At 68.2% G+C, this 44410-nt stretch carries 44 protein-coding genes and 1 riboswitch (1 of these 45 running past the window's edge); of the genes, 20 read left to right on the top strand and 24 right to left on the bottom strand.

From position 1 onward, the window contains the following. Positions 1-13 precede the first annotated feature (13 nt). Together M1L58_RS07950 and M1L58_RS07945 are read right to left on the bottom strand one after the other, a co-directional pair. The gene (locus M1L58_RS07950; protein ID WP_005195904.1) at positions 14-478 is read right to left on the bottom strand and encodes a tRNA (cytidine(34)-2'-O)-methyltransferase; all 465 of its coding nucleotides are present in this window, start codon (positions 476-478) and stop codon (positions 14-16) included. A 55-nt stretch (positions 479-533) separates the two neighbouring features. Next, positions 534-1472, bottom strand: coding sequence for a serine/threonine dehydratase (locus M1L58_RS07945; RefSeq protein ID WP_248658451.1), 939 nt, complete (start codon positions 1470-1472; stop codon positions 534-536). Between the two features lie 55 nt (positions 1473-1527). On the opposite strand from M1L58_RS07945, the gene M1L58_RS07940 reads away from it, so the two are divergent. From M1L58_RS07940 to M1L58_RS07930, 3 genes are all read left to right on the top strand, one after another. Beyond that, positions 1528-2433: a bifunctional methylenetetrahydrofolate dehydrogenase/methenyltetrahydrofolate cyclohydrolase gene (locus tag M1L58_RS07940; protein ID WP_217997544.1), complete on the top strand. Its 906-nt coding sequence runs from the start codon at positions 1528-1530 to the stop codon at positions 2431-2433. Positions 2434-2552: 119 nt separating this feature from the next. Then, a complete protein-coding gene (locus tag M1L58_RS07935) occupies positions 2553-2834 on the top strand; it encodes a DUF3017 domain-containing protein (RefSeq protein WP_154882920.1) in 282 nt (93 codons plus the stop codon). 162 nt (positions 2835-2996) lie between these two features. Further along, a complete protein-coding gene (locus M1L58_RS07930) occupies positions 2997-4538 on the top strand; it encodes a hypothetical protein (RefSeq protein WP_248658467.1) in 1542 nt (513 codons plus the stop codon). Between the two features lie 39 nt (positions 4539-4577). Here the strand turns inward: M1L58_RS07930 and metX are convergent, their stop codons facing one another. Together metX and M1L58_RS07920 are read right to left on the bottom strand one after the other, a co-directional pair. Next, positions 4578-5732: a homoserine O-acetyltransferase MetX gene (gene metX / locus M1L58_RS07925; protein WP_248658450.1), complete on the bottom strand. Its 1155-nt coding sequence runs from the start codon at positions 5730-5732 to the stop codon at positions 4578-4580. Positions 5733-5748: 16 nt separating this feature from the next. Further along, positions 5749-7071: a bifunctional o-acetylhomoserine/o-acetylserine sulfhydrylase gene (locus M1L58_RS07920; RefSeq protein WP_248658449.1), complete on the bottom strand. Its 1323-nt coding sequence runs from the start codon at positions 7069-7071 to the stop codon at positions 5749-5751. 63 nt (positions 7072-7134) lie between these two features. After that, positions 7135-7256: riboswitch (SAM riboswitch) on the bottom strand. 272 nt (positions 7257-7528) lie between these two features. Between M1L58_RS07920 and M1L58_RS07915 the strand changes: the two genes are divergently transcribed. Next, positions 7529-9424 carry a cutinase family protein gene (locus M1L58_RS07915; RefSeq protein WP_248658448.1) on the top strand — a complete coding sequence of 632 codons (1896 nt, stop codon included), beginning with the start codon at positions 7529-7531 and terminating at the stop codon, positions 9422-9424. Between the two features lie 89 nt (positions 9425-9513). Further along, positions 9514-10788 carry an MFS transporter gene (locus tag M1L58_RS07910; RefSeq protein ID WP_248658447.1) on the top strand — a complete coding sequence of 425 codons (1275 nt, stop codon included), beginning with the start codon at positions 9514-9516 and terminating at the stop codon, positions 10786-10788. Between the two features lie 7 nt (positions 10789-10795). Here the strand turns inward: M1L58_RS07910 and bfr are convergent, their stop codons facing one another. Then, positions 10796-11281 carry a bacterioferritin gene (gene bfr, locus M1L58_RS07905; RefSeq protein WP_005195922.1) on the bottom strand — a complete coding sequence of 162 codons (486 nt, stop codon included), beginning with the start codon at positions 11279-11281 and terminating at the stop codon, positions 10796-10798. A 107-nt stretch (positions 11282-11388) separates the two neighbouring features. Further along, the gene (locus M1L58_RS07900; protein WP_006865961.1) at positions 11389-11571 is read right to left on the bottom strand and encodes a (2Fe-2S)-binding protein; all 183 of its coding nucleotides are present in this window, start codon (positions 11569-11571) and stop codon (positions 11389-11391) included. Positions 11572-11739: 168 nt separating this feature from the next. Between M1L58_RS07900 and M1L58_RS07895 the strand changes: the two genes are divergently transcribed. From M1L58_RS07895 to yhjD, 3 genes are read left to right on the top strand one after another with little or no spacing between them, the layout of a single operon-like run. Continuing rightward, a complete protein-coding gene (locus tag M1L58_RS07895) occupies positions 11740-12576 on the top strand; it encodes an exodeoxyribonuclease III (protein ID WP_248658446.1) in 837 nt (278 codons plus the stop codon). Between the two features lie 49 nt (positions 12577-12625). After that, positions 12626-13648 (top strand): tryptophan--tRNA ligase, encoded by a 1023-nt coding sequence (gene trpS / locus M1L58_RS07890; RefSeq protein ID WP_248658445.1) that lies wholly within the window; start codon positions 12626-12628, stop codon positions 13646-13648. 48 nt (positions 13649-13696) lie between these two features. Continuing rightward, the gene (gene yhjD / locus M1L58_RS07885; RefSeq protein WP_248658444.1) at positions 13697-14761 is read left to right on the top strand and encodes an inner membrane protein YhjD; all 1065 of its coding nucleotides are present in this window, start codon (positions 13697-13699) and stop codon (positions 14759-14761) included. Positions 14762-14781: 20 nt separating this feature from the next. On the opposite strand, the gene M1L58_RS07880 is transcribed toward yhjD, so the two are convergent. The 3 genes from M1L58_RS07880 to M1L58_RS07870 all read right to left on the bottom strand — a co-directional run bounded on the left by M1L58_RS07880 (position 14782) and on the right by M1L58_RS07870 (position 18035). Further along, positions 14782-16086, bottom strand: coding sequence for a D-alanyl-D-alanine carboxypeptidase family protein (locus M1L58_RS07880; protein ID WP_248658443.1), 1305 nt, complete (start codon positions 16084-16086; stop codon positions 14782-14784). Positions 16087-16162: 76 nt separating this feature from the next. After that, positions 16163-17554, bottom strand: a complete 1392-nt coding sequence (locus tag M1L58_RS07875) for an aspartate aminotransferase family protein (RefSeq protein ID WP_042376729.1) — start codon at positions 17552-17554, stop codon at positions 16163-16165. Positions 17555-17570: 16 nt separating this feature from the next. Next, the gene (locus M1L58_RS07870) at positions 17571-18035 is read right to left on the bottom strand and encodes an Lrp/AsnC family transcriptional regulator (protein ID WP_006865946.1); all 465 of its coding nucleotides are present in this window, start codon (positions 18033-18035) and stop codon (positions 17571-17573) included. Positions 18036-18145: 110 nt separating this feature from the next. Between M1L58_RS07870 and M1L58_RS07865 the strand changes: the two genes are divergently transcribed. Continuing rightward, positions 18146-19645, top strand: a complete 1500-nt coding sequence (locus tag M1L58_RS07865; RefSeq protein ID WP_248658442.1) for a gamma-aminobutyraldehyde dehydrogenase — start codon at positions 18146-18148, stop codon at positions 19643-19645. Beyond that, positions 19642-21072, top strand: a complete 1431-nt coding sequence (locus M1L58_RS07860) for an NAD(P)/FAD-dependent oxidoreductase (protein WP_248658441.1) — start codon at positions 19642-19644, stop codon at positions 21070-21072. Before M1L58_RS07865 ends, M1L58_RS07860 begins: the two co-directional genes overlap by 4 nt. A gap of 5 nt (positions 21073-21077) precedes the next feature. Here the strand turns inward: M1L58_RS07860 and M1L58_RS07855 are convergent, their stop codons facing one another. From M1L58_RS07855 to M1L58_RS07835, 5 genes are all read right to left on the bottom strand, one after another. Continuing rightward, entirely contained in the window at positions 21078-21824 is a 747-nt protein-coding gene (locus M1L58_RS07855) for a type 1 glutamine amidotransferase (RefSeq protein WP_248658440.1), read from the bottom strand. Between the two features lie 36 nt (positions 21825-21860). Further along, positions 21861-22790, bottom strand: coding sequence for a universal stress protein (locus M1L58_RS07850; protein ID WP_248658439.1), 930 nt, complete (start codon positions 22788-22790; stop codon positions 21861-21863). Continuing rightward, positions 22780-24318: an APC family permease gene (locus tag M1L58_RS07845; protein ID WP_248658438.1), complete on the bottom strand. Its 1539-nt coding sequence runs from the start codon at positions 24316-24318 to the stop codon at positions 22780-22782. Before M1L58_RS07845 ends, M1L58_RS07850 begins: the two co-directional genes overlap by 11 nt. Before the next feature lie 83 nt (positions 24319-24401). Continuing rightward, positions 24402-24824 carry a hypothetical protein gene (locus tag M1L58_RS07840; RefSeq protein WP_248658437.1) on the bottom strand — a complete coding sequence of 141 codons (423 nt, stop codon included), beginning with the start codon at positions 24822-24824 and terminating at the stop codon, positions 24402-24404. Between the two features lie 69 nt (positions 24825-24893). Then, positions 24894-26057, bottom strand: a complete 1164-nt coding sequence (locus M1L58_RS07835) for a cytochrome P450 (protein WP_248658436.1) — start codon at positions 26055-26057, stop codon at positions 24894-24896. A gap of 173 nt (positions 26058-26230) precedes the next feature. Here M1L58_RS07835 and M1L58_RS07830 point away from each other — a divergent pair, with 173 nt between their 5' ends. Next, positions 26231-26797, top strand: coding sequence for a TetR/AcrR family transcriptional regulator (locus tag M1L58_RS07830; RefSeq protein WP_248658435.1), 567 nt, complete (start codon positions 26231-26233; stop codon positions 26795-26797). 106 nt (positions 26798-26903) lie between these two features. On the opposite strand, the gene M1L58_RS07825 is transcribed toward M1L58_RS07830, so the two are convergent. From M1L58_RS07825 to sdhC, 4 genes are read right to left on the bottom strand one after another with little or no spacing between them, the layout of a single operon-like run. After that, on the bottom strand, positions 26904-27692 hold the full coding sequence (locus tag M1L58_RS07825) for a succinate dehydrogenase iron-sulfur subunit (RefSeq protein WP_006865934.1): 789 nt from the start codon (positions 27690-27692) through the stop codon (positions 26904-26906). Continuing rightward, positions 27692-29446 carry a succinate dehydrogenase flavoprotein subunit gene (sdhA, locus tag M1L58_RS07820; protein ID WP_248658434.1) on the bottom strand — a complete coding sequence of 585 codons (1755 nt, stop codon included), beginning with the start codon at positions 29444-29446 and terminating at the stop codon, positions 27692-27694. The genes M1L58_RS07825 and sdhA overlap by 1 nt, the downstream gene beginning before the upstream one ends. Before the next feature lie 14 nt (positions 29447-29460). After that, positions 29461-29916, bottom strand: coding sequence for a succinate dehydrogenase hydrophobic membrane anchor subunit (locus M1L58_RS07815; protein WP_005195959.1), 456 nt, complete (start codon positions 29914-29916; stop codon positions 29461-29463). Positions 29917-29928: 12 nt separating this feature from the next. After that, positions 29929-30333 (bottom strand): succinate dehydrogenase, cytochrome b556 subunit, encoded by a 405-nt coding sequence (gene sdhC / locus M1L58_RS07810; protein ID WP_006865932.1) that lies wholly within the window; start codon positions 30331-30333, stop codon positions 29929-29931. A gap of 225 nt (positions 30334-30558) precedes the next feature. On the opposite strand from sdhC, the gene M1L58_RS07805 reads away from it, so the two are divergent. From M1L58_RS07805 to M1L58_RS07795, 3 genes are read left to right on the top strand one after another with little or no spacing between them, the layout of a single operon-like run. Next, the gene (locus M1L58_RS07805) at positions 30559-30963 is read left to right on the top strand and encodes a cytidine deaminase (protein ID WP_040535622.1); all 405 of its coding nucleotides are present in this window, start codon (positions 30559-30561) and stop codon (positions 30961-30963) included. Then, positions 30960-32306 (top strand): thymidine phosphorylase, encoded by a 1347-nt coding sequence (locus M1L58_RS07800; protein WP_248658433.1) that lies wholly within the window; start codon positions 30960-30962, stop codon positions 32304-32306. Before M1L58_RS07805 ends, M1L58_RS07800 begins: the two co-directional genes overlap by 4 nt. Further along, positions 32303-33418: an adenosine deaminase gene (locus tag M1L58_RS07795; protein WP_006865929.1), complete on the top strand. Its 1116-nt coding sequence runs from the start codon at positions 32303-32305 to the stop codon at positions 33416-33418. The genes M1L58_RS07800 and M1L58_RS07795 overlap by 4 nt, the downstream gene beginning before the upstream one ends. A gap of 118 nt (positions 33419-33536) precedes the next feature. Here the strand turns inward: M1L58_RS07795 and M1L58_RS07790 are convergent, their stop codons facing one another. The 3 genes from M1L58_RS07790 to M1L58_RS07780 form a co-directional block, all read right to left on the bottom strand. Further along, positions 33537-34805 carry a primosomal protein gene (locus tag M1L58_RS07790; protein WP_248658432.1) on the bottom strand — a complete coding sequence of 423 codons (1269 nt, stop codon included), beginning with the start codon at positions 34803-34805 and terminating at the stop codon, positions 33537-33539. Positions 34806-34883: 78 nt separating this feature from the next. Continuing rightward, positions 34884-35846, bottom strand: a complete 963-nt coding sequence (locus tag M1L58_RS07785) for a C40 family peptidase (RefSeq protein ID WP_248658431.1) — start codon at positions 35844-35846, stop codon at positions 34884-34886. Then, entirely contained in the window at positions 35846-36136 is a 291-nt protein-coding gene (locus tag M1L58_RS07780) for a type VII secretion target (protein ID WP_248658430.1), read from the bottom strand. Before M1L58_RS07780 ends, M1L58_RS07785 begins: the two co-directional genes overlap by 1 nt. A gap of 188 nt (positions 36137-36324) precedes the next feature. Between M1L58_RS07780 and upp the strand changes: the two genes are divergently transcribed. Continuing rightward, positions 36325-36948 carry a uracil phosphoribosyltransferase gene (upp, locus tag M1L58_RS07775; RefSeq protein WP_040535619.1) on the top strand — a complete coding sequence of 208 codons (624 nt, stop codon included), beginning with the start codon at positions 36325-36327 and terminating at the stop codon, positions 36946-36948. Between the two features lie 30 nt (positions 36949-36978). Here upp and M1L58_RS07770 read toward each other — a convergent pair whose 3' ends face one another. Together M1L58_RS07770 and M1L58_RS07765 are read right to left on the bottom strand one after the other, a co-directional pair. Then, positions 36979-37647 carry a hypothetical protein gene (locus M1L58_RS07770; RefSeq protein ID WP_248658429.1) on the bottom strand — a complete coding sequence of 223 codons (669 nt, stop codon included), beginning with the start codon at positions 37645-37647 and terminating at the stop codon, positions 36979-36981. A gap of 58 nt (positions 37648-37705) precedes the next feature. Further along, positions 37706-38509 carry a purine-nucleoside phosphorylase gene (locus M1L58_RS07765; protein ID WP_248658428.1) on the bottom strand — a complete coding sequence of 268 codons (804 nt, stop codon included), beginning with the start codon at positions 38507-38509 and terminating at the stop codon, positions 37706-37708. 101 nt (positions 38510-38610) lie between these two features. Here M1L58_RS07765 and M1L58_RS07760 point away from each other — a divergent pair, with 101 nt between their 5' ends. Together M1L58_RS07760 and M1L58_RS07755 are read left to right on the top strand one after the other, a co-directional pair. Further along, a complete protein-coding gene (locus M1L58_RS07760; protein ID WP_248658427.1) occupies positions 38611-39312 on the top strand; it encodes an enoyl-CoA hydratase/isomerase family protein in 702 nt (233 codons plus the stop codon). A gap of 8 nt (positions 39313-39320) precedes the next feature. Beyond that, positions 39321-40544: an amidohydrolase gene (locus M1L58_RS07755; RefSeq protein WP_040535617.1), complete on the top strand. Its 1224-nt coding sequence runs from the start codon at positions 39321-39323 to the stop codon at positions 40542-40544. A 160-nt stretch (positions 40545-40704) separates the two neighbouring features. On the opposite strand, the gene M1L58_RS07750 is transcribed toward M1L58_RS07755, so the two are convergent. Beyond that, positions 40705-41187 (bottom strand): gamma-glutamylcyclotransferase, encoded by a 483-nt coding sequence (locus M1L58_RS07750; RefSeq protein ID WP_040535567.1) that lies wholly within the window; start codon positions 41185-41187, stop codon positions 40705-40707. Between the two features lie 333 nt (positions 41188-41520). Between M1L58_RS07750 and M1L58_RS07745 the strand changes: the two genes are divergently transcribed. The 3 genes from M1L58_RS07745 to M1L58_RS07735 all read left to right on the top strand — a co-directional run. Beyond that, the gene (locus tag M1L58_RS07745) at positions 41521-42924 is read left to right on the top strand and encodes an NAD(P)H-quinone dehydrogenase (RefSeq protein ID WP_248658426.1); all 1404 of its coding nucleotides are present in this window, start codon (positions 41521-41523) and stop codon (positions 42922-42924) included. A gap of 131 nt (positions 42925-43055) precedes the next feature. Then, complete coding sequence (locus tag M1L58_RS07740) at positions 43056-44354, top strand: hypothetical protein (protein WP_248658425.1); 1299 nt, start codon at positions 43056-43058, stop codon at positions 44352-44354. Beyond that, on the top strand, positions 44348-44410 hold the 5' end (the start) of the coding sequence (locus tag M1L58_RS07735; RefSeq protein ID WP_248658424.1) for a hypothetical protein. 378 nt of this gene lie beyond the right edge of the window; only the first 63 of its 441 coding nucleotides appear in the window; it begins with the start codon at positions 44348-44350; its stop codon lies off the right edge, out of view. Before M1L58_RS07740 ends, M1L58_RS07735 begins: the two co-directional genes overlap by 7 nt.

Raw genomic sequence — 44410 nt, 5'->3', positions numbered from 1 at the left:
CGGGTCAGTACGACTAGACGGCGCCGGCGAAACCGTTCTGCCGCCACGCCTCGTAGACGACGATGCTCGCCGCGTTGGCGAGGTTGTGCGATCGACGACCGGCGAGCATCGGGATGCGCACCCGGTCGGTGACCTCGGGTTCGGCGAGCACCTCGTCGGGCAGACCCGTGGGTTCCGGACCGAACAGCAGCACATCGCCGGGCCGGTAGTCGACGTCGGTGTGATAGCGCTCCGCATGTGCGGTGAACGCGAACACGCGCTCGGGCTTCAGTGTGGTCCACGCCGTCACCAGGTTGGGATGCACGGTCACGGTGGCCATCTCGTGATAGTCCAGCCCCGCCCGCTTGACCTGGGCGTCGGACATCGAGAACCCCAACGGCTCGATGAGGTGCAGTTCGCACCCGGTGTTGGCGGCCAGCCGGATCGCGTTTCCGGTGTTCGGCGGGATACAGGGCTGATAGAACATGATCCGGAACATGATGTGCTCAGCGTAGTCGCCGGGCTCGACGCCGATGACAGCGCGCGGAGGTCCGCTACAGGTCGAACCCCGTGTTCGCCCCGCACAGCACGATGCACAGCGTCGAATCCGGTTCCGGGCGAACCGCTCCGGTGGTCACCGCGGCGACGGCCGCGGCGGTGCCGTGTTCGACGAGGATGCGGTGCGAGTCCCACAGCATCCGCCGCGCGTCGAAGAGTTGGGCGTCGGTCACCAGCACGCTGTCGACGTCGGGGCGCTGCGCGGCGGTCTCCCAGCAGATGTCGCCGACGCGGGTGGCGCCGAGGGAGTCGGCGGCGACGCTCTCGAGTTCGACCGGGACCGGTGCCCCCGCCGCCCGTGCCTGGTGGAGACAGGAGGCCCCGAGGGGTTCGGCGCCCACGAGCCGATCGCCGGGACGCAGCGTCGCCGCGAGACCGGCCAGCAGGCCGCCTCCGCCGACGCAGACCACGGTGGTGAGCGGACCGGGAAAGTCCTCGGTCATCTCGAGGCCGATCGTGCCCGCGCCCGCGACGATGTCGGGCAGGTCGTAGGCGTGCAGAGCTAACGCGCCGGTGGTCGCGGCCAGTTCGCCTGCGGCGTCGGCGGCGTCCTGATATCGCAGCCCGACGAGATGGACCTGCGCGCCCAGGGTGCGCAACGTCTGGACCTTGACCTCGGGCGCGGTCTCCGGGATCACGACGGTGCACGGCACGCCGGCTATCCGTGCGGCCCACGCCGCGCCGATCGCCGCGTTGCCTCCGGACGCGACGAGGACGCCGGCGTCGGTCAGCGCTCCCTGGGCGCGTGCGTGCAGCGTCGCCCACAGGCTTCCCCGCACCTTGAAACAGCCGCCGAGCTGGAGGTATTCGAGTTTGAACACGACGTCGCGGGGGCCGTCGACGGTCTCGATGACGGTGCGCAGTGTCGGTGTCCGCCGCAGGAGAGGGGAGATGGTTGCCGCAGCGAGGTCGACGTCGGCCCGTGTTGCTCTCACGGCACTGACAGTAGTGGCTCACATCGCAGTCGTCGTGGATGGAAGAATGTCGGGCGTGACCGCGATACGACTTGACGGCAAGACCACGCGCGACGAGATCTTCGCAGATCTCACCGAACGGGTGAACACACTGCGCGAGGCGGGCATCACCCCCGGTCTGGGCACCGTGCTCGTCGGTGACGACCCGGGCTCGCATTCCTATGTGAAGGGCAAGCATTCGGACTGCGCCCGCATCGGGGTCGCCTCCATCCGCAAGGATCTGCCGGCCGACGCCACCACCGAGCAGCTCAACGCGGCGATCGACGAACTGAACGCCGACCCGGCCTGCACCGGGTACATCGTGCAGCTGCCGCTGCCCAAGCACCTCGACGAGAACGCGGCGCTCGAGCGGATCGATCCGCTCAAGGACGCCGACGGACTGCACCCGATCAACCTCGGTCGCCTGGTCCTGGGCAAGGAGTCGACGCTCCCGTGCACGCCGCGCGGCGTCATCCATCTCCTCCGTCGTTACGACATCCCGATCGCCGGTGCGCGCGTCACCGTCGTGGGTCGCGGCGTCACCATCGGCCGGCCGATCGGCCTGCTGCTGACACGGCGTAGCGAGAACGCCACCGTCACCCTCTGCCACACCGGCACCGCCGATCTCCGGTCCGAGGTCGAGCGCGCCGACATCGTCGTCGCGGCTGCCGGCGTCCCGCATCTGATCACCAAGGACATGGTGAAGCCGGGTGCCGCGGTCATCGACGTGGGCGTCAGCCGAACCGACGACGGCCTCGTCGGCGACGTCCATCCCGACGTGTGGGAGGTCGCCGGACACGTCTCGCCGAACCCCGGCGGGGTCGGACCGCTCACGCGTGCCTTCCTGCTCGTCAACGTCGTCGAACGGGCCGAGCAGCAACTCGCCGCCCAGCAGGCCGCCACCGGAGCCGTCGCCGGCGTTGAGGGCGGCGGCACGGCGTGAGCCCGGACGAGCCGCGGGTCGGTCCGGCGGGTGCGGATGTGCCCTCGTCGGATCCGAATCGGCTGCGGCCGCCGGCCCCCGGTGACGGACATCACGACGCCGCACCCGGGCCCGAGCCGGTGCAGGGGGTGCGCGCTGTTCTCGTCCAGATCCCGTACCTGCTGGTCATGCTGGGTGTCCTGGCAGCAGCGCTGCTCGTCATGTTCGACCGTTGGCGCCGCGGATCCTTCGTGTTCGGCACGGCACTTCTCGTCGGAGCACTGCTCCGTGCGTTCATCCCGGCGTCCCAGGCGGGATTACTGCAGGTCAGAGGAAAATTATTCGATGTGTCCGTGATGGCGACGGTCGGCGGCGTAATGCTCTGGCTCGCCACGTCGATCGACTCTTTGGGCACGGATTGATTACAATAGAGACCTGCGCGTGACCTTCAGGCCGAGTGGTCGCGCCTGACCAGGCAACTCTCTCTGCCGAGCACTGAGTACGACGCTGGGGCAGACGCACCGACCGCTGGAGTACGTATCACTGCAACACCGACCGATGACCATGTGAATGAAGTGACGTCGATGGGCGTGTCGGCAGGCGCCGGCATGATCCACTACGTCCTGCTGACGCGTGACGATCTCGGCCGCAGCGTGGTGGATTCCCGCGTCATCGACGTCGACCCGGCCGACGGCCTCGACGGCGCGGGTCGAGTCAATGCCGGAATCGACGTCATGCTCGGCGCCGCCCGTGAGGCCGACGCCCGGGTGGGGCCGATCGGCGTGGCCGCGCGTACCCCCGCCCAACGACGCCATCTGCGATCACGGGGGAGCGGGCCGCGCCGCCAGATCCGTCTGGTCGCCGAGGACGAGGCGGTGGTCGCCTGCCTCGCCGACACCGGCGAGATCGATCGTTTCTCCACCGCCGTTGTCGTCGACTGCGGCGACACCGGCATGTCGATCTACACCGTCGATCCGAGCAGTCGCCGGATTACCGGGCTCGAACGCTCGACGGTCCTCAGCGGACGTCGCCTCGACCGCGCCATCGCCGCGAACCTCACCGCAGACAACCCATCGCTCGGTGAGGCCGCTCGGACACGCGCCGGACGCAGCGAACTGCTCAGTGCCTGCCGGACCGCCAAAGAAGAGATCGCCTACGGACACCCGGGAGCCGGTTCCGACGGCCCCTCGGTGGCCCTCCCCGGCGGCGCGGGACGGGTCGCGCTGACCGAGTCTCAGGTGGCGAACGCGGTCGCACCGATGGTCCGCGAGGCACGCGAGGTGTTCGACCGCTACGTCGCCGAGGCGTCCGCTCGTGGCGTCACCCCGGATGCGGTGGTCTTCGTCGGTGGTCTCGCCAATCTGCCCGCGGTCCGCGACATGGCCCGCGGCCACGACTTCGACACGGTGTGCCCGTCGACCCCGGAACTGGTCGCGGCGACCGGGGCGGCACTTCTGGCCGGCGAAACCTATTCGGGCACAACCCGACTCGCCTTCATCGGCGGGCAGCGGCAGCGCGAGTGGTTGTCGGCCACACCGCTCGCCGCCGCGGGCGCGATCATCGCCGCGGTCCTGATCACCTTCTACGCGATCAGCTCGTCGTTCGCCGACCGCGACGTCCCCGAGCCGTCATCGACGGTCGGCAGCGTCCCCGCGGTCGCCACATCGAGCGAGCAGAGCTCGGAGCCGGTGCCGACGACCGAGGCCCCGGTGACGCAGGTTCCGGACCAACCGGTCGAACAGACCTACGAGCAGCCCGTCCAACCGCTGCAGCCGGCGGAACCGCCGGCATGGAACGAACAGCCGGGCTGGGCCACCACCGAGTTGCCGCCGACCGCGCCGTCGACCGGGACGACCAGCACGCGCACGCTGTCACCGTTCCCGTGGCCGACGCTGCCGTTCGCGCCGGGCTCGACGCCGCCCCCGATCCCGCCGACCCTGCTGCCCAAGGAGATCCGGCCGCGCAACACCACGCCGGCTCCGCCGCCGCTGACCCAGCCGACGCCGTACCAGTCGGCACCCAGTCAGTCGTCGGGGTCGTCGCCCAGTGACGAGACGCCGCAATCCGGAGCCGTTCGCACGGCACCCCCGGCGTCGTCGAGTACCCCGGTCCCCGTCCCGCGCTGAGCGCTGGCGGCCGGTTACTGGAATCCGGGAGGGCCGGGATCAGGCGTCGCGGCGTGCGAGCTCGACAGTGCGCTTGAGCAGGTCGCTGATGGCGTCGAACTCGGTGAGGAAGCCGTCGTGTCCGGTGTCCGATCGCACGACCTGCAGGCCGCCGACGCAGTTGCCCAGTTCTTCGGCGAGCTCGGCCTGTAACCGCAACGGGTACAGGCGATCCGAGTCGATTCCGCCGACGATGACCGGGACCTTGCACTCGTTGAGCGCCTTCTTGATGCCGCCGCGGTTGCGGCCGACGTCGTGATGGTTGAGGACCTCGGTGAGCACCACGTAGCTGCCCGGGTCGAAGCGCTGCATCAGCTTCGACGCCTGATGCTCGAGGTAGCTCTGCACGGCGTAACGACCGCCGAGCAACGGCTGCTCGTCGCCCTGCGGTTTGTTCTCGAACCGCTCGTCGAGCTCGGGTTCGCTGCGGTAGGACAGGTGTGCGATCTGGCGGGCGATGCCCATGCCGGTCAGCGGTGTCTGTCCGGTTCCGTGGTAGTTGCCGCCTTGCCAGGCCGGGTCGGACTTGATGGCGGCGATCTGTGTGGTCTGGATGCCGATCTGGTCGGCGGTGGCGCGGGCGCCGACTGCCAGCACCAGTGCGCTACGGACGCGATCGGGGTACTCGATGGCCCACTCGAGCGCGCGGGCACCACCCATCGAACCGCCGAGAACTGCTCCGACGCTGCGGATTCCGAGGCGGTCGAGGAGTGCGACCTCGGCGCGGACCTGGTCGAGCACGGTGATCTGCGGGAAGCGTGAACCCCAGGGTCGACCGTCGGTGGCGAGGGACCCAGGACCCGTCGATCCCTTGCACCCACCGAGCACGTTGGCCGAGATGACGCACCACTCGTCGGTGTCGATCGCCTGGCCCGGGCCGATGAGGCCGTCCCACCAACCGGGCGTCTCGTGCTCGGCGTCGGCGGGACCGGTGACGTGGGAGTCGCCGGTGAGGGCATGCAGGGTGAGGATGACGTTGTCGCGGGACGGCGACAACGTCCCCCAGCGCTGGAACGCCAGGGTGACGTTGTCGATCCGTTCACCGCTGTCGAGAGGCAGTGAGCCGATGCTCATGCCGACGAGCTTCCCGTCCGGGACCGATTCCCAGTCGGGCTGATCAGACGCTTGCGCGTTCAGGTCGATACTCACCGACAAAACTGCCTCACCTGTCCTATTTGGCGGCTGCGAAGCCCTGTTCGAGGTCCGCCAGGATGTCGTCGATTCCCTCGATACCCACGGCCAGGCGCACCAGGCCCGGGGTGACACCCGCGGCGAGCTGCTCCTCCGGGGTCAGCTGGCTGTGGGTGGTCGAGGCCGGATGGATGACCAGGGAACGGACGTCGCCGATGTTGGCCACATGGCTGTGCAGGCTCAGGGCGTCGACGAACTTCTTGCCCGCGTCCACACCGCCGTTGATCTCGAAGGCGATGATCGCACCCTGGCCCTTGGGGGCGAGTTCCTGGCCGCGCTGGTACCACGGCGAGGACTCGAGGCCGGCGTAGGCGACGGACTCGACCTGGGCGTGGCCCTCCAGGAACTTCGCGACCTTCTGCGCGTTCGAGACGTGGCGCTCGATGCGCAGGCTCAAGGTCTCGAGACCCTGGGCGAGCAGGAAGGCGTTGAACGGGGCGATTGCCGCACCGGTGTCGCGCAGCCACTGGACGCGGGCCTTCAGGGCGTAGGCCGGAGCGCCGAGGTCGGCGAAGACCGCACCGTGGTAGCTGGGGTCCGGGGTGGTGAAGCCGGGGAACAGGTCCTTGCCGTCACGCTGGACGCGCCAGTCGAAGGTGCCGCCGTCGACGATCACGCCGCCGATAGCGGTGCCGTGGCCGCCGATGTACTTGGTGGCCGAGTGGACGACGACGTCGGCGCCGTGGGCCAGCGGATTGATCAGGTACGGGGTGGCGACGGTGTTGTCGATGATCAGCGGCAGGCCGTTGCGGTGTGCGACCTCCGAGATGCCCTTGATGTCGAGGATCTCGTTGTTGGGGTTGGAGATCGACTCGCCGTACAGCGCCCGGGTGTTGTCCTTGATGGCGGCCTGCCACGACGCGGGGTCCTCGGGATCCTCGACGAAGCTCACCTCGACGCCCAGCTTCGGCAGGGTGTAGTGGAAGAGGTTGTAGGTGCCGCCGTACAGACGGGGGCTCGACACCACGTGACCGCCGGTCTCGACGATGTTCAGGATCGCGTAGGTCTCGGCGGCCTGACCCGACGCGACGAGCAGAGCCGCGACGCCACCCTCCAGGGCCGCGATCCGCTGCTCGACCGCATCCTGGGTCGGGTTCATGATGCGGGTGTAGATGTTGCCCGGCTCCGCGAGACCGAAGAGGTTCGCCGCATGCTGCGTGTCGTTGAAGACGTAGGAGGTGGTCTGGTAGATCGGCAGCGCCCGAGCGTTGGTGGCTGCATCGGCAGCCTGGCCTACGTGGACCTGCTTGGTCTCGAAGCTCCAGTTGTCGGCTGGATTGGTGCCTTCGTTGGCATCAGACATGACTGTTGATCACTTTCTACGGTCGGCAGGGCCAAACTCGACCCTGTTGGGGTCCGACCTTCGGACCCGCGCTTGCCGGGGCTTCGCTTCCGCGATCCCACAACCCGGTCATCACCCGGAGCACCCCACCGCGGTTGGAGGGTTGCCGATCAGCTAGCCGGGGCTTGTCGCTGATACTCATGACCTGGCGACAAGGATATAACACGGATGTGAGTGCCAGAGAACCCTCCCGGTCACGCCGAATCGAAGTCCTCGTCAGCCACCCGAACCGTGTAGTGGACGTGTCCTCCGAGCGGGTGAAATCGGCGGATGAGCAGCGTGAATCACCTGTTCAGAATCGTTAGCATTTCTCAGCGTCCTGTCAGGTTCGCTTTCTCCCCTTAGAGTTCCGGTCAACCCCGGTGAAGACGCCTCTTCATCCCTGAAGCGTGTCCGGGAGTGGTGAGGAGTGGGCCTCGTGGGGGCAATGGAGCATCTCAGGTCGCGTCGGACGTCGTTTCTGATCGCAACCGCGACCGGCGTGGCGGTCGCCGCATCTTTCGGCTTGGTCGGCGGTGTCCCGGAAGCGAAAGCGGACTCGTGTGGCGCGGGTGCGGTCGTCATCGTGGGCGGCACCAACGACCCGGAGGGGCAGCACCTCGTCGGCGTCAAACAGCGCTACACCGGGCTCGGCCCCGACAACAGCCCCGACCCGAACTCCCCGTACGCCGGCGAGGGCGCCTACAAGGTCATCTACGCCGACTATCCGACGACCCTGTGGCCCCTGGGAGCGACGGGTTATGACTCGGGTGTCGCGCAGGGGACCGCGGCAACCAAGTCGGCGATTGCCGGTTATCAGTCACAGTGTCAGGGCAAGCCCGTCGTCGTGGCCGGCTATTCGCAGGGCGCCCGCGTCGCCGGCGACGTGCTGTCCGAGATCGGGAACGGCACGGTCGGCGAGATCGCCGCGATCGACGAGAACGGCGAGCCGATCCTCGACGACGAGGGCAACCCGGTCATGGTGACCATCGACCCGGACGTCATCAGCGGCGAGCTGTATTCCGATCCGCGGCGCGCCGGCGACAAGACCGGGCGAGGTATCGAGCTGTCGCTGATCGGTGTGATCCCCGGTCTGACGATGTCGGGCCCGCGCGGCGCGAACGGTGCGGACGCGGGATTCGGGACGGTCTCCGATCGCGTGGTCTCGGTGTGCATCGACGGCGACCCCATCTGCGACCTGCCGGACCCGCTGTACGACCCCATCGGTGCCATCGACGGCATCCTCGGATACCAGACGAAGCACTTCCTCTATCCATGGGCGATGTACCGCGACCCCGCCTCGCAGTGGGATACGCGGCCGGTCTCGTGCAGCGGCACGGGGACCCCGTCCGGGACGGTCTGCATGGTGGGGGCGAAGTCGGCGTTCGCCGAGCTGGTCCAGGGCTGGGCGAAGGACATCGGGTACACCGGCGAGATCGGCGACTTCCTGTCCGGCCGTCCGACGATCGGCCTGCCGCTCGGCATCACGCTGGCCAATCTGCAACCCGTCGTGCGGCTGGTCCAGGGTTTCCTGCCCCCGCTGCCGCAACTCGGTTACGGCGCCTACCTGCCCGACCTCTTCGTGTTCGAGGACATCCTGCAGGGCATCGTCAGTCTGTCCCCGGCACGACTCATGCGCGGTGTGACTGCTCTCGCGGACAGCGTGCGCAGCATCGTGCTGCTGCCGGTGAACTTCGTGCGGTACTGGGCGGGCGCGATCGTCGGACCGTCGATCACCTCGCAGCCGAACACCCTTGCACTGCCGGCCGACGATGACTCCTCGGCATCGGTGGCGCTGGCCCGGTTCGTCGCCACGGTCGACGACGATCCCGAGACCACGGCTCCAGAAGTCGAGGCGTCGGGCAGCGGTAGCGGTTCGCCCGCGGTCACCGAGGTGGCCGACGGTCAGTCGATCGGCGACCCGTCTGCGGGCACGGACACCTCGGCGCCGGTCACCGACCACGACAACACCCCGGCCGGTGGTGGAGACGGGACCGACTCGTCGACCGGCGGCACCGACCCGGGCGTCACGCGGTCGGAGACCGACTCGTCGGCCGGGCCGTCGTCGGATGACGGCGCCTCGGGTGCGGGTGGTCCTGACAGCGACACCGACGATTCCGGCAGCACCGACTCCGGGGCCTCGGATTCGAGCGGTTCCGATAGCGGCTCCGGCTCGGGCTCCGGGGGCTCGGATTCGAGCGCTTCCGGCGGCGGCGACAGCAGTAGCGGAGGTTCGAAGTCGGACTCCGGTGGCAGTGGCTCGGATTCCAGCAGCTCCGACGGCAGCGGTGGCGGTTCGGACAGTTCTTCCGGCGGTGATTCCGGCTCGGAGTAGGCGCTGTACAACGACTGGTCGTTTGCTGTGTGAACGAACTCACCGGCCGCCGGGGAATGGTGGTGCCGGAGTGCCGGTTGGCATGAGGCGTGCCTGAAGCCCCCACGACGACCACCGGTGCACCGGACGACCTCGCCATCGACGTGCTCGACGACGCGACGTCGGACGTCGCAGAGCGCCCCTCCTCGGGGATCTCGAGCAGAGCCCGCAGGCTGACCATCCTCGCGCTCGCCCTCGGCGGTTTCGGAATCGGAACCACCGAGTTCGTCGCGATGGGTCTGCTGCCGAACATCGCCGGTTCACTCGGTGTCTCCGAACCCACCGCCGGTCACGTCATCTCGGCCTACGCACTCGGTGTGGTGGTGGGCGCTCCGCTGATCGCCGCACTCACGGCGCGGATGTCGCGGCGGGTCCTGCTGATCTCCCTGATGGTGGCGTTCACCGTCGGAAACCTCGCCACCGTCCTGGCGCCGTCGTACGGGCTCCTCCTGGTGGCGCGATTCGTCGCCGGTCTCCCGCACGGCGCGTACTTCGGCGTCGCGGCGCTGGTCGCTGCGCACATGGCAGGTCCGCGGAATCGGGCCAAGGCAGTCGGGCAGGTGATGCTCGGCCTGTCGGTCGCGAACGTCGTCGGCGTGCCTGCTGCGGCCTGGCTGGGGGAGACGTTCGGTTGGCGCACCGCGTTCGCGATCGTCGTCGTCATCGGCGTCGCGACGGTCGTTTCGCTGATCCGCGTGCTGCCGAGCCTGTCGGGCATGACGATCACCGACCCGCTGACCGAACTCGGCGCGCTCCGGCGATCGCAGGTGTGGTTCACCCTGGTGATCGGTGTCGTCGGCTTCGGCGGGATGTTCGCCTTTTACACGTACCTGAACTCGGCCCTCACCTCGGTGACGGGACTGCCGGTCTCGGTCGTCCCGATCGCCTTGATGCTGTACGGGCTGGGCATGGTGACCGGCAACTTCGTCGGCGGCTGGGCGGCCGACCGCAACGTCTCGACCGCGATTCTCGCCGGGCTGTCCACCAGTGCGGTAACGCTCGCCGCCTTCGCCGTACTCGCCGAGAATGCCTGGGCAGCACTCATACTCACGTATCTCGTCGCGCTGACCGGTACGACCATGATCCCCGCGCTACAGACACGCCTCATGGACGTCGCGGCCGACGCCCAGACGTTGGCCGCCGCCCTCAACCACTCGGCGCTCAACATCGCCAACGCCGCAGGTGCGTTCCTCGGGGGCGTGGTGGTCGGTGCAGGGTGGGGATTCCTGTCACCGGCGGTGATCGGCGCCGTCCTGGCAGTCGCCGGCATCGCGGTCGCGGTCGTCGCGTTTGTGACCGCGCGAACGCGCCCGGTAGTCGCTTGAGGGGGAGTCAGCCGTTGGTCGGCGGCGTCGCGATCGTCTTCGACAGGTAGAGCGGTTCGCCGAGCTTGTTGATCAGCTCGAGCTGCGTTTCGAGGTAGTCGATGTGCTCTTCTTCGTCTGCGAGGATCTTCTCAAGGAGGTTCGCGCTGGTGATGTCACCCTTCTCGCGGCACATCGCGACGCCCGGGCGCAGGCGTTCGACGACCTCGACCTCGATCGCCATGTCCGACTCGAACTGTTCGCGGATGGACTGACCGATGCGCAGCGGCAGCAGGCGCTGGTAGTTGGGCAGCGCATCGAGGAAGAGGATGCGGTCGGTGAGAATCTCCGCGTGAGTCATCTCCTCAATGGACTCGGCGCGGGTCTTGGCGGCGATCTCCGTGAGACCCCAGCTCTCCTGCATCTTCGCGTGGAGGAAGTACTGGTTGATCGCGGTCAGCTCACTTGTGAGCTGCTCGTTGAGAAGAGCAATGACCTCGTCGTCGCCACGCATTTGACAGCCTCCCGTTAGCCGAACACTTGTAGTGATGAAGCTAACACGGCAAAACGCCCCGCGCGCGTCACTCGCGCGAGGTTGTTGCTGGAGTTGTCGGAATCAGATCATGCAGCGCTCGTCGAGGTGGCCAGCCTTTCACTCAGGATGCTGTCGAGCTTCTCCAAGCAGGTGCCGCAGCCCTCGCCCGCGCCACAGCGGTCGCTGATGTCGTCGACGGTGTACGCACCGGCATCGCAGTGCTCATGAACCTCGTCGACGGTGACCGCGCGGCAAATACAAACGAACATCTCGGGACCTACCTCGTGCCTGGATTAGGTAATGCTTACATACCTCTTCCGGGGTGCGCAAGGGTTGCCTTACCTCTTTTTCGTCTCATTCCGAGACGTCGCGCAACCGTTCTCGAAACAGTGCAGCGGGCGTCGGCTTGTCGGACCGCATCCGTAGGATGTGGCCCCGTGCCACTCTCCATCTCCACGGTCAACGTCAACGGAATCCGCGCGGCGGTCAAGCATCGTTCCGAAACCAACCGCGGCTTCCTGCCCTGGTTGGAGGACTCGTCGCTCGACGTCGTACTGCTGCAGGAGGTGCGCGCGAGCGAGGATCTCGCCCGCGACGCGCTGGCCCCTGCCCTCGACGCCGGATGGCATCTCACGATGAACGAGTCGTCGGTCAAGGGGCACGCCGGTGTCGGCGTGCTGACCCGCACCGAGCCGGCCGCGGTCCGGTTCGGCTTCGGGAGTGCGGAGTTCGACGATCTCGGCCGCTACCTCGAGGTCGACCTCGACTCCGACCTCGGGCCGGTGACCGCGGCCAGTCTGTACCTCCCGAAGGGGGCGGCGCGCACCGACGCCGAGAAGGACATCGCCAAATACGAGGAGAAGGTGCGGTTCCTCGACGAGTTCGGCGCCCACCTCGGTCGGCTCGTCCGCAGCGGCAGCCACGTCGTCGTCGGCGGCGACTGGAACATCGCCCACGCCGAGGCGGACATCAAGAACTGGAAGGGCAACCTGAAGAGTCCGGGCTTCCTGCCGCATGAGCGCGCGTGGGTGGGCGGTCTCCTGGAATCCGGCTGGCACGACGTCACCCGTGAGCTCTATCCCGGTGAGAGCGGCCCGTACTCGTGGTGGTCGTGGCGCGGCAAGGCGTTCGACAACGATTCCGGCTGGCGGATCGACTACCAGCTCACCAACCGCTCGCTCGCCGAGCGTGCGGTGAAGGCGACGGTCGACCGGGCTGCTGCATACGACCTGCGCTGGTCCGATCACGCGCCGGTCACCGTTGTCTACGAGTGAGGCGGGCGCCCGCGTAAAAGGGCTTTGCGCGTGGTGCGAAAATGGACCAATGAGTTCTGACGTCCCCGCACGCCCCCGCGTACTGTCGGGAATCCAGCCGACCAGCGATTCCTTCCACCTCGGCAACTACCTGGGTGCGGTTCGACAGTGGGTGGCCCTGCAGGACGATTTCGAGGCGTTCTACTTCATCCCGGACATGCATGCCATCACGGCGTCCTTCGATCCGAAGACACTGGCCGAGCGCACGCGGCTGTCGGTCGCGCAGTTGCTGGCCGTCGGCGTGGACCCCGAGCGCTCCACGATCTACGTTCAGTCGCACATCCCGGAGATCGCCGAGCTGACCTGGGTGCTGTCGTGCATCACCGGTTTCGGTGAGGCGAGCCGGATGACGCAGTTCAAGGACAAGTCGGCCAAGCAGGGCGTCGACGCCGCCAGCGTCGGCCTGTTCACCTATCCGATCCTGATGGCCGCGGACATCCTCGCGTTCCAGGTGGATCAGGTGCCGGTGGGTGAGGACCAGCGTCAGCACCTCGAACTCACCCGCGATCTCGCGCAGCGGTTCAACTCGCGGTTCGGCAAGGTCCTCAAGGTTCCCCAGGCGTACATCGTCAAGGAATTCGCCAAGATCTACGACCTGCAGAACCCGACCGCGAAGATGAGCAAGTCCGCCGAGACCGACAAGGGTCTCATCAATCTGCTCGACGAGCCGAAGAAGTCCGCCAAGAAGATCCGTTCGGCGGTGACCGACACCGAGACCGAGATCCGCTTCGACCCGGAGAACAAGCCCGGTGTCAGTAACCTGCTGACCATCCAGTCGGCGTTGAGCGGTACCCCGGTGGACGTCCTCGTCGACAAGTACCAGGGCAAGGGATACGGCGACCTGAAGGTCGAGACCGCCGACATCCTCGCCGAGTTCGTCACCCCGCTGCGCGGCCGCGTCACCGAGTACATGGACGATCCCGCGCAGCTCGACGTGATCCTCGCACGGGGCGCGGAGCGCGCCCGGTCGGTGGCCTCGGCGACCCTCGAGTCGGTCTATGACAAGGTGGGTTTCCTGTCACCGAGGCGCTGACACGGTCCTGAGTCCGGCGCCCTCGGCAACCCGACGAGGAGGCGTGCGGTGAGTTCGGTGGTCGATTCGGGGAAGTCGCTTGCAACGCGGGCGAAGTCGATCTACGTGGACCGGCGCGAACGCTGGCCGTGGCTTGACCATCTACTCCGAACCGTCGATCGCTACAACGACCGTCGCGGCAATCTGTATGCCGCGAGCATCAGCTTCAACGGCATCCTCGCGTTGGTCCCGATCATCATGGTCGCGTTCGCGGTTGCCGGCTTCGTGCTGGCCCGGCAGCCGGAGATGTTGCAGACCATCCAGGACGCAGTCGTGGAGAAGATGCCGGGGCAGCTGGGCGACCAGGTCTCCGACATCATCACCTCGGCCATCGACTCCCGCACCACGGTCGGTGTCGTCGGTCTTCTCGGTGCGGCGTTCACCGGCATCGGCTGGATCTCCGGCGTCCGCGCCGGAATGACCGAGATGTGGGGCGGCCGCGTTCAACGCAACGCGGTCATGTCGAAGGTGTGGGACCTCGTGACTTTCGCCGGCCTCGGCGTGGCCTTCGCCGTGACAATGGCGATCACCGCGCTGGGCAACTCGGGTCTCACGCAGACGGTCCTGGGGTGGGTGGCTCTCGATGACGCGTCGTGGGCGCCGATCCTCGTCCGCGCGGTGTCGATCGCCGTGTCGATCCTCGCCACCTGGGCGTTGTTCACCTTCATCATGGCCCGACTCCCGTTGGTGCAGTTGCCCTTCCGCAACACCCTCAAGGCCGGTCTGATCACCGCGGTCGCATTCGAGATCGTCAAGACGGTCGGCGGCCTCTACCTCCAGTCGGTGCTGAGCAGCCCGGCGGGCGTGGCGTTCGGTCCGATCCTCGGCGTCATGGTGTTCGCCTACCTCGCATCGCGCATCGTGCTCTACGCAGCCGCGTGGTGCGCAACCGATCCGGCGAACGCCGAGTTCCAGGTCGAGGAGGACCCGGACGCGGAACTGCATCGGCCCGTGGTCATCTCACCGACCGTCGAGGTCAGTCCGACGCCGCGGCCCGCGGCACTCGCAGCCGCCGCGGGCGTCGGTGCGGGGATCATCGTGCTGATCGGATGGTTGTCGAGTCGAACGCGCTGAGCGGGAACGGGTCTGATCCGTCACCTACGTCCGAAGAGCCTCAATCCCACCAGCAAGAGGACCACGGCGGCGAGGGCTGCGAGGAGTCCGATGAGGATGCGGACCGAGATGGGTGAGGCGGCGTCGGAACCCGTGCTCGCGAGGTGGGAGTCCGCCGACGACGCGGCGCGCGGTGCGGTGGTTTCGACTGCCTCCCCGGATGATTCGACGAGGCGTCCAACCGAGATGTTCGGGTCGGCTCGGAAACCGTACTCGAACATCTCCCGCGCCTGGTCCCAGTACATGTCGCCCTCGACCGAAAGTCCGTACATCTGGACGACGAGGATGCGGCGTCCGTCGCGTTCGGCCGCGCCGACGTAGGTCTTGCGGGCGTCGTCGGTGTATCCGGTCTTGCCGCCGAGCATGCCCGGATAACCGTCCACCAGAAGGCGGTTGCTGCTGTACATGTCGTACGCCGGATGGTCCTTGTCGCCGGGCACATCGGGTCGGCGGGGATACCCGGGGAACCGGAAGGTGGGCTTGGTGATCAACTCCCGGAAGGTCTCCTGTGCCATGGCTTCCCGGTAGATCAGGGCGAGGTCGTACGGCGAGGAGGACATCCCGGCGGCGTCGAGACCCGACGGGCTGGCCGCGCGGGTGTCGGCGGCGCCCAGCTCGCGGGCGCGTTCGTTCATCTTCTCCAGCGTGGTCTCCACACCGCCGAGTTCGCGCGCGAGGGCGTTGGCGCAGTCGTTGCCCGACACCATGAGCAGTCCGGTCAACAGGTCGCGGACGGAGTAGCGACCGCCGGGCCCCATCCCGCAGGAGTCGCCCTCGGTGCTCCAGTCCTCGGCGCTCGGGACGACCGTCGCATCGAGATCGAGCTCGTCGAGCACGATGAGCGCGAGCAGCACCTTGATCGTAGACGCCGGCCGGTACCGCCCGTGCGGATCCTTGGCCGCGATGACGTTGCCCGAGTCGAGGTCGGCGATCAGCCACCCGGCCGAGGTGAGCCGAGGGGGGACCGGACCCGCGGCGGGATCGGCGACGACGCCGCAGTACCCGAGGTCCTCGCCCCCGATCGGCGGGGTGGGGACCGGCAGCGGGGGCGGGGTCGTCGAACCGGGTGCGACGACCTCGGACTCGTCGACGGCCGGTGGGGTGCCGGTCTTGTGCGGACAGTGGTCGGTGACGGGCGTCGTGAAGGCCGGCGGCCCACCGGTCGGGACGGGAACCGCGCCGGCTCGTCCGACACTTGTCGGACCTGCGGCGATCATGCACAGCAGCAGCCCGAGGAGGGCGGCGACGAACGCCGTTGAGGTCCGGCGAGTCCACCCCGAGGTCACCGACCGCACGTTACCAGCGCAACCGCGCAGGCTCAGGACGCGCGGAGCGGCCGTGTCCGACGTTCGGCCGCGTGGACTACAGCAGCGAGTACGCCTGGCCCAGTACCGACCGCAGGATCTGCTCGATCTCGTCGAACTCGGCCTGGCCCGCGATGAGCGGTGGGGCGAGCTGCACGACGGGGTCGCCGCGGTCGTCGGCGCGGCAGTAGAGCCCGGCGTCGAACAGTGCGGTGGAGAGGAATCCGCGCAGGATGCGCTCGGACTCGGCCGCCGTGAACGTCTCCTTGGTGGCCTTGTCCTTCACGAGTTCGATCCCGTAGAAGTACCCCTCGCCGCGTACGTCGCCGACGATCGGCAGGTCGTGGAGCTTCTCGAGGGTCGTCCGGAACGCCGGTGCCTGGGTCTTGACGTGCTCGTTGAGGCCCTCGCGCTCGAAGATGTCGAGGTTGGCCAGCGCGACTGCCGCCGACACCGGGTGCCCGCCGAAGGTGTAACCGTGCGCGAACGTCGTGGTGCCGTCGCGGAACGGTTCGAACAGGCGGTCGCTGGCGATCATCGCGCCGATCGGGGAGTAGCCCGATGTCATGCCCTTGGCGCAGGTGATGATGTCGGGGACATAACCGAAGTCGTCGCAGGCGAACATCGACCCGATGCGGCCGAACGCGCAGATCACCTCGTCGGAGACCAAGAGAACGTCGTACTCGTCGCAGATCTCGCGGACCCGCTCGAAATAGCCGGGCGGCGGCGGGAAGCACCCGCCGGCGTTCTGGACGGGCTCGAGGAAGACCGCCGCCACCGTGTCCGGGCCCTCGAACTCGATCGCCTCGGCGATGCGGTCGGCGGCCCAGCGGCCGAACTTCTTCGGGTCGGCGGACATGTCGTCGGCCGCCCGGTAGATGTTGGTGTTCGGCACGCGGAAGGCCCCGGGCGTCAACGGCTCGAAGGCCTCCTTGAGGGCCGGCACACCGGTGATGGCGAGGGCGCCCTGCGGTGTGCCGTGGTAGGCGACCGCACGCGAGATCACCTTGTGCTTACCGGGTTTCCCGACGAGCTTGAAGTACTGCTTGGCCAGCTTCCAAGCGCTCTCGACGGCTTCGCCGCCACCGGTGGTAAAGAAGACTCGGTTGAGGTCGCCGGGTGCATAGGCGGCGAGGCGTTCGGCGAGTTCGATCGCCGGGGGAGTCGCGTACGACCACAACGGGAAGAACGCGAGATCCTTGGCCTGCCTGGCGGCGGCCTCGGCCAGTTCCTCCCGACCGTGACCCACTTGCACGACGAAGAGTCCGGCGAGCGCGTCGAGGTAGCTGCGTCCCTGATCGTCGAAGATGCGCATACCCTCGCCGCGGGTGATCACCGGCGGCGTGATGGCGTCGCCGTGCCGGGCGAAGTGTCCCCAGAGATGCGCCGCACTGCGCTCGCCGAGCGACCGGGCGGAATCGGGTGGTGTCGAGGGTGCGGTCAGTGTCATCGTGACTTCCAGTCGGTCATCTGGTTCCCCAGTTGTATTGCTGTTTGACGAGTTTGAGATAGACGAGGGTCTCGGTGCCGACGACCTCCGGGTGCACGCGCACCTTCTTGTTCAGGATCTCCAGGAGATGGTCGTCGTTCTCGCAGACGACCTCGATCAGGATGTCGAACGATCCCGCGGTCAGCAGGACGTAGTCGATCTCGGGGTGTTCGGCGAGGTGTTGCGCCAGAGCCTGGGTGTCACCCACACAGCGGATCCCGATCATCGCCTGGCGGGCGAACCCGAGCTTGAGGGGATCGGTGACCGCGACGATCTGCATGAGTCCGCTCTCGCTGAGCTTCTGGACCCGGTTGCGGACGGCGGCCTCGGACAGGCCGACTTCCTTGCCGATGGAGGCATAGCTACTCCGACCATCGGCCTGCAGGAGTTCGATGATCTTCTTCGCAGTTGCGTCCAACTGTGTGGATGCAGGGTCAGCCACCCCATGATCGTGACGGATTCCGCAGCGGACCGCAACACAGACGACTGAATCCGCAACGAAACCGGAATTCGACACGTGAATCCGCAACGGCGGCGGTAGGATCTGGGGGTATGTCCTCTCCAACCAGCATTCCGTCCGGCTGGATCGACGGAAAGCCCCATCACTCGACCGGTGCCGATCACATCGTGATCAATCCTGCCACGGATGAGCCGGTCGCGACCGTGAAACTCGCAGGTCGCGGTGACGTCGATACCGCGGTGGGCAGTGCTCGCGCCGCGCAGCCCGCCTGGGGTCGTGCGACCCCGGCCGAACGGGCGGGAGTCCTGCTCGCGTTGGCCAGGGCGCTCGACGCCGAGTCCGACCTGCTGATCGCCGAAGAGGTCGCCCACACCGGTAAACCGGTTCGGCTCGCGACCGAGTTCGACATCCCCGGATCGATCGACAACGTCGACTTCTTCGCCGGAGTCGCACGGAATCTCGAGGGCAAGGCGAGCGGGGAATACTCAGGTGACCACACCTCGTCGATCCGCCGGGAACCCGTCGGGGTCGTCGGCACCATCACGCCGTGGAACTATCCGCTGCAGATGGCAGTGTGGAAGGTCATCCCGGCACTCGCCGCCGGCTGTGCGGTGGTGCTGAAACCCGCCGAGATCACGCCGCTGACCACGCTGACGATGGCCCGCATCGCCACCGAGGCCGGACTGCCCGACGGTGTCCTCAACATCGTCGTCGGCACCGGACCGGAAGCCGGCGCCCATCTCGCCGGGCATCCCGACGTCGACATGGTGACCTTCACCGGCTCGAGCGCGGTCGGCCGGCAGGTGATGGCGCAGGCCGCCACCAACGGGGCCCGCATCCAGCTCGAACTCGGCGGCAAGGCGCCGTTCGTCGTCTTCGACGACGCCGACCTGCAGGCCGCGATCCACGGTGCGGTCGCGGGCTCGATCATCAACGGCGGTCAGGACTGCACCGCGGCCACCCGCGCGATCGTCGCGCCCGCGCTCTACGACGACTTCGTCGACGGCGTCGCAGACCTCATGTCGCGGGTTGTCATCGGCGATCCGACCGACCCGGCAACCGATCTGGGCTCCCTCATCTCCCGGCGGCACCGCGACAAGGTGGCCGGGATGGTGGACCGTGCGCGGGCGGCCGGCGCGCGCGTGGTCACCGGCGGTGGCGTCCCCGACGGTCCGGGCGCCTTCTACCCGCCCACGCTCGTCGCCGACGTGGCCGAGGATTCGGAGATCTACCGCGACGAGGTGTTCGGGCCGGTACTCGCGGTCAGTCGTTTCACCGATGACGACGACGCGATCCGTCGCGCCAACGACACCCCGTACGGCCTCGCGGCGTCGGCATGGACGCGCGATGTGTATCGCGCGCAACGTGCTTCGCGTGAGATTCACGCCGGGTGCGTCTGGATCAACGACCACATCCCGATCATCAGCGAGATGCCGCACGGCGGATTCGGTGCCTCCGGCTTCGGCAAGGACATGTCGACCTACTCGCTCGACGAGTACCTGCTGATCAAGCACGTCATGAGTGACATCCATGGCGTCGCCGAAAAGGAATGGCACCGAACGATCTTCACCCTCGGCGGTCCGACGGCGTGACCGACCGGAGGTGGGCCTCGCGGCCGACCCAGCGGGGAGTCGAGGTGGTCGCGCAGGCCGCGGCCCGCCCCTTCTGGCTCGACCGCGACCTGCGTCCCGAACCCCGGCCCCGACTCGTCGGCGAGACCACCGCCGATCTGCTGGTGGTCGGCGGTGGCTTCACCGGCCTGTGGGCGGCCGTGCAAGCCGCCGAACGCAATCCCTCCCGATCGGTCGTGCTCGTCGAACGCGACCGGCTCGCCGAACATGCCTCCGGACGCAACGGAGGCTTCTGCGCGGCCAGCCTCACACATGGACTCGGCAACGGACTGCAGCGGTTCCCCGACGAGATGCCCACGCTGCTGCGCATGGGTCACGAGACCCTCGACGCCATCGTCGACACCCTGACCCGCCTGGGCATCGACGCCGACGTCGAGCGCACCGGCGAACTCGATCTCGCGACCACCGACTGGCAGTTCGACGACCTCGCCGAGACCGCGGCCGCCGGGCAGGCACTCGGCGAGGATCTCGTCCTGCTCGACGCATCCGCGGCCCGGGAACGCGTCAACTCCCCGATGGTCCGCGGAGCCCTCTACGACCCGCATGTCTCGATCCTCGACCCCGCCAAACTCGCGTTCGGCCTCGCCGAGGCAGCCGAACGGCTCGGCGTGCAGATCTTCGAGAGCACCGAGGTTCTGGATCTGACCTCGGATTCGTCGGGTGACGAGATCTGCGCCCGGACGGATTTCGGGCACATTCGCGCCGGTCGGGTCGTCGTCGCGACGTCGGCGAGCCGATCGCTGGTCCGCAGACTGCGCCTCTACACGGTCCCGGTGTGGGACTACGCCCTGATGACCGAACCGCTGTCCGACGATCAGCTCGCCTCCCTGGGCTGGGGCGGGCGCGAGGGACTCGCCGACAGCGGTCCACGCTTCCACTACTTTCGGCTGACCGCAGACAACCGGATGCTGTTCGGCGGTTGGGATGCCCCGTATCACTTCGGGTCCGACGACGACCCCCGCCGCGCCCACCAACCCGGTGAATGGGCGCTGCTCGGTGAGCATCTCCTGCAGATGTTTCCGCAGCTCGACGGGATCACTGCGACGCACACCTGGGGCGGGGTGATCGACACCTGCTCGCGGTTCTGCGCCTTCTGGGACACCTCTCACGTTGGGCGCGTGGTGACGGCGGTCGGTTTCACCGGACTCGGCGTCGGCGCCTCGCATTTCGCGGCTGCCACCGCACTCGACCTCGTCGACGGTCTACGGACCGAACGCACCGCCCTGGAGATGGTGCGCCGCAAGCCCTTACCGTTCCCGCCGGAACCGATCCGCTGGGCCGGAATAACCTTCACCCGACATCAGATGGCGCGCAGCGAACGTCGCAACGGTCGCCGCGGCGCATGGCTCACGCTGCTGGACCGGATCGGACTGGGATTCGACAGCTGATGCCGTCAGCCGCGGACCACTCCGGTCAGCCACCGGGTCAGCACGGTGCGCGCGAGCGGGATGGTGACGGGTTCGGTGGCTGCGGCGTCGCCGGCGAAACGGTCGGTGGCTTCGGCGCCGATGGTCTCGGTGATCAGCGATCGCGACTCGGTGGAGTCGAGCCATTCGCCGACGAGCTCACCGCCGGCCTCGAGGTGGAACTGCACGCCGTACGACTTCCCGTGGCGGTACAACTGATTGACACACGTCGACGACGACGCCAGCAGCGTGGCCCCCGGCGGGAGTGTGAACGTGTCGAAATGCCATTGCACGACGTCGAATTCCGGCGGCACCGTTCCGGACGTGTCGTCGCGCGCGGTGCCCCAGACCGGATCGGCGGCGCCCGCATCGTTCAATGTGACGGTGTGGATGCCGACCTCCGGTGAGGAGGCCGTGTACACGTCGGCGTCCAGCGCGGCGGCCAGCATCTGGGCGCCGAGACATACGCCCCAGATCGGGATGTCCAGGTCGAGCGCCCGGCGCAGGAGCGCGATCTCGTCGGCTATCCACGGAATGCGTTGGGTGTCACCGACTCCCATGGCGCCGCCGAGGGTCACTACGGCGTCGAACCCGGTCAGGTCAGTGGGCACCGGCTCGCGCCAGATCCGCAAGGTGGTGACGTCCGCGAGGTCGGTCAGCGGTGGGCCGTAGAAACCCGGAGGCTCGGAGTCGGCATGGCGGATCTCGAGCACTCGCGCACGTTGGATGGTCAAGTCGGTGTCGGTCTCCGTGGTCGGTGCGGGTTGCGGTCAGCCGCTCTTGGGGACCACGATAACCGGTGCCGTCGTCCACCGGAGGATACGAGAGGCGGTGCTGCCGAGGAAGACCCGGTTGGTTGATCCGAGGTGACCGGAGCCGATGGCGACGATGTCGTTGGCGTCCCAGGGGAGATTGGCCAGCGCCTCGTCGAGCGTTGTGCCGTCGGCGACGAGGACGTCGACCTCGAGTTCGGGATTCACCTCGGAGCGGGTCTTCTCGAGGAGTTCACGCGCGACGGCGATCTGGGCGGCGCGCACGTCCCTCGACGAGTCGTCGTCGAAAGGCGATTCGAGGGAGACCAGCGAGAGCAGTCGGAGGTCGAGCTTGGCGCGTTCGGCCAGCTTCTCGGCGAACGGGAGCGGATTGTCTTCGCCGGGTCTGACCGGGACGGCGACGGTCACCATGTCGAGGACCGCGTCCACCCGATCCGCATATCCGCGCGGCGCCAATGCGACCGGAACAGGTGAGGAGTGGACGAGTTCGTTGCTGACGGTGCCGAGCGTGTGGCGACTCAGCAACCCGTCGCCCGTGCCGCCGACGACGATCATCTTGGCCTCGGTGTCGACCGCGTGGGAGGCGAGCCCGTCGGCAAAGGACTCGTTGACCGTGACGACGGTGCGATAGGAGAAGCCGGCGGGGATAAGCTCGGCGCCCTCGCGGAGCCAGTCGGCGGCCTGCGCCTCGATGCGCTGTTGATACTGGGCGAGCCCGGGCTGGCCGTCGTAGGGCGTCGGGCGAACCACGCACACCAGGTCGATGGCCGCGCCGGTGACCCGGGCGAGCGCCACGGCGAGGACGACCCCGTCGGCGCCCGAGGGGGTCGCGAGGTATCCGACGGTGAGCCGGGGAGTGCCCGGATCGTCGGTCGGGTCGATGGGCGTCTCTGCGTCAGGGCGGGTTGCGGCGGTCTCAGTAGACATCGGGAACCTTCACCTCGGTGGTCGCGGTCAGTGTCTTGCCCCGGAAGAAGTCGCTGTTGTGGGCGAAACAGGCGAGCATCAGGGGGATTCCGAGAACCAGCATGCCCACCCCGAGGACGAAGACGCCACCGATCCCGCCGACCGAGGTGGCGCCGTAGTCCGGCGAGATCATGTCGATCGCGGAGCGGATGAAGGCCGCCGCCATTGCGAGGCCGCCGAGGAACGGGAAGAGGCCGCGCAGGAAGAAGTTCCGTGCGGAGGCGAACAGGGTCGAACGGAAGTACCACACGCAGGCGAAGGCGGTGATCCCGTAGTAGAAGGCGACCGCCAGTCCGAGGGAGGAGATGGAGTCGGCGAGGGTGTCCTGGCTAAGCAGTGACAGGACCAGGTAGAAGGTGAGGGCCGCGGCACCCATGACGCCGGTGCCGAAGGCGGGGGTCATGTAGCGCGGGTGGATCGAGGCGAACTTCTCGGGCAGTGCCTTGTAGACGGCCATCGACAGGCTGCCGCGTGCGGTGGGCAGGATCGTGGACTGGGTCGAGGACAGCGCGGAGACGCAGACCGTCAGCAGCAGTGCCGACGACATGATCGCGCCGGCCACCGGCTCGCCCAGGATCGTCAGGACGTCCTCGTCGTTCGCGTCGTTCCCCAGTCCGATCCCGGTGTCGCCGAACCCGGCGAACGACTGGATCGCGTAGGCGACCAACACGTAGGTGGCGACCAGGATCACGCACGTGAGAAGGGCGGCTCGGCCCGGGGTCTTGTCGGGGTCCTTGGTCTCCTCGCTGATCGCCAGGCACGCATCCCAGCCCCAGTAGATGAAGATGCACAGGATGACCGCCGCAGCGATCTGCGACTGGTCGAGACCACTGGGCCACAACCAGGACCACTCCGGTGTGATCGCCTGGTCGCCGGCCCGGCCGGTGCCGACCTTCACCAGCGCGATCACGCTCGCGATGACGAGCACGGCGAACTGGATGAACATCAGGATCGCCTGCATGCGTTCGCTGATGACGATGCCGCGGATGCTGATCCAGGTCATGGCGATGATGAAGAAACTGCCGAGCAGGATCTTCGCCAGCAGGCTGTCGGCCAGGCCGTGGAGGCCGAGGAACTTGAACAGGTACAGCGCGGCGATCTCGGAAACGTTGGCGAGCACGATGATCGCGGACACTGCCAGGCCCCACCCGCCTATCCAGCCGACCCACGGTCCGAAAGCCTTTGTGCCCCAAGTGAATGTCGTGCCGCAGTCCGGGGTGTCGCGGGACAGTTCGCGATAGGCGAAGGCCACGAGCAACATCGGGATGAAGGCGAGGACGAACATCGCCGGGGCCTTTGCGCCGACGCTGTCGACCACGAAACCGAGAGTGGCAGCGAGGCTGTAAGCCGGTGCGACGGCGGACAAGCCGATGATGACGTTGCCCATCAGCCCGATCGAACCGAGACGCAGGCCCTTGTTGCCGGGATCATCAACGACGCGGGCCTTGCCGCTGTCTCCGACCGCTCCGGTCTCGATGCGCTCCGCCATGGTGGTTCTCCGCTCACATGATCACGACGAGAGACAGAGTACGATTCTGCTTCCGATTCCTCCCTGTAAGTTCGAAACCTGGCTCAATTGCGTGCTCGGCACCTGCTCGTCGGTTCGTGTCCACGAGCGGTGTCCTCGGCGACGAGTTTGGACTCGACCCAGATCTGACATCTGGAAAAGCCTCCGCCGGACTGGAATAGCGCGTCGAGTGGTTTGTCCGGCGAATGTCTTGTGTACACCAGCGATGCCGACCACAGCTTCGTGTGGCCGTCCTGATGGGTGAGCGGGACGTCGGTCTGGGTGCGGAGTCGGCCGGCGGCGTCGAACCATACGGCGGCGCCGTTGTGTTGGTGGTCGGAGGTCAGGGTGATCGTGACCGGTTGGGCCTCGTGGTCAGGGTCGGCGTCGGGCGTCGGTGCCGCCGTGGCGGGGGAGAACACCGCCAGACACAGGGCGGTGCTGGTCAGGAGGGTGAGCAGTAGGCGGACGTACAGGACTCGGACCACGAAGACTCTCCGTTCGGCGGGCTTGGCTGGGTCCTTCTTGGACGCAGCCGGGCGCCGTGCGGTTCCCGATCACCTTACGAGCGTCAGCTCCCGGGTCGTGGTCTGGCGGAAATCCGTTGTGGCATCGAGCAACCGGGTGATCGCCAGACGACCCTGCAGGCGGGCCAGGCCGGCTCCCACGCAGAGATGTAGGCCCTTGCCGAACGCCAGGTGCGAGCCGTGCCCGGACCGGGCAGCGGCGCGGTCGAGGTCGACGGTCGGCGCGGCGTCGAAGTGCTCGGGGTCGCGGTTGGCCACGCGCCACATGAGAAAGATGTGGGAGCCGGCGGGGAGGTGGGTGTCGCCGAGTGTGGTGTCGGCGACGACGTGCCGGAAGTGGCCGCGGAAGGGGGATTCCAGGCGCAGGGCCTCCTCGACGAATGCTGGGATGAGGGCGGGGTCGCGACGTAACCGGGCGGCGACCTCGGGGTGTTGCGCCAGAACCCGGACCGCATCGGTCAGCAGGCTGACGGTGGAGTCGGACCCCGCCGCGACGAGTTGCAGGAGAATCATCACCGCCGCCGGGTGATCCAGGTCGTTGCGGGCCACGGCCGACGCGATGTCGTCGAGCACCCCTCGTTCTGGCGTGCCGGCCCTGACGTTGCGTAGTGCCGAGTCCAGTCGGTCGCCGAGGTAGGCGGTGAGTTCGGCGACCGCCGTGATCGCGGTGGTGAGTTGGCCGGGGGTGATGACGCCGTCGATCAGCACGTTGGTCGCACCGGCCCAACGGGCGAGATCGTCGATGTCCCCGTGTGGCAGGCCGAGCAGCCCGGTGACCACGGTGATCGGGACACGTTGTGCCACAGCTGTTGTCCAGTCGATTGTGTCGCCGTCGAGTCCCTCGGACCAGGCGGTGTCCACGACCTCGGCGACAAAGGGCTCCAGGGCCCGGATGCGAGCAGGTGTCAGCGACGGCATGACCAGCGACCGGTGGAGGCGGTGGCGCGGGCCGTCGGCGGTGGCCAGGACGTGCATCGCATCGCCGAGTCCGGCGACCGGGAACTCCGACACCGACCCGTCGTCGTGGCAGACCATCGTGGCGGTCAGGTTCGACGAGAAGTCCCCGGGTCGTCGCACCACATCGGCGATGAGCTCCCAGGAACCAACGGCGAAGAACGGGGAGTCGCCGATCTGCTGCACCGGGGACCCGGTGTGGAAACGCGAGAAGAAGGCGGGGTCGTCGAGTGCGAGCATGCACCCAGCGTCACCGACGGGCGCGGCGGGGACAACGGTTCTCGCCGAAGTCGACACGGGGAGATCGTGGCGCCGGGATTCGATGTCTCACGAACCCTTCTTGACCTGCCTGAAAACGCACGCAGCCAGCTGTTCCTTGTCTCATGATGAGATTCGACGACGGAGGGGCGTGCATGGCTGACTGGCTCGTGGGTGGCGATCGCGGCGACGCGGCGCGAAGGAGGCTCGTGTCGCAGGCCGCGACACTGATCGCCTCGCGTGGACTCGATGCGTTCAGCATCGACGAACTGGCCGCTCGAGCCCACTGCTCCCGGGCGACGATCTACCGTCACGCCGGTGGCCGTGCCCAGTTGATCGAGGCGGTGTTGTCGACGACCGCCGCCCCGGTCCTCGAATCGATCCGCGCGGAAGCGGCCGGCACGGCGGGGGAGGAGCGCGCCCGGATCGCGATCACCGCGGCGGTCGGCGCCCTGCGCGCGGATCGGGTGATACGACAGTTCCTCCGGCCGGCGAGCCTCGTCGCGACGACGCCGACCGTGCTCGCCTCGCCGACCGTGCTCGATGTGGCCGCAGAACTCATCGGCATCGACCCCGACGACACCGTCGCCGCCCGGTTCGCGATCCGGTCGGTGCTGACCATGTTGCTCTGGCCGGCGACCCCCGAGGAAGAGGCGGCGCTCGTGGACTCGATCATCGCGGGGATCTTCCGGGGCGAGGCATCGGACGTCCGCCAGACGTAGCGGTCCGTGTCGACCGGCAGCACGATCCGCTACATGTGCGAATGAGCAACGGCCCGCACCGAAGTCGGTGCGGGCCGTTGCCGGGCTGCAGAGAAAGCTGAAACGTCTAGCGCGAGAACATGAGTGCGCGCTTGACCTCCGAGATCGCCTGCGTCACCTGGATGCCGCGGGGGCATGCGTCGGTGCAGTTGAAGGTCGTGCGGCAGCGCCACACACCGTCGACGTCGTTGAGGATGTCGAGACGCTCGACGGCGCCCTCGTCACGGCTGTCGAAGATGAAGCGGTGCGCGTTGACGATCGCGGCCGGGCCGAAGTACGAACCCTCGGTCCAGAACACCGGACAGCTCGTGGTGCAGCAGGCACAGAGGATGCACTTGGTGGTGTCGTCGAAGCGGGCGCGGTCGCTCTGGCTCTGGATGCGCTCACGGGTCGGCTCGTTGCCCGAGGTGATCAGGAACGGCTTGATCGCGCGGTACGCGTCGAAGAACGGCTCCATGTTCACGACGAGATCCTTCTCCACCGGCAGGCCGCGGATCGGCTCGACGGTGATGGTGATCTCCTTGGACTTGTCCTTGGGGAGCATGTCCTTCATGAGGAGCTTGCAGGCCAGGCGGTTGACGCCGTTGATGCGCATGGCGTCGGAACCGCACACGCCGTGGGCACAACTGCGGCGGAACGTCAGGGTGCCGTCGAGGTAGCCCTTCACGTACAGCAGCAGGTTGAGCAGACGGTCGGTCGGCAGCGCCGGGACGCGGAAGCTCTCGAAGCCCTGGGCGTCGGGATTCTCCGGGTTGAACCGGAAGATCTTCAACGTGACCATGGTGGCCTCGTCGGGCACCGGGGGCAGCGGCGGCTCGTCGGAGGAGGGTGCGGGCTTGTCCAGAACAGATGTCATCAGTACTTACGCTCCATCGGCTCGTAACGGGTCTGCACCACGGGCTTGTAGTCCAGCTCGATGTCCGAGAGAAGGTCGGTGCCCTTCTTGTAGGCCATGGTGTGACGCATGTAGTTCACGTCGTCGCGATCGGGGTAGTCCTCGCGGGCATGGCCGCCACGCGATTCCTTGCGGTTGAGTGCACCGACCACGGTGACCTCGGCCATCTCGAGCAGGAAGCCCAGCTCGATGGCCTCGAGGAGGTCGCTGTTGAAACGCTTGCCCTTGTCGTGGACCTTGATGTGGGCGTAGCGCTCCTTGAATGCATGGATGTCGGTGAGGGCCTGCTTGAGGGTCTCCTCGGTCCGGAACACCGATGCGTTGGCGTCCATCGACGCCTGGAGCTCGGTGCGGATGTCGGCGACGCGCTCGTGACCGTGCTCCGACAGGAGCAGCTCCAGCCAGCCGTCGACCATCTCGGTCGGCTGCTCGGGCAGTTCGGCGAAGTCGGCGTTGTTCGCGTACTCGGCGGCGGCGATGCCGGCGCGGCGTCCGAAGACGTTGATGTCGAGCAGCGAGTTGGTGCCGAGGCGATTGGCGCCGTGAACGGACACACAGGCACACTCACCGGCTGCGTACAGACCGTGGACGACCTCGTCGTTGTTGCGCAGCACCTGACCGTTGATGTTGGTCGGGATGCCACCCATGACGTAGTGGCACGTCGGGAACACCGGCACGTACTCGGTGACCGGGTCGACGCCGAGGTAGGTGCGGGCGAACTCGGTGATGTCCGGCAGCTTCTCGTTGAGGACGTCCTCGCCGAGGTGGGTCACATCGATGTAGACGTAGTCCTTGTTCGGTCCGGCACCGCGGCCCTCGAGCACCTCGAGAACCATGGAGCGGGCGACGATGTCGCGGGGCGCAAGGTCCTTGATGGTGGGGGCGTAGCGCTCCATGAAGCGCTCGCCGTCGGCGTTGCGCAGGATGCCGCCCTCACCGCGGACGGCCTCCGAGATGAGGATGCCGAGACCCGCGAGGCCCGTCGGATGGAACTGGTGGAACTCCATGTCCTCGAGCGGCAGGCCCTTGCGGAAGACGATGCCCATGCCGTCACCGGTGAGGGTGTGGGCGTTGGACGTCGTCTTGTACATACGGCCCGAGCCGCCGGTCGCGAAGACGATCGACTTGGCGTGGAAGACGTGGATCTCGCCGGTGGCGAGCTCGTAGGCGACGACGCCGGTGGCGACCTGCTCGCCGTCCTCGTTCTCGGTGAGGCAGATGTCGAGTGCGTAGAACTCGTTGAAGAACTCGACGTCGTGCTTGACGCAGTTCTGGTACAGGGTCTGCAGGATCATGTGACCGGTGCGGTCGGCGGCGTAGCAGGCGCGGCGCACGGGCGACTTGCCGTGGTCGCGGGTGTGCCCGCCGAAACGGCGCTGGTCGATCTTGCCCTCGGGCGTCCGGTTGAACGGGAGACCCATCTTCTCCAGATCGAGCACCGCGTCGATGGCCTCCTTGGCCATGATCTCGACGGCGTCCTGATCGGCGAGGTAGTCACCACCCTTGACGGTGTCGAAGGTGTGCCACTCCCAGTTGTCCTCTTCGACGTTGGCCAGTGCGGCGCACATGCCGCCCTGGGCCGCGCCGGTGTGGCTACGGGTGGGGTAGAGCTTGGTCAGAACCGCGGTGCGGGCACGCGGTGCGGCTTCGATCGCCGCGCGCATCCCGGCGCCGCCGGCGCCCACGATGACGACGTCATAGCGGTGTTCCTGCATGTTGATGGTCTCCTTTAGCCGACGCTGTTGACGTCGAAGGTGAGGATCGCGTAGGTGCCCAGCACCAGGGTCAGGATCATCGACACGGCCAGCAGCACGTTCAGCCAGAAGCGGGTCGAGTCCTTGCGCGAGTAGTCGGCGATGACGGTGCGCACGCCGTTGCCGCCGTGCAGCTGGGCGAGCCACAGCATGGTCAGGTCCCAGATCTGCCAGCCGGGCGAGCTCCAGCGCGCGGCGACGAACGAGGCGTCGATCCGATGCACGCCGCCGTCCCAGGCGAGCATGATGAACATGTGGCCGATCGTCAGGAAGACGAGGATCAGGCCGGAGAAGCGCATGAACATCCATGCGTTCTTCTCGAAGTTGCCGCCCTTGGGCTTACGCGGGGAGCGGGGGTTGTCCAGGCTGGCCGGACGGTCGTGTTCCTTGCCGAGGGTCTTCGCGACACCGGTGGCTTCCGAGGTGGTCATCTCTGGTGTCTCCTACAGGTGGCTGAACATGATCTGCAGCAGGCGGATGGCGCCGGCGGCGAACACGACGACGAACAGGGTCATCGCGACCCACAGCATCTGACGCTGGTACTTGGGGCCCTTGGACCAGAAGTCCACCAGGATCAGGCGCACGCCGTTGAAGGCGTGGAACAGGACGCAGGCGACCAGGGCGATCTCCATGAGACCGATGATCGGGGTCTTGTAGGTTTCGATGATCTCGTCGTACTGGTTGGGATCGACGCGGATGACCGCGGTGTCCAACACGTGCACGAACAAGAAGAAGAAAATGGTGACGCCGGTGATGCGGTGCAGAACCCAGGACCACATGCCCGGGTCGCCGCGGTACAGAGAACGTCGACGCACCGGGTCAGGTGCGACTTCGGTCGAGGTGCTCATCGGAAAAGTGGCCTCCAACATCGTCGATGGACGCGTCGAATCGGCATGCTCCGACTCGACCATGGACCCATGACAAGAGACTCTAAACCCATGCCCATTCCGGTGATAAATTGCCCGAACCGATTTGAGGCACAAGACATTACGACTTAGGTTTGCCTTACCCAAGCTTTTGCGCCGATGAACAGCGCATGTCCGGTTGGTTACACCCTATGCCTGGAGGTGGGCGTGAGTACCGAAATCGAATGGGATGTTCTGCGACACAAAGCAACTGAGATGTTGTCCCATGCCTACGCCCCGTACTCGCGTTACCCGGTGGGGGCCGCGGGAATCACCTCCGACGGGCGTGTCGTGGCAGGTTGCAATGTGGAAAATGTCTCATACGGTTTGGGCATCTGTGCCGAGGTGTCACTCACCGCTCAATTGATCTCACAAGGCGGGAAGTCCCTGCGTGCGGTCACCGTCACCGACGCTTCCGGCAAGGTTCTGATGCCGTGCGGGCGGTGTCGGCAGGTGCTCCTCGAACACGGCGGTCGCGACCTCCTCGTCGATCACCCGTCCGGTCCACGCGTCCTCTCCGACCTCCTGCCCGACGCCTTCGGTCCCGACGACATCGCCGAGGTCGTCTCGTGACCGCCTCGGTCGAGCCCGCCGCCGACGAGGTCATCCACGCCGTCTCGGTCATCGCGACCAAGCGTGGGGGCGGCGAACTCAGCGACGCCCAGATCGCGTGGATCGTCGACGGGTACACCCGCGGCGAGGTCGCCCCGGAACAGATGTCGTCGTTGTTGATGGCCATCTATCTCCGTGGGATGAACCGCCGGGAGATCGCGACGTGGACCCGCGCCATGATCGACAGCGGACGGCGGATGGACCTGACGGGCCTGCGCCGCGACGGCCGTCGGCTGATCACGGTCGACAAACACTCCACGGGCGGCGTCGGCGACAAGATCACGTTGCCGCTCACTCCGCTGGTTGCCTCGTTCGGAGTGGCGGTGCCGCAGCTGTCCGGTCGGGGTCTCGGCCACACCGGCGGCACCCTGGACAAACTGGAATCGATCCCCGGCTGGCGGGCCGAGGTGAGCACCGAGGAGATGATCGGCCAGCTCGAACGCGTCGGCGCGGTCATCTGTGCCGCCGGCGCGGATCTGGCCCCCGCCGACCGCAAGCTCTACGCGCTGCGCGACGTCACCGGGACGGTCGAGTCCATCCCGCTGCTGGCCACCTCGATCATGAGCAAGAAGATCGCCGAGGGCACCGGCGCACTCGTCCTCGACGTGAAGACCGGTTCGGGCGCCTTCCTGCCGGCCGAGTCCGACGCGCGCGAGCTGGCGTCGACGATGGTCGAACTCGGCCATGATGCCGGGGTCGACACCCGGGCGCTGATCACCGACATGAGCGTTCCGCTCGGCCTGGCGGTCGGCAACGCCGTCGAGGTCGCCGAATCGGTCGAGGTCCTCGCCGGCGGTGGCCCGGCCGATGTCGTCGAGCTGACCCTCGCGCTCGCACGGGAGATGCTCGACGCGGCGGGCCTGCCCGACGCCGATCCCGCCGAACACCTGGCCAACGGCCGGGCGATGGACTCCTGGCGGTCGATGATCTCCGCACAGGGCGGAGATCCGGACACCCCGCTGCCGGTCGCCCGGCATCAGGACGTGGTCACCGCCGACCGGAACGGCGTCATGACCGACATGGACGCGCGTGCGGTCGGAGATGCGGCGTGGCGCCTGGGCGGAGGACGATCCAAGCCCGGCGAAGCGGTGTCGGCGGAGGCGGGCGTCGTCATCCACGCCAAACCCGGCGACCGTGTCCGCGCCGGCCAGCCGCTGTTCACCTTGCACACGCAGGATGAGAACCGGATCGCGGGCGCGCGCTCGAGTCTCGACGGTGCGGTGCGGATCGAGATCGGCACCGACGACACGAGCGGCGTCGGCGACCGGCCACTGATCATCGATTCCGTTAGGTTCACAAGATGACGACGCTGGATCCGGCGCACCTCACCCTCGCGCCCAAGGTTCTCCTCCACGACCACCTCGACGGCGGGCTGCGGCCGGCGACCGTCCTGGAGCTCGCGCACGAGGTCGGCTACGACGGACTGCCCGTCGACGACGCGGCCGGACTCGGGCGGTGGTTCCGCGAAGCCGCCGACAGCGGCTCCCTCGAGCGCTATCTCGAGACCTTCACCCACACCGTCGCCGTCATGCAGACCGTCGACGCCCTCGAACGGGTGGCACGCGAGTGCGTGGAGGACCTCGCCGACGACAACGTCGTCTACGCCGAGGTCCGGTACGCCCCGGAACAGCATCTCGAGGCGGGACTCACCCTCGATGAGGTGGTGGAGGCGGTGCTGCGCGGATTCGCCGACGGCGAGCGGATCGCCGCCGACCGCGGGAAGACGATCATCGTCCGCTGTCTGGTCACCGCGATGCGGCACGCGGCGCGCTCACGGGAGATCGCCGAACTGGCGGTGCGCTACCGCGATCGCGGCGTCGTCGGCTTCGACATCGCGGGTGCCGAGGCCGGTCATCCGCCCACCCGTCATCTCGACGCCTTCGAGTACATGCGGGCCAACTGTGCGCCGTTCACCATCCATGCGGGCGAGGCGTTCGGCCTGCCGTCGATCCATGAGGCCATCGGCTTCTGCGGCACCGACCGTCTCGGCCACGGGGTTCGGGTCTTCGACGACATCGAACTCCCCGACGGCGTCGACCTCGCCGCCCACTCCTTCACCGGGGCGAAACTCGGCCTCATCGCGAACATCGTGCGCGACAAGCGGATTCCGCTCGAACTGTGCCCGAGTTCGAATGTGCAGACCGGGGCGGTCACCTCGCTCGCCGAGCACCCGTTCAACGTGTTGGCCCGGCTCCGGTTCCGGGTCACCGTCAACACCGACAACCGGCTCATGGGCGACACCACGATGAGCAAGGAGTTCGGTCTGCTCGCCGACCAGTTCGGTTACGGCTGGGCCGATTTCGAACGCTTCACGGTCAACGCCATGAAGTCGGCGTTCATCCACTTCGACGAACGGCTCGCGGTCATCGACGACGTGATCAAGCCGGGTTACGCGGTGCTGCTCGGGTCGGGCTGACCTCGATACCGATCAGAACTCCTTTCGATACGCCCCTCCGCACGCTCCGGGGCTACTCAAGGAGCGGGACGGATCAGCCCTTTCGGACGAGCCGGGGCCACTCAAGGAGCGGGACGGATCAGCCCTTCCGGACGAGCCGGGTCTCGAAGTCGTGCTCGAGCGCCCGCCAGGCCTCGGCCTCGTTGTCGAACGGTCCGCTCGGGGCCATCCGCTTCGGGTCGGGGTTGACGGTGTAGTCGACGAACCAGCCGAGGGGAGTCGACGTACCGAGGGCCTCGTTGACGGTGTCGTCGCCGGCGTAGTCGGCTGCGTCGGTGAACAGTTCGACGGCGAGGTCGAGCTGGTCGCGGTCCATGCGGCGCGGGCCGTCGGCGATGTCCTCGGCGAGGCCGGGCAGCACGTAGACGTTGTCGTCGATCACGTCGAACTCGAGTGAGCCGTTGGTGGCCTCGGTGCGGACATCCTCGAACGTCGACAGCTCGGCGAGATCGTGGGTGTTGTCGTCGGCGAGGAAACGCGAGAGCGAGCGCGCCGAGGTGAACACGAAGATCTTGCCCTTGGTGCCGAGGAAGACCGGGTCGTCGCCGAGGTAGCAGCGCAGTGTCAGGTACTCGTTGCCGCTCGTGACGATCTTGATCGGGTCGATGCCGACCGACGCCCAGAAATCGTCGTCGTCGTAATCGTCGTCCTCATCGTCATCTTCATCGTCGGTCTCGTCGGCGGCGTCGTCCGCGGTCTCGACGATCTCGATGTCGTCGTCGTCCGGCTCGTCCTCGTCTTCGGCAGACGCGGCGGCCTCGAGTTCGGCCTCGGCGGTCTCGACGGCCTTCGCGTCGACCTTCGGCGTGGTGATGACCTCGTCGATCGCGTCGAGGACATCGTCCCAGTGCTTGGCGATGAGACGGCCGATGCGGACCCAGAGGTCGAGGCCCTCGCGGCCCTCGAAGTTGCGGGTGCCGGTGGTGACCGCACCCAGGATCGGGTTGCCGTTGAAGAACTTCGTGATCGCGGTCAGTTCGCAGACCTCGCCCAGGATGCGCACGATCTCGAGCGCGTCCTCGAGTTCGGCGATGACCTCGGGGGTCGGATCCTCGGCGGCGAGCTCGGGCACGCCCACCAGGTCGTAGGTGTGGCGCTCGTCGGGGATCAGCTCCTCGGCCTGCACGCCGACGATGGTCGGCCACGCCGGGTGCTCGACGAGGTCGTTGTCGTCGTTGGTGCGGACGAAGGCCGCCAGCTCGGCGACACCGGGCAGGACGTAGAGATCCTCGTCGAGACCGAGGAACGCCTCCCACTCGTCGTCACCCTCTCGCCAGCGGGGTGCCCACAGGGTGAAGCTGTTTCCGTCGGTGAGTCCGAGCTCAATCGGGACGATGTCTCCGGCCATGGGGACACAGCCTAGCGATTGATCGCCGTGGATCCAGTAGTGCCCCCACAGAGGCCGAACGCTCTTCGCGCCACGTTGTCATCGGGGGCGGAAGAATCCTTCGAAGGTCTGGTCGAGATTGGTCGTCCGAACCGGTGAGACGCCGACCGGGTCGCCGGCCTCGATCATCTGATCGTTGCCGATGTACATGGCCACGTGCCCGGACCAGACGGCGAGATCGCCGGGCTGTAACTGGGCTCGTGACACGCGGATTCCGGCGGTGTCCTGATCCTGGGCCAGGCGGGGGAGTTCGAGACCGGCCTGTCGATAGGCCCATCTGGTGAATCCGCTGCAATCGAAACCGGCGGGCGTCGTCCCGCCCCAGAGATAAGGAACACCCCGCTGGCTCAGTGCGGCTCGCACCGCCGTCGCCGCCCGCTCGTTCGGCGCGTGGGCCACCGAACCGTCGGGGAGCGTGATCGGCACGCCCCCGGGTGCCGGCGACCCCGACGGGTGCTCGCCGGTCGCCGAGCCGCCGGTGATCGTGACCGGTGCGGGTGCGATCCGCCGCCCGAGGGCCGCCATCGCGTCGGTGTCGGCGCGGAGGTCGGCGCGTGTGCGAGCGACGATCTCGAGACCGCGGCCGAGATGCTCGGCCGCCACCGGCAGCAGCGTCAGCAGGCCGGCCGGGGTGAACAGCTCGCTCCCGAAGGCGCGGGCCCGACGTTCGAGAGAGTCCACCAGGCCGAGGAGTTGGGTCGACGCCGTCTGCACCTTCCCGCCGGCGCTCTCGACGAGGCGGGCGAAGTCATCGGCGTCGTCGGCCAGCGTGCCCATGCTCTGCTGAAGTCTGCCTGCGGCCTCGACGGCCGCTGCCGCGCCGGAACCCTCCCAGTGTGTGCGCACCGCTTCGGTGGCGGCAGACGATCCACGGCGTGCGGCGTCAACCGCACCCGCGGCGGCACGAACGGTCTCCGCCGGGTTACCCGGGGCGAGGATGCCGGTGCCCAGTGCCGCAACGAGTTGGCGCAGGGGTCCGACGAACATGGCGACGTCGAGCATCAGAGGGTGAACCCCCGGTCCGCGGCCGCGCAGTCGCAGGCGAGGTAGGTGTCGTCCGCGCGGCGGGTGGCCGAGGCGATGTCTTCCTGCCGCGACGCCGTCGTCTCGAGGTTGCCCCGGTGAATCAGGAGGAACTCGACCACCGCGGCGAAAAACTCAGCGCCGATGACCCCGAATGTGATCGCGAGATCGACCAGAACTGCCTCGTCGCTGCGGGCCTGATCGCCGACCAGGACGCTCCCGGTGCGGTGCGTCGACGAGAACTCCTGCAGCGCTGCAGATTCCGTCATCAGTTCGGAGGTCCGGGCGGACCCGGGACGGGAGAGGTCGGCGGTTGGGGCGGTGGATCGCGGGCTCATGGGTTTTCGACGCGGTGGACGCCGGTTCGGTTCCATCGAGTGCGGACGAACCCCGCCGCCGGCGATGCGCGGTACCTCGATGCACACGCGGGTGGGGTTCAGGAAATAGTGTGGTCGCCATGGAACGCCTGATCGTCGACCATCCTCTCGCCGCCGCTCGTCTGACGACGATGCGGGACGAGACCACCGACAACGCCGGATTCCGTGCGGCACTCTCGGATCTCACCCAGATGCTGATCTACGAGGCGCTCGCCGGTGCGCCCAGAGCGGACGTGCAGATCAGCACGCCGCTCGTCCCGCACACCGGATCACGGCTGGCGAAGCCGCCGCTGCTGGTCCCGGTCCTGCGTGCCGGCCTCGGGATGGTCGAGCAGGCGCATGCGATGGTGCCGGAGGCCCGGGTGGGTTTCGTGGGTATCGCCCGCGACGAGGAGACCGCCCAGCCGGTGCCGTATCTCGAGTCCCTGCCCGAGGATCTCTCCGGGCTGCCCGTCTTCGTCCTCGACCCGATGCTCGCGACCGGCGGGTCGATGCTGCACACGATCGAGCTGCTGGTCGCGCGCAACGCCACCGACATCACCGCGGTCTGTGTCGTCGCGGCACCTCAGGGAGTCGAGTTGCTCGAGAAGGCGGGCCATCCGTGCCGTCTGGTCGTGGCCGCGATCGACGAGGGCCTCGATGACGCCAATTACATCGTCCCGGGACTCGGCGACGCCGGCGACCGTCAGTTCGGCCCGCGCTGAGGGAGACCCCGGGCCGTTTGGTTGCTGCGTTCAGCCCGGTGACGACCAGTAGGCGAGCATCGGCTCGTTCGCCAGTACCGAACCGCCCTCCACGATGGTGAGACTCGACGGGGACACCAGGTAGCGGACGGCTCCGTTGCTCGCCTCGAAGGTGTTGCCGACGCGCGTCGGGAACTGCAACTCGATGCCGCCCTCGGGAGCCTGTCCCTTGTAGTACCAACGGCCCGTCTGGTTGCCGACCTGGCAGATGACCACGCGCGACCGCGAGGTCTGACCGATCGCGACCGCCGGGTCGTCGGCGGCGTTGCAGCGCGGTCCGGTGACGAACCCCTGCCAGTCCGCGCCCGCCACGGTGGGGGCCGGACGGTTCGGCGGCGGCGACGGCGTCGTCGTCGTGATGGTGGTCGGGGTCGGCGGCGGGGACTGTGTGACCGTACTCGTGATCGTGGGCGGCTCAGAGGTGGTGGAGCCGGCGGCAACCGTGCCGGTGGACTCCTCGTCGGCGGGGATCAGCAGGAACGCAGCCAGCACGCCCGCGGCCACCAGCAGGACGCCGGCGCCGATGGCCACCAGAACCGCGGGCGACGTCCACGGGGAGCGTGGCGGTGGCGGCGGACTCTGCGGATAGCCACCGGGCCCGTAGGCGCCCGGGTACCCGCCGGGCGGATAACCGCCGGAGCCGTCGGGTGGGTAGGTCATGGTGCTCCTCGGGTTCTGTCGGGACGCGTCGGGGGAGAATTCGCCGCCGGGATCGGTTCTACAGTTCGCCGATGATCTGGGCGAGCAGTTCGCCCATACGCGTCGCCGATGCACGCCCGACCTCGAGCACCTCGGCGTGACTGAGGTGTTCGCCGGTCATCCCGGCGGCCAGGTTGGTCACCAGCGAGACCCCGAGGACCTCCAACCCTGCGGCGCGTGCGGCGATGGTCTCGTGCACCGTCGACATGCCCACCAGGTCGGCGCCCAGCGTGCGCAGCATCCGGATCTCGGCCGGGGTCTCGTAGTGCGGTCCGGGCAGGCCGGCGTAGACACCTTCGGCGAACGACGGGTCGACGCGACGGGCGATCTCGCGGAGCCGGGGTGAGTAGGCGTCGACGAGGTCGACGAACTGTGCGCCGACCAGCGGGGAACGCGCCGTCAGGTTGAGATGGTCGGAGATCAGGACCGGCTGACCCACCGACATGTCCTCGCGCAGACCGCCTGCCGCGTTCGTGAGCACCACCGTGTGGACGCCCGCTGCGGCCGCCGTCCGCACCGGATGAACCACGCGGGCGAGATCGTGACCCTCATAGGCGTGAATCCGACCCAGCATCAACAGGACTCGACGGTCTCCGACCCGAACGGAATGGATCACGCCGCCGTGGCCGGCGGCCTTTGGTGGGGTGAAGCCCGGGATCGACGACATCGGCAGCGAACGGATCGGTGCACCGAACGCGTCGGCGGCCGGGGCCCATCCGGAACCGAGGATCACGGCCACATCGTGTGCGGCGGCGTCGGTCTCGGCGGCGATGGTGGCGGCCGCGACGAGGGCCGCGGCGTCGGCGTCGGCAGTGGGATCCATGCGCCAACCCTAAACGGTGGCCCCGACGCCGGTGCGGCCCTGCGGCGGCGTGCGAGCGCCGCGCCGGGAGAGGACGCGCCGCGGAGCGATAAGGTCTGTTCATGCCATATCTCAACGAGGTCGGGGAGGTCGTCGAACTCCATCTCGGGGCCAAGGGCGCCGAGCTCGACGAGTCGAACCCCGAGAACCGCTTCCGTCTGGAATGGCTCGACGAGGTGGAACGGCTGCTCGCAGGGGTGAACGCCGACCCGAAGCGTCCGCTGGTGCTGACCGCGACCGGCAAGTTCTTCACCAACGGGCTCGACACCGACCACATCTTCGCCGCGCCGGATCAGCTGCCCGCATACCTCGACCGTGTGCACGCGCTGTACGCCACGATCCTCACCCTCCCGGTGCCGACGGTCGCGGCGGTCAACGGCCACGCCTTCGGCGCGGGCGCCATGCTCGCCCTCTGCGCCGATCACCTGGTCATGCGCACCGAGCGCGGCTTCTGGTCGTTGCCCGAGGCGGCCCTGAACATGCCGTTCACCCGCGGGATGTCGACGCTCCTGCGCACACGACTCACCGACCGGACCGCGACCGAGGCGATGTACACCAGCCGGCGCTACGGCGCCGCCGACGCGGTGTCCGCCGGCATCGTCGACGAGGCGGTGGAGGCGGATCGGCTGACCGCCCGCGCCGCCGAGATCGCCACCGCCCGTGCGGCGACGGTTGGACCCAACCTCGCGTTGATCAAGCGGGGACTCCGCGGCCCGCTGCTCGCCGACCTCGCCGTTCCGACGCCCGCCGGGGTCCTGTCGTGACCGGCGTGATGGCCGAGAGTCAGCCGGACGCGTCGAGGATCATCGATGCGTGGCTCGCCGATCACGCCCCCGATCTCGTCGCCTGGCGCCGTGACATCCACGCCCATCCCGAACTGTCCCGGCAGGAGGTGCGCACCACCGAACTGGTGATGGCCGAACTGTCGGCCGCGGGCCTCGACCCGCGTCGGCTCCCGCTGGGCACCGGCGTGGTCTGCGACCTCGGGCCGGCCGGCGAACCGCGGATCGGTCTGCGCGCCGACATGGACGCGTTGCCGGTCACCGAACACACCGGCCTCCCGTTCACCTCGACGGTCGAGGGGGCGTCGCACTCCTGCGGACACGACGCCCACACGGCGATCCTGATCGGCGTGGCCAAGCTCCTGGCCTCGGCGGGACCGCTCCCGGTGGGGGTCCGACTGATCTTCCAGGCGGCCGAGGAGGTCATGCCCGGCGGTGCGCTCGACGCCATCGAGGCCGGCGTGACCAGCGGCCTCGGGCGCATCTTCGCCCTACACTGCGATCCGCGTCTACCCGTCGGCACCGTCGGCCTGCGGTCGGGTCCGTTGACCTCGGCAGCCGACCACATCGACCTGCAGCTCCACTCCGCAGGCGGGCACACGTCCCGACCGCACCTGACCGGCGACCTGATCTACGCGATGGGCACCGTGATCACCGGACTGCCCGGGGTGCTCTCGCGGCGCGTCGACCCGCGGTCGGGAACGGTCATGGTGTGGGGTGCGGCCAATGCCGGCAGCGCCGCCAACGCGATTCCGCAGGAAGGCCGGATGCGCGGCACGGTGCGCACCGGCGACCACGGCACCTGGGCGACCCTGGAGCCGCTGGTCCGCAGCGTCGTCGGTGAGCTCCTCGCGCCGCTCGGCGTGCGCTACGACCTCTCCTACTTCCGGGGTGTGCCGCCGGTGGTCAACGACGAGGTCGCCGTGGGGATGCTCGAACGCGCGGTCGCCGCGATCGGACCTGACGCCGTCGCCGCCACACCGCAGTCACCCGGCGGCGAGGACTTCTCCTGGTACCTCGAACAGGTTCCGGGCGCGATGGCGCGCCTCGGCGTGTGGGACGGTTTCGGCCCGCAGGTCGACCTGCACTCGCCGAACTTCGACCTCGACGAACGCGCACTGGCGATCGGTGTCCGCACCCTCGCGGGCGTCGTCCTCAACGCACGCAGCGCCACCGGCGAACCGCCGGAGCTCACGCCGCCGTTTGCGCCCTAGGCGTCGGGGTCCTTTCGATACGCTCGCAAGCTCGCTACTCGAGGAGCAGGTGAAGGCCGTTCGCGCCAGCTCGCTACTCGAGGAGCAGGTGAAGGCCGTTCGCGCCCAGCTCGCTACTCGAGGAGCAGGTGAAGGCCGTTCGCGCCCTAGGTCGTCGGGCTCAGGATTCGACGGGCCCCGGCCCGGGGCCGACGTTGCGCGACTCGCGCAACCGCAGGTCCTGCACGTAGTCGGCAGGGGCACCGGCGATCTCCGCAGCCTCGGCCATGACGCCGAGGTAGCGGGCCGAGGGGAGCCCGCCCTCATAGGCGTCGAGCACGTAGAGCCAGGCCAGCACGGGGCCGTCGGCGGTGTCGACGCGGGCGCGGATCTTGCGGTGGATACCGAGTTCGGACCCCTCCCAACGGTCGAGGAGCTCCTCGTCTTCGGTGGTCACGTCGTACAGGACGACGAAGACGCGGGCGTCGGGATCCTCGCGGTCCTCGGTGACCGTCGCCAGGGAACCCTCCCAGCCGATGTCGCCGCCACCGAAGGTCAGGCGCCATCCGCGTAGCCATCCCGTACCCGCCATCGGCGAGTGCGGCGCGCGTTCCGCCATCTGCTCGGGATGCATGTTCGATCCGTACGCGGCGTATATAGGCACGGATGGAGCCTAGTGGGTCGACGGCGACTCGGAAAGGCGACAGGCAGGGGCGAAGGAGTGGCGTACGACGCACGCGGGGCCACCACGTGGCGTGTTGCGGAACGATCCGGACTAGGTTGGTACATGGCGCGACACCATGTGACGGTCCGCCACACCAGAGCTACGCACAACCCTGCGGGGCTCGACCCAGTCGGATCTGCCGTCGGACACCACTGAAGTCGGACGCCCGTCGGTCCGGCGCCAGCCAGTTCGCCCATTCGACAACACCACATCGGGCGCGCGGTGCCCCACGAGGGCAGCCGCGGCGAGACCGGTGAAGGACAGGAGTGCACAGTGACCAGGATCGTCATCATCGGCGGTGGCCCAGCGGGTTATGAGGCGGCGCTCGCCGCGGCCGCGTACGGAGCCGACATCACGGTGATCGATTCGGATGGCATCGGTGGCGCCTGCGTGCTGTGGGACTGTGTCCCGTCGAAGACCTTCATCGCCTCCACCGGCATCCGCACCGAGGTCCGTCGCGCCGTCGACCTCGGTATCAACATCAAGACCGACGACACCCTGGTCACCCTCCCTCAGATCCACCAGCGCGTGCGCGACCTCGCCTTCGCCCAGTCCGCCGACATCAAGTCGCGCCTCGTCAGCGAGGGCGTCAAGCTGGTCTCCGGCACCGCCGTCCTCGACGAGAAGCAGGTCGGCGAATCGACGCACGGCGTCATCGCGACCCTCGCCGACGGCAGCACCGAGCGCTACGACGGTGACGTCGTCCTGATCGCGACCGGTGCGTCGCCGCGCGTCCTGCCCGACGCCCAGCCCGACGGCGAACGCATCCTCACCTGGCGTCAGCTCTACGACCTCGAGGAGCTGCCCGAGCATCTCGTCGTCATCGGTTCGGGTGTCACCGGCGCGGAGTTCGTCCACGCCTACACCGAACTCGGTGTGAAGGTGACGCTGGTGTCGAGCCGCGACCGCGTGCTCCCACATGAGGACGAGGACGCCGCCCTGGTGCTCGAGGACGCCCTCGCCGAACGCGGCGTCGAACTCGTCAAGCACGCCCGCGCCGACAAGGTCGTCCGCGACGGCGACACCGTCACCGCCCATCTCGCCGACGGATCGACCGTCACCGGCAGCCATGTGCTGATGACCGTCGGCTCGATCCCCAACACCGCGAACCTCGAACTCGAGCGCGCCGGTGTCGAGGTCGACAAGGGCGGTTACATCCAGGTGGACCGGGTCTCCCGGACCTCGGTGCCCGGCATCTACGCCGCCGGCGACTGCACCGGCCTGCTGCCGCTGGCCTCGGTGGCCGCCATGCAGGGCCGCATCGCGGTGTACCACGCCCTGGGCGAGGGTGTCAGCCCCATCAAGCTGAAAACCGTTGCGTCGGCGATCTTCACGCGTCCCGAGATCGCCACCGTCGGGGTGTCGCAGAAGGCCATCGACGCCGGTGAGTACCCCGCGCGCACCGTGATGCTTCCGCTGGCGACCAACCCGCGCGCCAAGATGAGCGGTCTGCGACGCGGCTTTGTGAAAATCTTCTGCCGCCCCGCCACCGGCGTGGTGATCGGCGGCGTCGCGGTGGCCCCGAACGCCTCCGAGCTCATCCTCCCACTGGCCCTCGCGGTGCAGAACAAACTGACGGTCGGCGACCTCGCACAGACGTTCTCGGTGTACCCGTCGCTGTCCGGGTCGATCACCGAGGCGGCGCGTCAGCTCGTCCGTCACGACGATCTGGACTGACAACCGGCGAGTCCCCACGATCGCGGTAGGGTCGTACCGATCCGCCCGGACCGGGCGCACCGCGACGTGGGGGGAGATGTCGTGACAGGGCCGTTGTCGTGACAGGGCCGTTCGCCCAGAACAATCGGGGCGTGTCGAACGCGCCGTCCTTCGGGGGCGGACGCACCGATTGGGCCGGCATGGGCATCGACGAGATCATCGACACCCTCCGCACCATGGAACCCGGCCAGGCGGCCGGGGACGTCGAGACGATCCTCAAGGCGATCGACGCGGTGCGCCGCGCGTCGGAGCGGATGGCGGCGATGTTCGACGACGACCTGCGCGGCCGCGCCTCCGACACCGCCCTCGAGGCGGGGAAGTCGTTGTCCGACGCCATGCAGCGGAGCCTGGAGACGGCGACCGTCGTCGGCGAGGCACTGGGCAGCGCGGTCGGGATCGTCGGGGCGACACGGGGTCAGGAAGGTCGGCTGCGCGAATTGCAGCAGCACCTTCGCGACAATCCCGAGGACGCGCCGATGGTGCGGTTCGAGGCGGACCGCACCATGTCGGGTACGTACTCGTCGCCGATGCAACGCGTCCAGCACTCGCTTCCCGAGCCCACCGGACCGGACGATCTGGTCCGCGGCACCGGCGGCGTGTCCGCCGGAGGTGGGTCGGGCTCGGGTTCCGAGACGTCCCGGGGTCAGGCCGCGAACACCGTCGACGCCGGGGACTTCGGCCGTTCCGGTGGCGGCGCGGTCCCGGTCGCGACCGACGGTGCGGCTCCGGGACCGGCGGGCGGCGGATCCGCCCCGGTCACCCCGGTGTCGGCGTCGGCTTCCTCGTCGGGCTCGTCCGGCCGTGGCGGCGCCGACGACGACCCCGACGGTCTCCTCCGCGGCGGTATGGGCACCCCGGGCAGCACCCCGCACGGTTTCGCCGGCTCCGGCCGAACGGGCGCTGTGGACGAACCCCGTTCCGCAGGAGCGGGTTTCGGTTCAGGAAGCGGCGGTGGGGCGATCCCGGTCGTCGGGCCACTCCCACTGTCGCCGTTGCCGTCGTCGCCGGCGGTTGCGACGCCCGCAGCATCGGCGCCGCCCGCCACGGGCGCCGCGACACCGCGTGCCGGGATCACCCCACCGGTGGGTCCGGCCGGCGCACCGCCCATGGGCCGCCGACCCGGAGCCGACAACGACGACCAGCACAAGGCTGCGCCCTATCTGCACAACCGGGAGCACGGCGCGGAGATCGTCGGCGATCTGCCACTCGTCGGGCCCCCGGTCATCGGCGACTGGATTCCCCAACGGGCGTCGACACCGTCGGAGACCCCGGCCTTCCGGCTGACTCCGGGTGAGGACCCCACCCTGCCGGGTCGTTCGCCGGAGACCTCCGACGCCGGCACCGCCGGCGGCGACACATCGTCGCCGGACACGAGGAGCCGAACATGTTGAGCCGGGTCGATCGGCTGCCCGGGGGCGTCGCCCGGCTCGCCTCCGCGGTACCGGAC

The organism is Gordonia sp. C13, from assembly GCF_023218005.1.
GTDB classification, from domain to species: Bacteria; Actinomycetota; Actinomycetes; order Mycobacteriales; family Mycobacteriaceae; genus Gordonia; species Gordonia namibiensis.
This window is presented reverse-complemented; position numbering and strand designations above follow the sequence as displayed.

Bases quoted from the DNA above. Each gene is read 5' to 3' on its own strand.
- M1L58_RS07950 (WP_005195904.1), bottom strand. From the start codon at position 478: ATGTTCCGGATCATGTTCTATCAGCCCTGTATCCCGCCGAACACCGGA.
- M1L58_RS07930 (WP_248658467.1), top strand. From the start codon at position 2,997: ATGGGCGTGTCGGCAGGCGCCGGCATGATCCACTACGTCCTGCTGACG.
- M1L58_RS07920 (WP_248658449.1), bottom strand. From the start codon at position 7,071: ATGTCTGATGCCAACGAAGGCACCAATCCAGCCGACAACTGGAGCTTC.
- bfr (WP_005195922.1), bottom strand. From the start codon at position 11,281: ATGCGTGGCGACGACGAGGTCATTGCTCTTCTCAACGAGCAGCTCACA.
- M1L58_RS07900 (WP_006865961.1), bottom strand. From the start codon at position 11,571: ATGTTCGTTTGTATTTGCCGCGCGGTCACCGTCGACGAGGTTCATGAG.
- trpS (WP_248658445.1), top strand. From the start codon at position 12,626: ATGAGTTCTGACGTCCCCGCACGCCCCCGCGTACTGTCGGGAATCCAG.
- M1L58_RS07875 (WP_042376729.1), bottom strand. From the start codon at position 17,554: ATGACACTGACCGCACCCTCGACACCACCCGATTCCGCCCGGTCGCTC.
- M1L58_RS07865 (WP_248658442.1), top strand. From the start codon at position 18,146: ATGTCCTCTCCAACCAGCATTCCGTCCGGCTGGATCGACGGAAAGCCC.
- M1L58_RS07850 (WP_248658439.1), bottom strand. From the start codon at position 22,790: ATGTCTACTGAGACCGCCGCAACCCGCCCTGACGCAGAGACGCCCATC.
- M1L58_RS07845 (WP_248658438.1), bottom strand. From the start codon at position 24,318: ATGGCGGAGCGCATCGAGACCGGAGCGGTCGGAGACAGCGGCAAGGCC.
- M1L58_RS07835 (WP_248658436.1), bottom strand. From the start codon at position 26,057: ATGCTCGCACTCGACGACCCCGCCTTCTTCTCGCGTTTCCACACCGGG.
- M1L58_RS07830 (WP_248658435.1), top strand. From the start codon at position 26,231: ATGGCTGACTGGCTCGTGGGTGGCGATCGCGGCGACGCGGCGCGAAGG.
- M1L58_RS07825 (WP_006865934.1), bottom strand. From the start codon at position 27,692: ATGACATCTGTTCTGGACAAGCCCGCACCCTCCTCCGACGAGCCGCCG.
- sdhA (WP_248658434.1), bottom strand. From the start codon at position 29,446: ATGCAGGAACACCGCTATGACGTCGTCATCGTGGGCGCCGGCGGCGCC.
- M1L58_RS07815 (WP_005195959.1), bottom strand. From the start codon at position 29,916: ATGACCACCTCGGAAGCCACCGGTGTCGCGAAGACCCTCGGCAAGGAA.
- sdhC (WP_006865932.1), bottom strand. From the start codon at position 30,333: ATGAGCACCTCGACCGAAGTCGCACCTGACCCGGTGCGTCGACGTTCT.
- M1L58_RS07795 (WP_006865929.1), top strand. From the start codon at position 32,303: ATGACGACGCTGGATCCGGCGCACCTCACCCTCGCGCCCAAGGTTCTC.
- M1L58_RS07790 (WP_248658432.1), bottom strand. From the start codon at position 34,805: ATGGCCGGAGACATCGTCCCGATTGAGCTCGGACTCACCGACGGAAAC.
- M1L58_RS07785 (WP_248658431.1), bottom strand. From the start codon at position 35,846: ATGCTCGACGTCGCCATGTTCGTCGGACCCCTGCGCCAACTCGTTGCG.
- M1L58_RS07780 (WP_248658430.1), bottom strand. From the start codon at position 36,136: ATGACGGAATCTGCAGCGCTGCAGGAGTTCTCGTCGACGCACCGCACC.
- upp (WP_040535619.1), top strand. From the start codon at position 36,325: ATGGAACGCCTGATCGTCGACCATCCTCTCGCCGCCGCTCGTCTGACG.
- M1L58_RS07770 (WP_248658429.1), bottom strand. From the start codon at position 37,647: ATGACCTACCCACCCGACGGCTCCGGCGGTTATCCGCCCGGCGGGTAC.
- M1L58_RS07765 (WP_248658428.1), bottom strand. From the start codon at position 38,509: ATGGATCCCACTGCCGACGCCGACGCCGCGGCCCTCGTCGCGGCCGCC.
- M1L58_RS07760 (WP_248658427.1), top strand. From the start codon at position 38,611: ATGCCATATCTCAACGAGGTCGGGGAGGTCGTCGAACTCCATCTCGGG.
- M1L58_RS07755 (WP_040535617.1), top strand. From the start codon at position 39,321: ATGGCCGAGAGTCAGCCGGACGCGTCGAGGATCATCGATGCGTGGCTC.